Here is a 57,671-nt window from a genome sequence, read left to right as displayed (position 1 = left end):
CTGCTGGACGGTCTGGCGACGGCCGACCTTGCTTTCGTGATCGATCCCATTGACGGCACAGCCAATTATGCAGCGGGCGTGCCACTGTTTGGCGTCATGGTTTCCGTCGTGGCACGGGGGGACGTGGTTGGCGGGGCGATTGTTGACCCGGTCTGTGATGTCGCTGTGCTGGCCGCGCGCGGGCAGGGGGCATGGCTGAACGATCGTGGCGGGGTCGAGCGCAGGCTGAATGTGGCTGCCCCCGTTGCGGCGCGGGACATGTCGGGCAATGCGTCATGGCGTTACCTGCCGGCCCCCATGCGCGACGTGGTGACGCATAACCTGCCCAAGGTGGCGGGATCATGGGATTTCCGGTGTGCCGCGCATGAATACCTGATGCTGGTTGACGGGCGGTGTCACTTCCTGCTGTTCAACCGCACCATGCCATGGGACCATCTGGCAGGGTGGCTGATCCATGCGGAGGCCGGGGGCTATAGCGCCCATTTTGATGGCACTCCCTACCGTGTCACGGATCGTAGCGGCGGCCTTCTGTATGCGCCAGACAGGGCAAGCTGGCAGGCGTTGCGTGACCTGCTGTTGACCCCCGCTGCATAAAAAACCCGGAAACGTTCATGGGTGCCGCATTTTTTCAAAACGGCGGCGTTCCCTGAAAGCTTTCTGCAAAAATCTTTACCAGAAACGCCTGAATGGTTTGCGCGGGTTTCAGTCCTGTGGCTGTGCCGCGCGTTCACGGCGTTTGACGGCCTGCCAGCCTTCTTCCATGGTTCTGACATCCACATCCGTCAGTGCAAGGCCACGGGCGGCGAGATCGTGCTCGACCGCAGTGAAGCGGCGGGTGAACTTGGCGTTGGCCTGGCGCAGGCAGGCTTCGGGATCCATGTCCAGCTTGCGCGCAAGGGTTGCCAGCGTGAACAGCACATCGCCGAGTTCATCGAATATCTTCGCCCGGTCGCCGCTTTCCAGTTCGACCTTCAGTTCATCAAGTTCCTCATCCACCTTCGCCGCGACCTCGCCTACCGTGTCCCAGTCGAAACCGGTACGGGCCGCGCGTGCGGACAGCTTGCGCGCGCGCAGCAGCGCGGGCAGACCCACCGGCACGTCATCCAGCGTGCCGCCCCTGTTGCGGGCCAGCCGTTCCTGCGCCTTGCCGGTTTCCCACTGGCCTGCCTCGGCCGGGGCATTGCCGAATACGTGCGGATGGCGGCGGACCATCTTGTCGCCAATCATGCGGGCCACGGTGGCGAAATCGAACATGCCTTTTTCATCGGCCATCTGCGCGTGATAGACGACCTGCAGCAGAAGGTCGCCCAGTTCATCGGGCAGGCTGTCCCAGTCTTCGCGGGCGATGGTGTCCGCGACTTCATATGCTTCCTCAATGCTGTAAGGTGCGATGGAGGCGAAATCCTGCTCCCGGTCCCATGGACAGCCGGTCTGCGGGTCGCGCAGGCGGGCCATGATGTCCAGCAGGCGTTGCAGGGCGGACGGGGCATCGTGCATGGGTGCGGTTTCCTGCCAGTTCGTATTGCGGTCGGGCACAGGTTTTGTATAGATCGCCCATCCCCGTGCGGGAAGTTTTTATCAGGACACACCGAACATGAGCAGCAGTGGACAGCCAACGGTCTTTATTGATGGCGAAGCGGGCACGACGGGACTGGGCATTCGCAACCGCCTGCGGCACCTGCCCGTAACACTGCGTTCCATTGATCCCGAACGCCGCAAGGACCCCGATGCCCGACGGGAAATGATGGCGGCGGTCGATATCGTCATTCTGTGCCTGCCGGATGCTGCGGCAAGGGAAGCAGTGGCCATGGCAGATGCCATGGGCAGCGATGCGCCGCGCATACTCGATGCCAGCACCGCGTTTCGCACAGATCCGGCATGGGTTTACGGCTTTCCCGAAATGGATGCAGCCCAGCCCGCCGCCATCCGCGCTGCCGCGCGCGTGTCCAATCCCGGCTGTTACCCCACCGGGCTGATTGGCCTGCTGCGCCCGCTGGTGCGGGCAGGGCTTGTCCCGGCGGATTACCCCGTCTGCGTAAATGCCGTCAGTGGCTATAGCGGTGGTGGCCGCAGCATGATCGAGGCGCATGAGCGTGATGGCGGTCCGGCGTTCGAACTGTACGGGCTGGGCCTTGGGCACAAGCACATGCCGGAAATGACGCTGTATGCCGGTCTGGCGCAGCCGCCGGTTTTCGTGCCATCGGTCGGGCACTTCCCGCAGGGGATGATCGTGTCCGTGCCGCTGCATCTGGACCGCCTGCCCGGTCGGGTGGGCATTGCGGACCTGCATGCCGCCCTGAGCGCGCATTACAGGGGATCGGACCGCATTACGGTGGCTGAACCGTGCGCGAAACTGCTGGCGGATACGCTGGCGGGCACTGACCGGATGGAACTGCGCGTGCATGGAAACGACGCGCTGCGGCAGGTCGTACTGACTGCGCGGCTGGACAATCTGGGCAAGGGTGCGTCGGGCGCGGCACTGCAGAATGTGGCGCTGATGCTTGGGCTGGAACCGCCGCCGCCCGTGTGATATAGCGGGTCCGCAAGACGTCCCTGGACTGATTGCCGTGGCATTCCGTCCCGCACAGGGCGGGCTGCCTGTATGCGAGAGTGACGGAACGGTAGACGTAGTCGACTCAAAATCGACCGCCGAAAGGCATGGGGGTTCGAATCCCCCCTCTCGCACCAGTCTGGCGCACCGCCCGGTGTTGCTGTCCCTTTGCCCGTGTCGCGAACAGGACGATGTCTCCCTTGCCTGATGCCCTTACTGCAAAGCCGTCCGTACGGCCTGCCAATCCGTGCTTTTCTTCCGGCCCCTGCGCGAAGCGTCCGGGCTGGTCGCTCAACGTCCTGTCGGATGCGCTGGTGGGGCGCTCGCACCGTTCGACCGAAGGACGCGCACGGCTGAACGAGGTCATTACCCGTTCAAAGGCCATCCTTGGCATGCCCGAGGACTGGGTGCTGGGCATTGTGCCCGCATCCGATACGGGTGCGGTGGAAATGGTGCTGTGGTCCATCCTGGGCACCCGCCCGGTGGACGTGCTGGCGTTTGAAAGCTTTTCCGCCACCTGGGCCAACGACATCATCGCGCAGCTGAAACTGTCCGATGCCCGCGTGCTGAAGGCCGATTATGGTGAAATTCCCGATCTGGCGCAGGTGGACTGGGCGCGCGACGTGGTGCTGACATGGAACGGCACGACATCGGGCGCGCGCCTGCCGTACGATGCTGCCATTCCCACGCAGCGCGACGGGCTGGTGATCTGTGATGCCACATCCGCCGCCTTCGCCATGGACCTGCCGTGGGAAAAGCTGGATGTGGTCACATGGTCATGGCAGAAAGTGCTGGGTGGTGAAGCAGCCCACGGCATGCTGGCCCTGTCGCCGCGTGCGGTGGAGCGACTGGTATCCACGCCTGCCCCCCGTGCGCTGCCCAAGATATTCCGTCTGACCAACAGCAAGGGCCTGATTGACGGCATTTTCCGTGGCGACACGATCAACACGCCGTCCATGCTGTGCGTGGAAGATGCACTGGATGGCCTGAAATGGGCTGAAGGCACTGGTGGCCTGAAGGGATTGATCGCCCGCAGCGAAGCCAACCTTGCCGCCATTGCCGAATGGGAAGCGGGGTCCGACTGGGCGCAGTTCCTTGCCCCCAACCCGAAGCACCGTTCCAGCACGGCCATCTGCCTGCGTATTGTCGCCCCGTGGTTTACCGCGCTGGACCATGCGGGCCAGACGGCGGCGGCCAAGAAGATCGTGTCCCTGCTGGGGCAGGAAGGGGTGGCGATGGACGTGGGCAGCTATCGCGACGCGCCGCCAGGCCTGCGGCTGTGGGGCGGGGCCACGGTGGAAACCGCCGACCTGCGGGCCGTCCTGCCCTGGCTTGACTGGGCGTACGCGCAGGTGCGCGCCCGGCACGCCTGATTCCTGCTTTTCCATGTCTGACCCGTCATGCCCTGCCTGCCACAGGGGGGCATGATGCCGCACGATAGGCCCCTGATATGACAGATGACCCGCCGTTCAATCCCGCGCTGCTGCCTGCAGGGTTCGTGGACAGGCTCCCCCCCGAGGCCGAGGCCGAGGCAGCGGGGGTCGAGACGCTGATGCGCGTATTCGCGGCCCACGGGTATGACCGCGTGACGCCGCCATTGCTGGAATTCGAGGAAACGCTGCTATCGGGTTCCGGTGCGGCCGTAGCGGAACAGACCTTCCGCCTGATGGACCCCGACACCCGACGCATGATGGCGCTGCGGCCCGACATGACGCCGCAGATCGCGCGCATTGCCGCGACACGGCTGCCTGATGTGCCGCGCCCCCTGCGTCTGGCTTATGCCGGGCCGTGTATCCTTATGGACAGTAACCGTGGCGATGGCGAACGCCAGATTTCGCAGGCGGGGGTCGAACTGATCGGTCCCGACCAGCCGGAAGCAGATGCGGAAATCGTCGCCATCGCGGCTGAATGCCTGGCCACACTTGGGGTGCAGGGCGTGTCTTTTGACCTCACCATGCCTTCCCTGACCACGGCGCTGGTTGATGCGGGCCGGTTTGACGGACATGTGCGCGGCATGCTGATGCGTGCGCTGGACCGCAAGGATGCCGCCGCCGTGGCGCGGCATGGTGGGGAACTGGCGCCGGTCCTGATCCGCCTGCTGCATGCCGCGGGGCCGGCCCATGGGGCGCTGGCGGAACTGGCGGCGGTGGACCTGCCGCCCGTGGTGCGTGCCCATAGCGTGCGGCTGGCGGCAACCGTTGCCGCCATTGAGGCGCGCGTGCCCGGTATCCGCCTGACGGTGGACCCGGTGGAATTCCGTGGCTGGCAGTACCATACTGGCGTATGCGTCAGCGTATACGCCGCGGGCCAGCGCGAAGAACTGGGCCGGGGCGGTCGCTACCTGTCCAATAATGACGAGCCGGCCTGTGGGCTGACCCTGCGGCCCGACATCATCCTGCGCGCGGCTCCGCCGCTGCCGTGCCGGACGCGGGTGTTCCTGCCGTGGGGGACGTCGCCGGAAGTGGGGGCCGCCCTGCGCGCCGGGGGCTATGCCACGGTCAGCGCGCTGGGGGATGAAGGTGACGCAGGGGCCGAGGCACGACGCCTGTCCTGCATGCTGGTGGTGGTTGATGGTCAGCCCGTGCCGGTGGATGGTATCTGACTTTATTTCGTTAATTATCTGATAAACAAGGTTTTTCCGGCTGGTCGCCTTTATTCCGGTCGGGCAGCATAGCAAGGAGCATGAAATGTCCAACGTCACCGTGATCGGCACCCAGTGGGGTGACGAGGGCAAGGGAAAGATTGTGGACTGGCTGGCCAGCCGGGCCGATGTGGTCGTGCGTTTCCAGGGTGGCCACAATGCGGGCCATACGCTGGTGGTGGGCGATCAGACCTACAAGCTGTCCCTGCTGCCGTCCGGGCTGGTGCGTGGCAAGATGGGCGTGATCGGCAACGGCGTGGTGGTTGACCCCGAGGCGCTGCTGAAGGAAATCGACCGCGTGACGGCGCAGGGCCTGAAGGTCACGCCCGAGACGCTGAAGATTGCTGAAAACGCGCCCCTTATCCTGCCCGTGCATGGCGCGCTGGACCGTGCGCGTGAAGCAGCGCGTGGCGACCGCAAGATCGGCACGACCGGCCGTGGCATCGGCCCGGCCTATGAGGACAAGGTGGCCCGTCGCGCCATCCGCCTGTGTGACCTGGCCGAGCCGGAAACGCTGGACTGGAAGCTGGACGAACTGCTGCTGCACCACAACACCCTGCTCAAGGGACTTGGGGCGGATACGTTCACCAAGCAGGAACTGCTGGACTTCCTCAATGGCGTGGCGCCCCGTGTGCTGCCCTTCATGGCGCCGGTATGGGACCTGCTGGATGACAGCCGCCGCAGCGGGGCACGCATCCTGTTCGAAGGCGCACAGGCGGTGATGCTGGACGTGGATCACGGCACCTATCCGTTCGTGACCAGTTCCAACACCGTTGCCGCCAATGCGGGGACGGGTGCAGGCGTGGGGCCGACCAGCATCGGTTTCGTCCTGGGCATTGCCAAGGCGTACACCACCCGCGTGGGTGAGGGGCCGTTCCCCAGCGAACTGCATGACCAGATGGGCCGTACGCTGGGCGAACGCGGCCATGAATTCGGCACGGTTACGGGGCGTCCGCGCCGCTGTGGCTGGTTCGACGCCGTGCTGGTGCGTAGGGCGGTGCGCGTTGGTGGCGTGAACGGCCTGGCGCTGACCAAGCTGGATGTGCTGGACGGTCTGGATGAAATCAGCATCTGCGTCGGTTATGAACTGGATGGAAAAAAGATCACGGCTTTCCCGTCGGCACCCGGCGCGCAGCAGCGTATCCGTCCGGTGTTCGAGACGATGGAAGGCTGGAAGGACAGCACCAAGGGCGCGCGTTCGTGGGCTGAACTGCCTGCGCAGGCGATCAAGTATGTCCGTCGGATCGAGGAACTGGTTGAAGCGCCGGTAACCCTGCTGTCCACCAGTCCCGAACGTGATGACACCATCCTGATGCGCGACCCGTTCGAAGACTGATTGCAGGGTCATAAAAGTTTTTGGGCGCCGCCTTTTTTCGAAAAGGCGGCGTTTCCTGAAGCTTTTTGAAAAAAGCTTCACCAAAAACGTTTCGATTAAGGCCGGTACAGACAAAAAGCCCCGCAACGCCAGAAGCGTGCGGGGCTTTTTTTATCGGGAAGGCTGTCGGGTGGTCAGGCCTCGGCCTGTGCCGTGTGCTGCGCGCGACGGGAGGCGACTTCCGCCTTCATCGCGGTCTGAACCTTTTCAAAGGCACGGACCTCGATCTGGCGCACGCGTTCGCGTGAGATGTTGTAGACATGCGACAGCTCTTCCAGCGTCGCCGGTTCGTCCTTGAGGCGCCGTTCGGTCAGGATATGACGTTCGCGGTCGTTCAGGGATTTCATGGCGTTGGCCAGAAGCGCCTGCCTGCCGGAATATTCCTCGCTCTGGGCAAGGGTTTCTTCCTGGTTGTCATTGTCATCAACCAGCCAGTCCTGCCATTCCCCTTCGCCATCCATGCGCAGCGGCGCATTCAGGCTGTGGTCGGGGGCGGCAAGCCTGCGGTTCATGTTCACCACGTCCTGTTCGGGCACGCCGAGGGACTGGGCGATCTTGTTGACCTGTTCAGGCTGCAGGTCACCGTCATCGATGGCCTGCATCTGTCCCTTGAGGCGACGCAGGTTGAAGAAAAGTTTTTTCTGCGCGGCGGTTGTGCCGATCTTCACCAGTGACCAGCTATGCAGGATGTATTCCTGTATCGCGGCACGGATCCACCACATGGCATATGTCGCCAGCCGGAAGCCACGGTCGGGGTCGAAGCGGCGGACCGCCTGCATCATCCCGATATTGCCTTCGCTGATCAGTTCACCCACCGGCAGGCCATAGCCACGATAGCCCATGGCGATCTTGGCGACGAGACGCAGGTGGGAAGTGACGAGTTTATGCGCGGCCTCGGTGTCGCCCTTGTCCTTCCAGCGGCGCGACAGGCGAAGCTCCTCCTCGGGGGAGAGCATGGGAAACTTGCGGATATCCCGAAGGTATTTGGACAGGTTGTTTTCGGGACCGGAAATAAGAGCAGAAGCAGAAGAGGCCATTGTAACGGACTCCTGTTCCAGAGGGACGGGACAGCTTTAATCCGGACTAACGTAACCGTTACCGGAAGGGTTGCATCGTCAACTCTGTTAGACGCACGACTGGACATCTCACGTCCCTGTATATGACCCCCGTCATGGGCAGTTTTATACAGGACGTCCAGTTAGCCTGGGGGCGTCGGCCCCGGCGAACAATCACCGAACATAGGCATGCTGGCCGGTTGTGTCAATGAATATGCCTGCAAATCAGGCAATACTGGACAGCAGGTGACGGAAGTCTTCCGGGGGGGCGGTCTCGAACAGCATCTCCTCACCGCTGCGCGGGTGGACAAAGCCCAGACGGCGGGCATGCAGCGCCTGGCGGGGAAAATCCAGCGCCGCGTCCTTTGCCGCGGGGGGCAGGCTGCGTGACGCGGCCGGAATCCGGCGCAGGTAAACCGGATCGCCCACCAGCGCGTGTCCGGCATGGGCGAAGTGGACCCGGATCTGGTGGGTGCGTCCGGTCGCCAGCCTGCATTCCACATGGGCAAGGCCACCATGGAAGGTGTCCAGCACGCGGTAATGGGTCAGCGCCATCTTGCCGCCACCATTGGCAATCACCGCCATGCGCTTGCGGTCGCGCCGGTCGCGCCCGATCGCACCATCGAACGATCCGCTGGCGGGTGAGGGAACGCCCCAGCAGATGGCCTGATACGCCCGGTCGATCCTGCGTTCGGCAAAGGCAAGGGAAAGCGCCTGATGCGCCATTTCGGTCTTGGCCGCGACCATGATGCCCGACGTGTCCTTGTCCAGCCGGTGTACGATGCCCGGTCGCCGTTCGCCACCAATTCCGGTCAGCCCCTCGCCGCAATGGGCCAGCAGGGCGTTGACAAGGGTGCCGTCCTCGTTCCCTGGGGCCGGGTGCACGACCATGCCCGCGGGCTTGTCCAGCACGATCAGGTCGCGGTCCTCATATAATATGTCGAGGGCGATATCCTGCCCCTGCGGTGTGGCGGGGATTGCGGGGGGGATATGAATTTCATAACACATGCCTGCCCGCACGGGTTCCGCCGGGTCCCGCAGTGGGCTGCCATCGCGCAACAGATGGCCGCTTTCCATAAGGGACTTGACGCGTGAACGCGAAAGGCCTTCGACCACATTGGCAATGAAGCGGTCGGTGCGCTGGCCTGCGTCACCGGTGGTGGCGATGACAGGGGCAGGGGGGACAGTGTCATTCATGGCATGTGTCTATCGGAAAAAACGGTATTCGGGAACGGAAAGCACATAATGGAAAAACAGGGATCGCGCGCGCTGCTTGCGGCGGTGATCGGCATGGGAATCCTGCTGTTCATCGGCTCGCTGGCGCTGGTTGGCGTGCTGGTGCACCGGATGATGCACCCGGCCGCTCCCCACCCGGTTGCGGTGGCAGGCGCGACGGTACCGGCCCCCGTCATGGCGGGGCCGGGCGTGCAGGCAGGGGATCTGGTGGTGGAGGAAGCGCCGGGGACGCATGTGCAGTCCGTTACCGCTCGCCCCGATGGGCTGCTGGCGGTGGTGCTGAGCGGTGGGGAAAGCGTAGACCGTGTGGTGCTATGGGATCCTGCCGGCCACCGTATCGTGGCGCGACTGGTTCTGGGGCGGTCCTGACCAATTCTTTCCTTGCATCCCCACGTGTGATCGCATAGAACGCGGCACCGGCCTTTGTCCCGTTCGTCTAGAGGCCTAGGACACCGCCCTCTCACGGCGGCAACACGGGTTCGAATCCCGTACGGGACGCCAGATTACTGGCTGTTTATACCATGGCCGCAGAACGAAAGCCCGCCGCAAGGCGGGTTTTTCGTATGTACTGGACAATTGTCCGCGTTATTTTCATTGAAAAGCAATCAATCTATGGCATGGCGCCGTTTTTCATATTAATATATAATAAAGGCATCTTATATATTTGCCGGGACGCTTTGTGCAAAAAGCATTGATTCATGTCAAATGGCACCGAAATTTAAAAATATTTTCCGTCTTTTAATTTTCGGATAGATGGCAGCATATTGGAACCCGGTCATTTTCCATATTTCTCTTTTGATTTCTGCAGGAATAATCAACGGGATTTTCTGGGGGAGCGTGCTGGCCCGACGTGATAAAAATGCAACTTCACCCCCTTTCCGGTCCGTCAGGGCGCTGGTGGCAGTTTCGCCATTGGGGGGGAAGGCGTTATGCTTCCTTTCCGTAATAAAGTCTGTCTCGTAGTAGCCATGTGTGGCTTGCAGGATGGAGGAGTTTGCGATTAAGGCGTCATGAGTGCGACCGGGCGGGGAGTTGAACACCGGTTTCCGCCTGTGGTTGCATCGGTTCTGATTTCTAGTGTGTGGTGATCAATGCTGTTGGATTTTATGAAGCTGCAGAAACATGTATCCGGGATGGGGCGTCGGTCCTTTCTGTCCGTCATGGCGGCTACCGGCAGCATTCCGTTCCTTTCGGCGGCTGAAGCAGGGGACGGCACGGCGGTGAGTCAGCAGTGGGCCATTTTCCGCAGCAAGTATTTCCATCCCGACGGGCGCATTATCGATACCGGCAATAGCGGCGAATCCCACAGCGAGGGACAGGGTTACGGCATGCTGTTCGCCGCCGCGGCAGGCGACCAGACGGCGTTCGAGGCGATATGGGTCTGGGCGCGCAACAACCTTCAGCACAAGACCGATGCCCTGTTTTCCTGGCGTTACCTGGAGGGACACAACCCGCCGGTCGCGGACAAGAATAACGCCACCGACGGGGATCTGTTGATTGCCCTGGGCCTGGCACGCGCCGGGAAGCTTTGGAAGCGGGCGGACTATATCCAGGACGCTATAAACATCTACGCCGACGTGCTGAAGCACATGACCATGAAGGTCGGTCCCTATACGGTGCTGCTGCCCGGGGCAGTGGGATTCGTTACCAAGGACGCGGTGACCCTCAACCTGTCCTATTACGTCATGCCCTCCCTTCTGCAGGCGTTTGAGCTGTCAGGCGAATCCCAGTGGCAGACCGTGATCGAAAATGGCCTGCGCATCATTGGCAAGGCACAGTTCGGTGAATGGAAGCTGCCGCCGGACTGGCTGTCGATCAACCGGCAGACGGGTAATTTCTCCATCGCAAAGGGCTGGCCGCCGCGTTTCTCCTACGACGCGATTCGCGTACCGCTTTACCTGTACTGGGCGCATATGCTGTCGCCGGAACTGCTGGCTGACTACACCCGGTTCTGGAACCATTTTGGCGCATCTGCCCTGCCGGGTTGGGTTGACCTGACAAATGGTTCGCGTTCGCCCTATAATGCGCCGCCCGGTTATCTGGCCGTTGCATCGTGTTCGGGTCTGGCATCGGCTGGCGAACTGCCCACGCTGGATAATGCGCCGGATTATTATTCCGCGGCGCTTACACTGCTGGTCTATATCGCCCGTGCCGAGGGAGGTGGGATGTGAGTTCAGCCGACAAGGAAGCAGGGACACCGGCGCCACACCGTAATGTGGACATGGACAATCCGCAGGATGTGTCCCGCATGCTTACGACTGGCTATGGTCTGAGCGGGGAAGGCTTTCATTACCATTCCTTCCGGTCCATCGTGCGGGACGCGCCCGTCGATGTCCCCGAAGAAACAGATCACGACGACACGCACGCCTACGCCGAAGAGCATTATGCCGAGCCGGAGTCGTACGAGCCGGCTCCAGCCGCTGCGCCTGCGCCGGAGCCTGAACCGCCTGTCGTCACGCCTGTAGCCATGCCTCCCATTGTGGAGGAAGCACCGCCACCGCCACCGCCACCGCCACCGCCACCGCCACCGCCACCGCCACCGGCCCCGGTTGTGCCGGAAGCCGTGCATGTGCCGCAGCCGCCTGCTCAGCCCGCGCCGCCTGTCATGGAAACGGTCGCGCCGGAACCGCCGCCTCCGCCGGAAACCGTGGTCTCACCCGCACCGCAGCCCAGGCCTGCCGCAACGACGCCGGATGTCGTGCAGTCGGGCGGGCGCGAACGGCGTGGCCTGCCGCCGTTTGTCGCGCCTGCTGCGCCGTCCGCGCCGCCGCGTCCGGCACCCGCGCAGTCTGCTCCCTTCACGGTTGAAGCCCCCGAGCCGGAGGTTGCTGCAACGGATGAGTGGGCCCCCGTGCCCAAGGCGCAGCAGCGCCGTGGACAGCGCCCGACCGGGCCTGGATTCTTTTTTGCCAAGGCAGGCGACCGGACCCAGATGGCCCGGCTGTTCCAGCCGACACCGGTGCCGATGCCCCGGCCTGTTTCCAAACCTGCTTCCAAGGTGACCACGATGACCAAGTTCGACAAGAATTCATGGAATGAAAGCGCGGGACGCCGCCCGGCGCCGACCGATAACTCCCCGACCCTGACCGAAGTGTTCATGACACTGGGGGGACGGGCGACCGACCGTCTGATCCCCAAGCCGAGCCTGCGTGAGGCCCTGCTGCGCAAGCGTGAGGAAGAGAACGAGCAATCCTGATTCCGGCAGGCGTGACCGGTTATGATGGCAGGCCGGTCCGCCACGGGATACAGGGCAGGGGGCCTGGGCCCCGTATGACCCGCGTGCCATGCGGGCCGAAAGGCGACATGACGGACCAGATGCGTCTGACGGTTTTCTTTTGAACGTAACTATCTGTTTTATCAGTATTTATTAATCGGACGAGTTATTGATGTCAGAGGTTCAGTCGTCAGCGCCTGCGGAAAGCTGGTTCGGCCGCTTTTCCAACAAGATACTGTCACTGCGCGGTGCCAGCTATGTCGTTGGGGCGTTGGGGCTTTGCGCCCTGCTTGCCGCAACCATGGTTACGCTGTCGCTTAATGAACAGATGATTGTGGCATTAGTGTGTGTGGCGGTGTTTTTTATCGTCGGCCGCCGCAAAAGCCGTCGTACCCAGGTCTTTCTGGAGGTGTTGTCGGCGCTGGTGTCCCTGCGGTATCTGACGTGGCGGCTGACGGAAACGCTGGATTTTGATACCTGGACGCAGGGCATCCTGGGTGTCACGCTGCTGCTGGCGGAACTGTATGCGCTCTACATGCTGTTCCTCAGTTATTTCCAGACGATTTCCCCCCTGCATCGTGCGCCGCTGCCGCTGCCGGCCAATCCCGATGAGTGGCCCACGGTTGATATTTTCATCCCGACCTATGACGAAGCACTGAGCATCGTGCGTCTGACGGTGCTCGGGGCGCTGGGTATCGACTGGCCGCCTGATAAGGTGAACGTCTATATTCTGGATGACGGCAGGCGTGAGGAATTCGCCCGTTTTGCCGAGGCCTGCGGCGCGCGTTACATCGCCCGTCCCGATAACGCGCACGCCAAGGCCGGTAACCTGAACTACGCCATTAAACATACCACGGGCGATCACATCCTCATCCTGGACTGTGACCATATCCCGACGCGTGCTTTCCTGCAGATCTCCATGGGCTGGATGGTCAGCGATTCGAACATCGCCCTGCTGCAGACGCCGCATCACTTCTATTCCCCCGATCCGTTCCAGCGTAACCTGGCGGTGGGGTACCGCACCCCGCCCGAAGGCAATCTGTTCTATGGCGTCATTCAGGACGGTAACGACTTCTGGGATGCGACCTTCTTCTGCGGATCGTGCGCCATCCTGCGCCGTAAGGCGATTGAGGAAATCGGCGGCTTCGCAACCGAAACCGTGACAGAGGACGCCCATACCGCGCTGCGTATGCAGCGCAAGGGCTGGTCGACCGCCTACCTGCGCATTCCGCTGGCCAGCGGTCTGGCGACAGAACGTCTCATTACGCATATCGGGCAGCGTATGCGCTGGGCCCGTGGCATGATCCAGATTTTCCGCGTCGATAACCCGATGCTTGGCTCGGGTCTGAAGCTTGGGCAGCGTCTTTGCTACCTGTCGGCCATGACGTCGTTCTTCTTCGCCATTCCCCGCGTCATCTTCCTTGCATCCCCGCTGGCCTTCCTGTTCTTCAGCCAGAATATCATCGCGGCATCTCCGCTGGCAGTGGGGGTCTACGCCATCCCGCACATGTTCCATTCCATTGCGACTGCGGCGAAGGTCAACAAGGGCTGGCGGTATTCGTTCTGGAGTGAAGTGTACGAAACCGTCATGGCGCTGTTCCTGGTGCGGGTGACCATCGTCACGATGCTGTTCCCCTCCAAGGGCAAGTTCAACGTGACGGAAAAAGGTGGTGTTCTGGAACGTGAGGAATTCGACCTCACCGCCACCTATCCGAATATTATTTTCGCCATCATCATGGCCCTCGGCCTGTTGCGTGGGCTATATGCGCTGATCTTCCAGCACCTGGACATCATTTCGGAACGTGCGTACGCGCTGAACTGCATCTGGTCGGTGATCAGTCTGATCATCCTGATGGCGGCAATCTCCGTGGGGCGTGAAACAAAGCAGCTGCGCCAGAGCCATCGTATCGAAGCCCAGATCCCCGTTACGGTTTATGATTACGATGGCAATTCGAGCCACGGCATTACCGAAGACGTCTCCATGGGCGGTGTGGCGATCCACCTGCCATGGCGTGAGGTTACTCCCGATCACCCTGTACAGGTCGTGATCCATGCCGTACTGGATGGCGAGGAGATGAACCTTCCGGCCACCATGATCCGCAGTGCCCAGGGCAAGGCGGTGTTTACGTGGTCGATCAGTAACATTCAGGTTGAGGCGGCCGTGGTCCGGTTTGTGTTCGGACGCGCCGATGCCTGGCTGCAGTGGAATAATTATGAGGATGACCGGCCGTTACGAAGCCTGTGGAGTCTGATCCTCAGCATCAAGGCACTGTTCCGCAGGAAGGGTCAGATGATTGCCCATAGTCGTCCCAAAAAGAAACCAATTGCACTGCCGGTTGAGCGTAGGGAGCCAACAACCAGCCAGGGTGGTCAGAAACAGGAAGGAAAGATCAGTCGTGCGGCCTCGTGATATGAAAATGGTGTCCCTGATCGCGCTGCTGGTTTTCGCAACGGGAGCGCAGGCTGCCCCGATTGCGTCCAAAGCGCCAGCCCACCAGCCTACGGGCAGTGATCTCCCCCCCCTGCCTGCAGCGGCACCGGTGGCGCCAGCGGCGCAACCTTCCGCACAGGCGGTTGATCCGGCATCAGCCGCGCCCGCGTCCGATGCGGGAAGCGCCAGCAATGCGGATGCGATACTGGATAATGCCGAAAATGCGGCAGGCGTCGGTACCGATGTTGCAACCGTCCATACCTATTCCCTTCAGGAACTGGGTGCGCAGAGTGCATTGACCATGCGCGGTGCCGCCCCGCTGCAGGGGTTGCAGTTCGGGATTCCGGCAGACCAGCTGGTGACATCGGCCCGGCTGGTCGTGTCCGGGGCCATGTCGCCCAACCTCCAGCCCGACAACAGCGCGGTGACGATCACGCTGAACGAACAGTATATCGGCACGCTGCGTCCCGACCCGACGCATCCGGCGTTCGGGCCGCTGTCATTTGACATCAATCCGATTTTCTTTGTCAGCGGCAACCGCCTGAACTTCAACTTCGCTTCAGGTTCCAAAGGGTGCGCGGACCCGACCAACGGGCTGCAGTGGGCCAGCGTGTCTGAACATTCGCAGCTGCAGATCACGACCATTCCGCTTCCTCCCCGTCGTCAGCTGGCCCGTCTGCCCCAGCCGTTCTTTGATAAGACTGTAAGGCAGAAAGTCGTCATTCCGTTCGTCCTTGCACAGACATTTGATCCTGAAGTGCTCAAGGCTTCCGGCATCATCGCGTCGTGGTTCGGGCAGCAGACCGACTTCCGTGGGGTCAATTTCCCCGTCTTCTCCACCATTCCCCAGACCGGCAATGCCATTGTGGTCGGCGTGGCGGATGAACTGCCTGCAGCGCTGGGCCGCCCGTCCGTCAGTGGCCCCACCCTGATGGAGGTCGCCAACCCATCCGATCCCAACGGCACGGTGCTGCTGGTGACGGGGCGTGACCGCGATGAAGTCATTACCGCCAGCAAGGGGATCGGCTTCGGGTCCAGCGCCCTGCCGGTCGCCAGCCGCATGGATGTGGCGCCGATTGATGTCGCCCCGCGTCTGGCCAATGACGCGCCGTCCTTCATTCCCACCAGCCGCCCGGTCCGGCTGGGTGAACTGGTGCCGGTCAGCGCCCTGCAGGGTGAAGGGTATACGCCGGGCGTGCTGTCGGTTCCGTTCCGCGTGTCGCCCGACCTCTATACGTGGCGTGACCGTCCGTACAAGCTGAACGTGCGTTTCCGCGCGCCGGATGGCCCGATCCTCGATGTGGCGCGTTCGCATCTGGATGTCGGCATCAACAATACCTACCTGCAGTCCTATTCACTGCGGGAGCAGAGCTCGGTTGTCGATCAGCTGCTGCATCGTGTTGGCGTGGGCACCCAGAACGCGGGCGTGGAGCAGCATACGCTGACCATTCCGCCGTGGATGGTGTTCGGTCAGGATCAGCTGCAGTTCTATTTTGACGCAGCCCCGCTGGCACAGCCCGGCTGCCGTCCCGGTCCGAGCCTGATCCACATGTCGGTCGATCCGGATTCGACCATTGACCTGTCCAATGCCTATCACATCACGCGCATGCCCAACCTGGCCTACATGGCCAGTGCGGGGTATCCGTTCACGACCTACGCCGACCTGTCGCGTTCGGCGGTGGTGCTGCCGGATCATCCCAATGGTACGGTGGTCAGCGCGTATCTCGATCTCATGGGCTTCATGGGGGCGACGACATGGTATCCCGTTTCGGGCGTTGATATCGTTTCGGCCGACCATGTCAGCGACGTGGCGGACCGGAACCTGATTGTCCTGTCCACCCTGTCCAACAGTGCGGATGTATCTGCCCTGCTGGCCAACTCGGCATACCAGATTTCGGATGGGCGGCTTCACATGGGGCTGCGTTCCACCCTGAGCGGCGTGTGGAACATTTTCCAGGATCCGATGTCGGTCATGAGCAACACGCACCCGACCGAGGTCGAAACCACGCTGAGCGGTGGCGTCGGCGCGATGGTGGAGGCGGAATCGCCATTGGCGTCCGGCCGCACCGTGCTGGCCCTGCTGTCGGGTGACGGGCAGGGGCTTGATAATCTGGTCCAGATCCTGGGGCAGCGTAAGAACCAGGCGAAAGTACAGGGTGATCTTGTGCTGGCGCATGGTGACGACCTGACATCCTACCGCAGTTCGCCGCTGTATACGGTTGGCACGGTGCCGCTGTGGCTGATTCCCGACTGGTATATGCATAACCATCCCTTCCGCGTGATCGTGGTCGGGCTGGCTGGCTGTCTGCTGGTGGTGGCTGTCCTGGTGCGTGCCCTGTTCCGCCACGCGATGTTCCGTCGCCGGCAGTTACAGGAAGAAAGGCAGAAATCGTGATCATGAACAGACGATACGTCTTTTCGCTTTCTGCCGGCCTGCTTGCCAGCAGTTGCATGGGCGCGATAATGCCTGTGCCGGTCGCCCGCGCGCAGCAGGCGTCCACCGCCATGACCGGCGCGCAGGCCACCGGGGGAACTGCCGCGCCACGGCAGATCCTGTTGCAGCAGGCGCGTTTCTGGTTGCAGCAGCAGCAGTATGACAATGCCCGGCAGGCATTGCAGAATGCGCAGCGGATCGCTCCGGATGCCCCCGACGTGCTGGAAGTGCAGGGGGAATACCAGACGGCCATGGGCAACCGTGAAGCGGCAGCCGATACCTTGCGCCACCTGCAGGAAGTGGCACCGGGCAGTGTCGCGGCAAACAGCCTGAGCGACCTGCTGCACGAACGCTCCATCTCGACCGGCGACCTGTCACATGTGCGTTCGCTTGCGGCATCCGGTCATAGCGCGGAAGCCGTTGCCGGATACCAGAAGCTGTTCAATGGCGGCCGGCCCCCGCATTCCCTGGCGATCGAATATTACCAGACCATGGCGGGTGTCCCGGCGGACTGGGACCAGGCGCGTGCGGGCCTTGCGGGTCTTGTGGCGGCCAATCCGCAGGACTACCGGGCACAGCTCGCCTTTGCACAGACGCTGACATATAACACCTCGACCCGTATGGAGGGGCTGGCGCGACTGAAGGACCTGCAGGGGTTCCGAACGCAGGCCCCCGTCGAGGCCGCCGCCGCCGCCCAGTCCTATCGGCAGACATTGAGCTGGCTGCCCGTTACGGCCGAGACGCAGCCGCTCATGCAGCAGTGGCTGACGGCGCATCCCGATGATACGGCGCTGAAGGAGCACATGCTTCATCCGCCGGGTGGTCCGCCGGACAAGGCCGGGCTGGCGCGTCAGGCAGGCTTCCAGCAGCTAAATTCCGGACGCCTGTCCGCGGCCGAGCAGTCATTCCAGTCCGCGCTACAGATCAATTCCCATGATGCGGATTCGCTGGGTGGGATGGGGCTGGTCAGCATGCGTCAGGGTGATGCGGCTGAAGCGCGTCGTTATTTTCAGGAAGCGATGGCTGCGGACCCCAAGACGGCTGACCGCTGGCGCCCCGCGCTGGCGGGGATGGAAATCAGCGGTGACTATGCGGCTGTCCGCCAGCTGATCGCAGCCCATCAGTACACCGAAGCCAAGCAGCGCCTGACATCGCTGGCGCGTCAGCCGGGACAGTTCACCGGTGCGACCCTGATGCTGGCGGACCTGCAGCGCACGACCGGGCAGATCGATGCATCTGAACAGGAATATCGGTCCGTTCTGGCGCGAGATCCCAATAACCAGCTGGCCCTGATGGGGCTGGCGCGGGTGGACATGGCGCAGGGCAACACGGCGGAAGCCCGTCAGCTGCTGTCGCGGGTCGGGCCGCAATATGCCACGGAAGTTGGCGAGATCGAGGTGACGGGCCTGATGGCCGCGGCATCGCACACGTCGGACTCGGCGCGCAAGGTTGCCATTCTGCGTGAAGCCATGACGCAGGCCCCGCGCGATCCGTGGGTGCGCATCAACCTGGCCAATGCCCTGCAGCAGCAGGGTGACGTGGCGGAAGCCGGGCGGGTCATGCAGCCGATCCTGGCCAATCCGGTTACGGCGCAGGACCGGCAGGCGGGTATCCTGTATACCTATGGCGCCGGCAATGACGCGGCGACCCGTCGCCTGCTGTCCGGGCTGTCCCCCGAGGATTATTCGCCGGCCATCCGTTCGATTGCCGAGGAAATGCAGATCAAGGAAGATCTGGCCAGCCGTCTGTCGATGGTGCCAAATCCGGTTCCCCTGATCCGTGAAGCGCTTGCCCCGCCTGACCCGACCGGCGCGCGCGGCGTGGCCGTGGCAGACCTGTTCCGCCAGCGTGGTGACATGATCCATGCCCGCATGGCCCTGCGTATCGCCTCGACCCGTACGATTGACCTGTCGCCGGACCAGCGACTGGCCTACGCCACCGAATACATGAAGATCAGCAACCCGGTTGCCGCCGCCCGCCTGCTTGCGCCGCTGGGCGATGGTAGTGGAAGCGGAACAGGCAATGCGCTGCTGCCGGAACAGCAGCAGACGCTCCAGCAACTGCGCATGGGCATTGCCGTGGCGCAGTCCGACCTGCTGAACCAGCGTGGCGATCAGGCGCAGGCGTATGATCACCTGGCCCCGGCGCTGCGGGCGGATCCGGAGGCGACATCGCCCAAACTGGCGCTGGCCCGGCTGTATAACGGCGAAGGCAAATCCAGCAAGGCGCTGGACATCGACCTGGCGGTACTGCGCCATAACCCGCAGGATCTTGATGCCCGGCAGGCCGCCGTGCAGGCCGCGGTCAATAGTGGCCGCAAGAGCCTGGCCACCCATCTGGCGATGGACGGCGTACAGGAAAGCCCGATGGATGCCCGCGCATGGCTGGGCATGGCCGTGGCCGATCAGGCAGATGGACATGGGCATCGGACTATTGCCGACCTGCGCCGGGCGTATGACCTGCGCCTGCAGCAGGTCGAGGGTTCCCGCTCTGCCTCCGGCCCGGCAGCGACCGAGGAAGATGCGCTGGCGCCACCTTCCAGCAACCCGTTCCGCCACCATGGCTACGGGCGGCAGACGGAACTTGGCGCGCCGGTCACGGGTGGGTCCTACAGCATGGAAGCGACCTCACCCGAGGCTGCGGACCAGATGCTGTCTTCCATTTCCGGGCAGATCAATACCCTGCGTGAAAATCTTGCCCCGTCCATTGACGGTGGTCTCGGGTTCCGGTCGCGTTCGGGTGAACACGGCATGGGCCGCCTGACGGAAGCCAACATTCCCATCGTCGGGCGCCTGCCGCTGCAGGCTGGTGAATCCAGCCTGACCTTCTCGATCACGCCAACCATGATCTGGTCGGGTGACCTGAATGCCGGTTCGGTTTATGACGTGCCCCGTTACGGCACCAACATGGCGACGGAGGCGTACAACCAGTACGTCAATTCCTTGAGCCAGAACAACAGCAGCAGCAGCCTGCGGACCCAGCAGATTCAGGGCGGGCAGGGTGAAGCGGGCTTTGCGCCGGATGTGCAGTTCAGCAATAGCTGGGTGCGGGCGGATGTCGGCGCATCGCCGATCGGCTTCCCCATCACCAATGTGCTGGGCGGGGTCGAATTCTCGCCACGTGTCGGGCCGGTGACGTTCCGTGTCAGTGCCGAGCGCCGTTCGATCACCAACAGCGTCCTGTCCTATGGCGGCCTGCGTGATCCGAACTACAATTCGGCCCTGGGCCGTTACGCGCTGAACCATTATGGCAGCCAGCTTGCGTCGCAGTGGGGGCAGGAATGGGGTGGTGTCGTGACCAACCACTTCCATGGCCAGGTCGAGGCGACGCTAGGCAATACCATCCTGTATGGTGGCGGTGGCTATGCGATCCAGACCGGTAAGAACACGCGGAGTAATAACGAGCGTGAGGCCGGTATCGGCGCCAATACACTGGTGTGGCACAACGCCAACATGCTGGTGCGGATCGGTGTCAGCCTGACCTATTTCGGTTATGCCAACAATCAGGACTTCTATACTTATGGGCAGGGTGGCTACTTCTCGCCCCAGTCCTATTACTCAGCTACCGTTCCGATCCGTTACGCCGGGCAGCACAAGCGACTGGACTGGGATGTGACCGGCAGCGTGGGCTATCAGGTGTTCCACGAACACTCTTCCCCATTCTTCCCGACATCCTCGCTCTTGCAGTCGGGGGCCCAGTACATTGCCGACTCGTATATGCAGAATGCGACGGCCTCGGATTATCTGTCAGAGGAAACGGTAGACAGGGCCTATTATCCCGGGGATAGTATCGCTAGTCTTACGGGCGGCTTCAATGCTAGGGTAGGGTATCGATTTACACACAATCTTCGTCTTGATCTGTCGGGGCGCTGGCAGAAGGCCGGTAACTGGACTGAAAGCGGCGCCATGATTTCCGTACACTATCTTATTATGGACCAGTAATGACAACTTTCAACGCAAAACCGGACTTCTCGCTTTTCCTGCAGGCCCTGTCGTGGGAAATCGACGATCAGGCCGGGATCGAGGTCAGGAATGACCTGCTGCGCGAGGTCGGCCGCGGCATGGCTGGTCGACTGCAGCCGCCCCTGTGCAACACCATCCACCAGCTGCAGATCGAACTGAATGCCCTGCTGGGCATGATCAACTGGGGATATGTAAAGCTGGAACTGCTGGCGGAAGAACAGGCCATGCGCATCGTGCATGAAGACCTGCCGCAGGTTGGCAGCGCAGGTGAACCCTCGGGCACCTGGCTGGCCCCGGTGCTGGAAGGGCTGTACGGCCGCTGGATCACGTCGCAGCCGGGTGCGTTTGGCGATTATGTCGTCACCCGCGATGTGGATGCCGAAGACCTGAATTCCGTCCCGACCCAGACCATCATCCTGTACATGCGTACCCGCAGCAACAGCAACTGACCGGACCTGTCCGGGCCGCGCTGTTGCCGCATGACCCCGCCCACAGGCATGTATATGGCCTGCCGGCGGGGTTTTTTTACACCTGCTGGCCCAATTTCTCGTCCTGCCTTGCGCTAGATCATGCGGATTGCAGGACGGGTGTTTCAGTAATTATGACCACAGCGGGCGGGACCGTCCGGCTCGTATCCCTGCTGTCCTGACCATTATGATGAGGAAGCCGCCGCATGAAGCTGTCCCGCAAGATATTCCTGCTGTCCGCCGTGGCGTGCGGCATGATGGTGGCGCATGACGCCGCCCATGCAGCGCATCATGCCCCGGGTGATCCGGCGGATGAAAAGGCGCGTCAGGTGCTGGCGCATATGAGCCCTGAAGACAAGATGTCCCTGCTGTTCAGTGTTGACGGTGGTGGGTTCAATGGCAGCGTCGCCCCGCCGGGCGGCCTTGGTTCGGCGGCATATCTGCGTGCGCCTGCGGGGTCGGGCCTGCCGGACCTGCAGATTTCGGATGCGGGGCTTGGCATCCGCAACCCGGCCCATATCCGTAAGGACGGGGCGGCGGTTTCCCTGCCATCGGGGCTGTCCACCGCCAGTTCGTGGGACATGGACATGGCGCGTGAGGCCGGGGCCATGATCGGCCGCGAAGCGTGGCAGAGCGGCTTCAATGTCCTGCTGGGCGGCGGGGCGGACCTGACCCGTGACCCGCGCGGTGGCCGCAATTTCGAATATGCAGGCGAGGATCCGCTGCAGACCGGGCGCATGGTCGGCAGCACCATTGCGGGCGTGCAGTCACAGCATGTGATTTCCACCCTCAAGCATTACGCGATGAACGATCTTGAGACATCACGCATGACCATGAGTGCGGATATCGACCCTGTGGCCATGCGTGAAAGTGACCTGCTGGGCTTCGAGATCGCGCTGGAAACCGGGCATCCCGGTTCGGTCATGTGTTCGTATAACCGCGTCAACGACCTGTATGCGTGTGAAAACCCGTACCTGCTGAACACGACGCTGAAGCAGGACTGGCATTATCCCGGCTTCGTCATGTCCGACTGGGGGGCCACCCATTCCTCTGCCCGTGCGGCGCTGGCCGGTCTGGATCAGGAATCGGCGGGCGACCATGCCGATGCGCGTCCCTATTTCCAGGCGCTGCTGGCAGCCGATGTGAAGGCGGGTCGCGTGCCGCAGTCGCGTATTGATGACATGGCGCAGCGTATTGTCCGTTCCCTGTTCGCGCAGGGGCTGGTTGACCATCCGCCGCAGCGTGCGCCGCTGGATGTCGTGACCGACACCCTTGTCGCCCAGCGTGACGAGGAAGAAGGCGCGGTCCTGCTTCGCAACGAAGGTAACGTCCTGCCGCTGTCCCCCACCGCGCGCATTGCGGTCATTGGCGGTCATGCGGATGTGGGCGTGATTTCGGGTGGCGGGTCCAGCCAGGTCGATCCCATCGGGGGTGAGGTCGTCAAGGGACCGGGCAAGAAGGACTGGCCGGGCGATCCGGTCTATTTCCCGTCCAGCCCGCTGAAGGCCATGCGGGCCGAGGCCCCGTCTGCGCACATTACCTATGATCCGGGCACGAATATCGCAGCCGCCGTCCGTGCCGCGCGCGCCGCCGATGTCGCCGTCGTGTATGCCACCCAGTTCACCTTTGAGGGGATGGACGCGCCGAACATGCATCTGGATGGCAATGCGGATGCACTGATCGCCGCCGTTGCGGCCGCCAACCCGCGCACCGTGGTGGTCATGGAAACCGGCGATCCGGTACTGATGCCGTGGAACAGCAGCGTGGCGGGCGTGCTGGAGGCATGGTTCCCCGGTTCCGGTGGCGGCACGGCCATCGCACGGCTGCTATTTGGCAAGGTCGCGCCGTCAGGCCATCTGACCATGACCTTTCCGCAGGCTGAATCCCAGCTTGCCCATCCTGACATCGCGGGCGTAACCGCCAACAACGTGTTCGAGATGCAGTTCCATACCGATCAGGAACTGGTGTACGATGAAGGTAGTGATGTCGGTTACCGCTGGTTCGACCGCAATCACCTCAAGCCGCTCTATCCGTTCGGCTATGGCCTGACCTACACCACCTTCGCCACCGACGGGCTGGCGGCGGGGTATCACCACAAGGAGCTTACGGTGACGTTCAACGTGCGCAATACCGGCACGCGTCCGGGTGTGGATGTGCCGCAGGTCTATGTCGGTCTGCCCGATGGTGGCGCGCGCAGGCTGGGGGGCTGGCAGCGCGTGACGCTGGCACCGGGCGAAAGCCGCCAGGTCTCGGTGCAGGTCGATCCGCGCCTGTTGGCCCATTTTGATGGCAGGCATGACCGGTGGGCCATTCCTTCAGGCCGCTTCCGGGTCTGGCTGGGCACGTCGGCCGTGGATGACAGCCAGCAGGTCAGCGTGCATCTGCCCGCGCGCACGCTGGCGCCCTGAGGCACGGGGTGAAACGTTTCCTGCTGGCCGCCGTGGGGCTGTCGGGCGTGGGCATCCTGCCTGCTTCCGGTGGCTGCCTGGCGGCGGGCCTGCCTGATACCGCGCTGGATCGTGCCCGTGTGCTGCTGGCGGTGCAGGAACTGGAAATTACCCTGCTGACCCATCCCAGCGCGACTGTGGCGCTGGAGGACTGGTGCGCCAGCCACCACATGGCCGACAGGCCGGTGGTGGTTGCACGCAAGATGATCCCTACCGGGCCCGACCCCGTACCCGCACGCGTACGGGCTGACCTTGGGGCCAGTGCCACACAGCCCATACGCCACCGGCAGGTGCAGCTTGTCTGCGGCACCCATGTGCTGTCGGTCGCCGACAACTGGTATGTGCCCGACCGGCTGACGGCGGATATGAACGCCACGCTGGACGGGACCGACGCGGCATTCGGGCATGTGGTTGCGGGCCTGCATTTTTCACGTGACCGGCTGGAATTCACCCGGCTGTGGTCACCGTGGCCCGGGAGCCCGCATGACACGGCGGGAGTGATCACACCGCCTGCGCAGATCGTGCGCCAGCGCGCGGTACTGCGCGATGCGCGTGGCCAGCCCTTTAGCGAGGTGGTGGAGACCTATACGGACCAGACCCTGTCGTTCATGCCCGCAAGGGATGCGGATTACGCGCATTAGGCTGGTATTGTGGCGGCAATTCTCCAGATAATCCATTGATGGAAAATGATAAAAGTTTTTTGGGCGTCGTCTTTTTTTTAAAGGCGATGTTTCCCGGAGCGTTCTGAAACCGGATTCCCGCAAACTTCCTGATGATTGCCGGATGGTGTCCGGGCGGACTATTTCAAATAGTCTCAAAGCCTTATGACCGGAGCAAGAATTCACCATGATCGACCTGCGTGATCCCTCCACCCCACCGGAAAGCGTGCGGCAGGCACTGGGCCTGCAGCCCCATCCCGAAGGCGGAAGCTACCGCGAGATATGGCGTGATACCCCGGCCGATGGCCCGCGTGGCGCGGTATCCACCATCATGTTCCTGCTGGCGGCGGGGGAGCGGTCGCACTGGCACCGGGTTGACGCGGCGGAAATCTGGTGCTGGCAGGGGGGCAGTCCGCTGGTGCTGGAAATCGCCCCGCGTGCCGACGGTCCGATTGAACGTGTCACCATTGGCCCGCTGCCGGAACAGGGGCAGGTGATGCAGGCTGTGGTGCCGGCGGGCGCCTGGCAGGCGGCATTCCCGGAAGGAGCGTGGAGCCTGACGGGCTGCCAGGTCGCGCCGGCGTTTGTATTCAGCAGCTTCGAACTGGCCCCGCCGGGCTGGTCACCACAGGGAGAGGCAGAATGACATTCCCCAAATGGCTGGTCTGGGCGCGGGACCTGCAGGCACTGGCCCAGAGCGGCCTGACCTATGCCGAAAGCCCCTTTGACCGTGAGCGGTATGAAAGCATAAGGCAGATCGCAGCCGAGATGATGGCGGCAGGCAGCGCAGCCGACATGGAGCGGGTGCTGGACCTGTTCACCCGACAGGACGGGTACGCCACGCCCAAGATCGTGGTGCGGGCCGCCGTGTTTGATGAACGCCAGAGGATCCTGCTGGTACGCGAAGTGCTGGACCATGACCGCTGGACGCTGCCCGGTGGCTGGGCGGATGTGAACCTCAGCCCGGTGGAAAACACGGTCAAGGAAGTGCGTGAGGAAAGCGGGTATGATGTCCGTGTTACCCGGCTTGCCGCCGTGTGGGACCGCGACCGGCAAGGCCATCCGCCCGCGCCGTTTTCATGCTACACGCTGTATTTCATATGCGAACTGACCGGCGGGCAGGCACAGACCAGTGTCGAGACATCGGAAATCGGCTGGTTCGGCCCCGATGAAATCCCTGCGGACCTGTCCCTGGGCCGCGTCCTGCCACAGCAGATCGCCCGCATGTTCGACCATGTCCGCAACCCTGGACTGCCGACGGATTTTGACTGAGCGGTCCCGCACGCAGGCCATTGAAAACGCCGCGAAGATTTCCATATTCATTACAAATTGAAACCTGATGGCATTTCACGGACATAGGGACCGGCAATGACGGAACACACAACGACAACCCCGCCCGAAGCAACGGGTGAACAGCATGAATTCAGCGCCGAGGTCGGCCGCCTGCTCGACCTTGTGGTGCATGCGCTTTATTCCGAGCGCGAGATCTTCCTGCGTGAACTGGTGGCCAATGCGGCGGATGCCACCGACAAGCGCCGGTTCGAGGCGCTGACCGATGGCGCGCGTGCGCTGCCCGATGATGCGAAGATCCGCATCAACCCCGACAAGGACGCCCGCCTGCTGACCATCAGTGATGATGGCGCGGGTATGAGCAAGGAAGACCTTGCCCGCAACCTTGGCACCATCGCGCGTTCCGGCACCCATGCCTTTGGCGAGGAACTGGCCAATGCAAAGCCCGAGGACAAGCCAAGCCTGATCGGGCAGTTCGGCGTGGGCTTCTATGCCGCGTTCATGGTGGCGGATCGGGTGGACGTGATCTCGCGTCGCGCGGGTAGTGATGAAGCCTGGCGCTGGTCCTCCACCGGCAAGGGCAACTACACGATCAGCCCGGCGACCCGTGATAAGGCAGGCACCGACATCATCCTGCACATCAAGGAAGATGCGAATGATTTCCTTGATTCATGGCAGCTTGAAACCATCGTGCGCAAATGGGCCGACCACATTTCGTGGCCGATCACCATCGTCAAGGATGATGGGGAAGAAGCTTCGGCCAACAAGGGTACGGCGCTGTGGCGCAAGCCGCGTGGCGAGATTGATGAAGAACAGCTGAACGAGTTCTATCGCCACGTCAGCCACAACTTCGATACGCCATGGGCCACCCTGCACTGGCATGCCGAGGGGATGCTGGAATTCTCGGCCCTGCTGTTCATTCCCGGCAGCAAGCCGTTCGAATTCGCCGAACCGGTGCGCGAAAGCCAGATCCGGCTGCATGTCCGCCGTATGTTCATCACCGATGATGCGGGCCTGCTGCCGCCGTGGCTGCGTTTTGTGACCGGTGTGGTGGATACCGAGGACCTGCCGCTGAACGTCTCGCGCGAAATGCTGCAGGCGACGCCGGTGCTGGCGCGCATTCGCAAGGCGGTGACCAACCGCGTGATCTCGGAACTCAAGACACGGTCCAAGGACGAAGCGGATTTCGAGAAGTTCTGGGACAATTTTGGCCCGACCTTCAAGGAAGGCATCTGGGACGACGCCGAACACCGCACGGAACTGGCCGCCATCGCGCGCTTCAGGTCCAGCACACAGGACGGCTGGACCACGCTGGATGCGTATCTGGAGCGCAAGAAGCCCGAGCAGGAAGCCATTTACTACCTGACTGGCGACCGCACGGAAATGCTGCCGTCCTCGCCGCAGCTTGAAGGCTTCCGCGCCCGCGGGATCGAGGTGCTGCTGCTGTCCGATCCGGTGGATTCCTTCTGGCCTGACCGCCTAGGCGTGTACAAGGACACGCCGCTGCGCAATATCAGCCAGTTCCATACCGATCTGGAAAAGTTCGGCGCGCCGGAGGAAACGCAGGCTGAAAAGGACACGCTGGAGGTCGTCCTTCCTGCGCTGAAGGACGCACTGGGTGACGCGGTATCGGATGTGAAGGGCACCAACCGCCTGGTCAACAGCGCCGTGGTGCTGGCAGCCCCCGAATCTGGGCCGGACCTGCAGATGATCCGGCTTATGAAGCGTAGCGGTCAGCAGGTGCCCGATACGGCGCCGGTGCTGCAGGTCAACCCCGCACACCCGCTGATCGCGGATCTTGCGACCCGCGTGAAGAATGGCGACCCGGTGCAGGATATTGCCCTGACGCTTATGGACATGGCCCGTATCCAGGATGGCGAAAGCCCGAAGGACCCGACCGGCTTTGCCCAGCGCCTGACCACGATCCTGACCCGCCTGCCGCTGTCCGACGGTCCGCAGGGCTGATCCCGCGCGATTCTGTCAGACCGGACCGGACTGTCCCGCCATGCATCCGCATGGCGGGACAGTTTCGTTATGGAGACAGGAAACGCGATTTCAGTCTTTTGTATCAAGCCTGTGGTGTGGGCCGGGTGCCGCATTCGGCTTCATGGCCACAAGGACCAGCATGGGCGGGCGCCGCACGGTATCTTCCAGATCGGGACGGTCGCGCAGTAGGTCTGCTGCGGGTTGCGGTTCGGCCAGGTGCCGGAGCTGAAAGCCCGCATCCAGTAGGGTGTTGACGTAGGTTTCCATCGTGCGGTGGTATTTTATGACCCCGTCCACAAACCATGACGTACTGCGCGCGCCCTGCTGCTGATAGTGGTCGAGTGGCCAGTGCAGCTTGTGGCCGTCCGCATTGTGTATCCAGCCTATGGGGTTGGCGGTGCAGACGGGGTGCTCCACTGAAAATACAAGCAGTCCGCCGGGCCTGAGGCTGTCGAAAACGCGGCGGACTACGGCTGCGTAATCCGCGATGTAATGCAGGGCGAGGGAGCAGACCACGAGGTCAAATGCCGCGGGCTGCACCGCATGGTCTTCGATGGACCCGTGGATATAGGTGATGGCCGCGTCGTGCGTCAGTGCGCGTGCGGCTTCGATCATTTTCAGCGATACATCCAGTGCGGTGACCGTGGCCGCGCCGCGTTCGCGGGCGTAACGGGCAAAATCCCCAAACCCGCATCCAAGGTCGAGTACGGCCCTGCCATGCAGGTCGGGCAGCAGGGCGCGTATCGCCGGGATTTCCAGCGCACCGTTCAGCCCCGTGTCCTTTTCGCGCAGGGTGCGGTATCCGTCAAAAAAACGCGGATTGTCATAAATGTTCTGGGGGGACGGCGTTGCCGTGTCTTTTATCTCGCCCGGTGGCGGAGAATCATGGTAATCGGGTGTTGATGTCATGATGGATGTCTCCCTTGGTGGACCCGGTGGTCATCCAAGGCGATCACGGACGGGCACGGACCCGCAGGGGCCGTGCAGCCGCCAGTTCTCTTTTATCCGGACTGTCACCGTCGGCCCTGGCATTGCACCAGATCTGCTGACCCCGGCCCGAAGGCCGGGCGCTCGCGGGCTTCAGGCCGCAGCCTGTTACCGCCGGTAGGGACTTTCACCCCGCCCTGAGAACACAGGCGATCAGGATAAAGCCGGGGCCGTATCTGGCGCAAGCCTGTGGAACCGTCCGTGATCCGGTTGTATGATGGAAGATGACCGCGGGACCGGCGGCCTGCCGGTGTAAAAAAGCGATGTATCGGGGGCGGGGGCTTGAATAACAGCCTGCTGAATGTTTCCCTACGCCCCTTTTGTGTGTTCTGGTTTTTTGGATGGCGGCAAGTATTATATGAAAATTGATAACGTCTCTTATCGCAGCGTATGGGTGGATGCGGATGATGGCTGGTCGGTCCATATCTTTGACCAGACCCGTCTGCCCTGGTCGCTTGATATCCTGCGCCTGACCGAACGCGACCAGGTGGCGCACGCCATCCGCAGCATGCAGGTGCGTGGCGCGCCGCTGATCGGTGCGGTCGCGGCCTATGGTCTGGCGCTGGCATTGCGGTGCGATAGCAGTGACGCCGCCATGGAACGTGATGCGGCGCTGCTTGCGGCCACCCGGCCCACGGCGGTCAACCTGGCCTGGGCGATCCGGCGCATGCTGACGCGCCTGCGCCAGACCGCACCCGCGGACCGTGTGGCGGCGGCATATGACGAAGCCGGGCGCATCTGTGATGAGGACGTGATCCAGAATGAAGCCATCGGGCGGCAGGGCCTTGAACTGATCGAGGAGATCGCAGCCCGCCGTCCCGGCCCGGTCAACATCATGACCCACTGCAACGCGGGCTGGATCGCGACGGTGGACTGGGGCACCGCACTTGCGCCGATCTACATGGCGCATGACCGTGGCATTGACGTGCATGTGTGGGTGGATGAAACGCGCCCGCGCAACCAGGGCGCATCGCTGACGGCATGGGAACTGGGCCGCCACGGGGTGAAGCATACCGTCATTGCCGATAACGCCGGTGGTCACCTGATGCAGCATGGTCAGGTGGACATGGTGATCGTGGGCACCGACCGTGTGACCCGCACGGGCGACGTGGCCAACAAGATCGGCACGTATCTTAAGGCGCTGGCGGCGCATGACAATGGCGTGCCCTTCTGGGTGGCGCTGCCGTCCACTACCATCGACTGGTCCATTAGCGATGGTGTGAAGGAAATCCCCATCGAGGAACGTAGCGGCCGTGAAGTCACCCACATTCAGGGGCGTGACGAAGGTGGCGCCGTGACGGCCGTACAGCTTGTGCCCGATGGCAGCACCGCCGCCAATCCGGCATTTGACGTCACGCCCGCGCGGCTTGTGACCGGGCTGATTACCGAACGTGGCCGCTGCCCCGCCACGGCGGACGGACTGTGCGACCTGTTCCCCGAATACGTGTAGACTGCGGCCCCGCAGGCCGGGGCTGTTCACCTATAACCTTGACAGGCGCGGGCGGGATTGGCTTTGTCGCGCCTGCAACCGGGTGTGGTCCCTTCAGGGCGCATCCCCCAAAATCTGGTAGAATCAGGACAAGATCATGCATCCCTATCGTACCCATAGCTGTGCGGCCCTGCGGGCAGCCGACGCCGGGCAGACGGCCCGCCTTTCCGGATGGGTACACTCCAAGCGCGATCATGGCGGCCTGCTGTTCATTGACCTGCGTGACCATTTCGGCATGACGCAGATCGTGATCCCCGCGGGTTCCCCCGTGCTGGAAACGGCGGAACGCGTACGCGTGGAAAGCGTGCTGACGGTCACGGGCGAAGTCGTGCTGCGTGATGGCGCGACCAAGAACCCGAACCTGCCCACCGGTGAGATCGAACTGCGCGCGCGTGAGATCGAGGTCCAGTCCAGCGCCGACGTGCTGCCGCTGCAGGTGGCGGGCAACGAACATTACCCCGAGGACCTGCGCCTGACCTACCGCTACATCGACCTGCGGCGTGAGAAGGTGCATCGCAACATCATGCTGCGCGCGCAGGTGATTGCCAGCCTGCGCAGGCGGATGACGGATCTGGGCTTCGTGGAATTCCAGACCCCGATCCTGACCGCGTCCTCGCCCGAGGGCGCGCGCGACTTCCTCGTGCCCGCGCGCATGCATCCGGGCAAGTTCTATGCCCTGCCGCAGGCCCCGCAGCAGTTCAAGCAGCTGGCGATGGTCGCCGGCTTTGACCGGTATTTCCAGATTGCACCGTGCTTCCGCGACGAAGCCGCCCGTGCCGACCGTTCCCCCGGTGAGTTCTACCAGCTTGATTTCGAAATGGCGTTCGCGACACAGGAAGACGTGTTCGCAACCCTTGAGCCGGTGATGGAAGGCGTGTTCCGCGAATTCGGCGGTGGCCGCATTGTAAGCGAAGGGCCGTTCGAGCGGATTCCCTACGCCACGGCAATGGAAGTCTATGGCAGCGACAAGCCCGACCTGCGCAACCCGCTGAAGCTGTCGGACGTGACCGACGCCTTCGCCGGTTCCGGCTTCGGCCTGTTTGCGCGTATCGCAGCCGATGGCGGGCAGGTTCGTGCCATTCCCGCCCCCGGCGCAGGCGACCGCCCGCGTGCGTTCTTTGACAAGCTGAATAACTGGGCGCGCGAATCCGGCGCCGGTGGTCTGGGCTACATCATCTTCGCCGAAGAAGGTGGCAAGGGTCCGATCGCCAAGAACCTCGAGGCCGACCGGATCGAGGCCATCCGTGCGAAAACGGGCCTGAAGGCGGGGGATGCCGTGTTCTTCGTGGCCGGCAAGGGTGATGAAATGGTCAAGTTCTCGGGTGCCGTGCGCACGCGCGTCGCGACCGAACTGGACCTGATCGAACAGAACGCCTTTCGCTTCTGCTGGATTACGGATTTCCCGATGTACGAGCGCAACGAGGAAACGGGTGAGATCGATTTCTCCCACAACCCGTTCTCCATGCCGCAGGGTGGCATGGATGCGCTGCAGAACCAGGACCCGCTGACCATCAAGGCCTTCCAGTACGATATCGTGTGTAACGGGATCGAACTGTCTTCAGGCGCGATCCGTAACCACCAGCCCGATGTGATGATCCGCGCTTTCGAGATTGCGGGCTATCCGGCAGGCGAGGTCGAGGCCCGCTTCGGCGGCATGCTTAATGCCTTCCGTTATGGCGCGCCGCCGCATGGCGGCTCGGCCCCGGGCGTGGACCGTATCGTGATGCTGCTGGCTGATGAGCCGAACATCCGCGAGGTGATCCTGTTCCCGCTCAACCAGCAGGGCGAGGATCTGATGATGGGTGCGCCCGCGCCGGTCGAGCCGCAGCGGCTGAAGGAACTCTCGCTCGCCCTCGACCTGCCGCGCCCCAAGCCCGGCCAGGCCAAGAACTGAGTGGCGTGATGCCAGCCGATGCACCTGCCGCCCCGATGCCCCGTGCCGCGCAGCACGGGGTGCCGGTGGGGCGGTGCGTGATGGTGGGCATGACGCTGGCGTGCCTGTGGCGCAGCATGCCGGTGCAGGCGGCCCCGGTCATGGCCGCGCACCGTGCGGTCTATGATCTGACGCTGGTGGCGGTCAGTGGCGGCGACGTTGTCACGGCGGAGGGCAGGCTGACCTTCGTCCTGTCTGACATGTGTTCGGAATGGTCCTCGCAGCAGCAGCTTCATCTGCGCACCGTGGGGCGTGACGGGGCGGAATCTGTCAGTGATTCGGATTATGCCGTGCTGGAGGAAAAGGACGGTTCATCCCTCGTGTTCCGTGCCGACCAGACGGAAAACGGACAGCCCGCCCCCCGTATTGCGGGGGAGGCCCATATGCGCCCTACCGGCGGGAAGGTGCATTACACCGCCCCCGTGGGCCATGACGTGACACTGCCTGCCGGGACGCTGTTTCCCGTTGCGCATACGGCGGCAATCATTCAGGCGGGACAGGACGGGCGGGGACAGATCGCGCCTTTCCTGTTTGACGGCACGGTGGATACCGGGGCGCTGGGGACTTATGTGCTGCTGCTGGGGCGCGATACGCAGCCGGTGGCGGGTACGTTCCCCGCCCTTGCCACGCTTGCGGCGCAGCGGGTGCATGTCGCCTATTACAATCCCACCACCCGTGACATGACCCCGGTGTTCGAGACGGGCGTGCGCTATTTCAGCAATGGCGTAGCCGACCGGGTGGACATGGATTTCGGGCAGTTCCGCATGTCGGGCACATTGCGCGAATTCCGGCTGCTGCCGGTGCCCGACCACTGCCCGGTGCCCGGTGTGGCACCGGGGCATGGTGGTGTCAGCCCGTCGCATCCGCCAGCGTAACCACCATCGGCACATGGTCGGATGGCTGCGGTTTGCCCCGTTCGTCACGGGCAGGCAGGGCTGTCAGCAGCCGTTCGGCCACGCGGGGGGATAGCAGGGCATGGTCGATGCGCAGACCGCTGTCGCGCTGCCATGCCGCCGCCTGATAATCCCAGAATGTATAGAACCGCCCCACAGGGTGCAGCGCACGTAGCGCATCGGTCAGCCCCAGCCAGAGCAGGCGGCGGAAGGCGGCGCGGCTCTGCGGGCGGACCAGGGCGTCATCGGGGGACAGTGCGCCGGGGGCGCAGTCCTCATCGGTAGGGCAGACGTTGTAATCGCCCAGCAGGACAAAATCCTGTCCGGCCTGCAGCATGCCATGTGCGTGGAGCGCCAGCGCGTCCATGAACGCCAGCTTGGAGTCGTAGCCAGCACTGCCGCCGGAATTGCCGTTGGGCAGGTACAGGTTGCCAAACACCAGCCCGCAGCTGCGGATTTCCACATAGCGTGCCTGTGCCGGGTCGATTTCCCAGCCGGGCAGGGCGGTATGCGTGATGTCATGCGCGTGGCGGGTCAGGATGGCGACGCCGTTATAGCTTTTCTGTCCCACCACGATGCTGTCGTAGCCCGCTGTCTTGAACACATCGACGGGAAAGACCTCGGTCTGGCACTTGATTTCCTGCAGCGCCAGCACGTCGGGCTGCTCGCGGGCCAGATAGTTCAGCACATGGTCCTGACGCTGGCGGATGGAATTGACGTTCCAGGTGGCGAATTTCATCATTCGACCGAAAAGCTCGTGCCACATCCGCATGATGACGCGGCATTGGGATTGCGCACGGTAAAGTGCGCGCCCATCAGGCTGTCATCAAAATGCAGTTCAGCCCCGCTCAGCAGGTCCATGCTGGCCGGATCGACCACCACGCGGACCGTTCCGGCCGGGATCACGATATCATCAGGCCGGCTTTCATGATCCAGCGCGAATTTGTACTGGAACCCGTTGCACCCCCCGGCCTCGACCGATACCCGCAGCGCGGGCTCCCCGGTGGGCGAGGCAGGCTGTTCATCCAGTATTTCACGCAGGCGGCGGGCCGCCGCGTCCGATACGCGGAAGCTGTCGGTGGACGGGGTGGGGGGCATGGACATCGGGTTTCACCATGATCAATGGCACGCAACCCTGAGGGACCATGTTGGCCACGGGCGGCGCGCGGGTTATGGATGGGCGGCGGCATCATCACGTGCCGTTCCATCCATGGCTGGATCCTGACCTTATATGAGCACTGCACCCTATGCTGTCCAGACCGCCACGGCCCGTGGCAGGCTCTATCCCGAAGCCGAGGCCCCGACCCGCAGCCCGTGGCAGCGCGACCGCGACCGGGTGCTGCATTCGGCGGGGTTTCGCACGCTGCAGTACAAGACGCAGGTCTTCCTCAACCATGAAGGCGATTTTTTTCGCACCCGCCTGACCCATTCGCTGGAAGTGGCGCAGGTCGCCCGCTCCATCGCGCGCAGGCTGGGGCTGGAGGAAGACCTGACCGAAGGCCTGGCGCTGGCCCATGACCTTGGTCACACCCCCTTTGGCCATGCGGGGGAAGAAGCGCTGTCCACTGCCATGAAGCCATGGGGCGGGTTCGACCACAACACGCAGTCCCTGCGGCTGGTGACGTTGCTGGAACGGCGGTATTTCGCCTTTGATGGCCTGAACCTGACATGGGAAATGCTCGAGGGGCTGGCCAAGCATAACGGACCGGTGGACCATCCCACGCCCTATGTGGCGGATTACGCCGCCCGGCACGGTCTGGAACTGGGCAGCTATGCCTCGGCGGAGGCACAGGTCGCGGCCCTGTCCGATGATATCGCCTACCACGCCCACGACCTTGATGACGGCCTGCGCGCGGGCCTGCTGCATATCGAGGATCTGGAAACCCTGCCCGTCGTGCGTGAGGCGCTGGCGGATGCGCGCGCAGCACAGCAGCAGGCAGGCTGCCATGCCGGCAATAACGATCCCCGCCTGCGGCATGAAACCATCCGGCGCGTGATCAACACGCTGGCCATGGACCTGATCGGCCAGACCCAGCGCAACCTTGAATGCCTGACCCCGACTTGTTCCGATGACATCCGCCACGCCGCCCGTCCCGTGGTGGCATACAGCCCGGAAATTGCCGCCGCCAATCTGGAAATCCGCAAATTCCTGTATGCGCGGCTGTACCGGCACTGGCGGGTCAACCGCATGACGCGCAAGGCGCGGCTGACGGTCGAATCGATTTTCGCCATCCTGTCGGAAAACATGACCCTGCTGCCCGATGGCACACGGGAGCCGGCACTTGCCGCGCGCGATGGTGGTGACAGGGCAGGTGCATGCCGCGTGGTGGCGGATTATATTGCCGGGATGACCGATCGCTGTGCGATGGAAGAATATCGACGGTTGACGGACCTGTCCTCGCCGGGGTGAAACACGCCCATCGCATTTATCCGATTGCCTGCCGTTCTGGTATCACGGCAGGCCCGTCCAGCCGGGCCTGAGGGTCCGTTTACTGTTTTTGTTGGGAAACCGTGCCGCATGTCAGACAGTCTGTTCGTCCGTTACCTTACGCATGTGCGCGCAGCACTGGGCCGGATCGTGCCCGACCTGCCGCCTGCGCTGCTGGACCGGGTGGAGGTCACCCCCACCCGTGACCCGGCCCATGGCGACCTGGCGACCAATGCGGCACTGGTCGTGTCCAAGGCGGCACGGCGCCGCCCGGCGGAGATCGCGGGTGAACTGGTGGCGGCGCTGGCGGATGTGCCTGGCATCGCACATGCGGAAGTGGCGGGCCCCGGTTTCGTCAACATGCGTCTGGCGCCCGCCGTGTGGCAGGACGTGGCGCGCAACGTCCTGAAGGTGGGTGAGGATTACGGCACCAGCACCGCGGGACGTGGCGTGAAGGTGAATGTGGAATACGTGTCCGCCAACCCCACCGGGCCGATGCATGTGGGTCACTGCCGTGGGGCCGTGGTGGGGGACGTGCTGGCCAACCTGCTGATCAAGGCGGGCTACGACGTTACGAAGGAATATTACATCAACGACGCCGGGGCGCAGGTCATCGCCCTGGCATGGGCGACCTACTGGCGGTACCTGCAGGCGCTGGGCACGACCGTGACCGAGGACGAATTCGCCGCTGTCGTGCCCGGTGGCGCGATCCAGTATGGCGGCGACTATCTTGTGCCGGTGGGCGAGGCGCTGGCCCGCGAACATGGCGACCGTCTGGCCGCCCCCGGCCTGAAGCCCGCCGATCCTGCCGTATGGCTGGAGACGGTGAAGCGCGAGGCGGTCGATACCATGATGGCCATGATCCGCGAGGATCTGGCGGCCCTTGGCGTGCATCATGATGTCTTCACCAGCGAGGCGAAGATCCTTGCCGACGGGGAAACCGACCGCGCCATAGCGGAACTGGAAAAGAAGGGCCTGATCTACGAAGGCGTTCTGGAACCGCCCAAGGGCAAGCTGCCCGATGACTGGGAAGCGCGGCCGCAGACGCTGTTCCGCTCCACCGAGTTCGGGGATGACGTGGACCGTCCGCTGCGCAAGTCCGATGGGTCGAACACCTATTTCGCCAACGATATCGGTTATCATGCCGACAAGATCCGCCGGGGCGCCGATGTGCTGGTGGATGTATGGGGGGCAGACCACGGCGGCTACGTCACCCGCATGAAGGCGGCGGTTTCGGCGCTGGCGACGGACGGGCGGCCGGTGCTGGATGTGCTGCTGTGCCAGATCGTGCGTATCGTGCGCGACGGGCAGCCGGTGCGCATGTCCAAGCGTGCGGGCACCTTCGTCACCCTGCGCGATCTGATTGATGAAGTCGGGCGCGACGCCGTACGCTTTACCATGCTGACCCGCAAGGCGGACGCGCAGATGGAATTCGATCTGGATCAGGTCGTGGCGCAGAGCCGCGATAACCCGGTCTTCTACGTGCAGTACGCCCATGCGCGGTGCTGTTCCGTCCTGCGGTCGGCGGCGGCCATGGTCAATGAAGGAAAGATTCCGGGGGGCATCACGCCTGCGGAACTGGCGGATGTGGACCTGTCGGGCCTGACGTCGGATGCGGAACTGGCGCTGCTGCAGCGCATGGCGCAGTGGCCGCGCATGGTCGAATCGGCAGCCAGCGCGCACGAACCGCACCGTATCGCGTTCTACCTCAATGAACTGGCGTCCGACTTCCATGCCCTGTGGAACCGTGGGCGCGATGATGCGACCCTGCGTTTCCTGCAGGAAGATGATGTCGCCGCCACCCGCATGAAGCTTGCTCTTGTCGAGGCCACGGCAACCGTGCTGCGATCGGGTATGAAAGTGCTCGGCGTACAGCCGGTCGAGGAGATGCGATGAGCCCTGACACCACGCCCCCCAACGTCCCCCCTGACAACAGGGGCGACAACCCGCCCGCACCCGATCCCTATGCCGCACCCAGGGGGCGGGAGCGCATGGGGGCCGATTCCAATCCCGACCTGAAGGCCGGCGCCCCCATGGAACCGGCGGATGACGTGCATACGCGTCCCGCCCGCCGCGCGGGTCGTGGTGGTTTCGATTTCAGGGCCCTGCTGTCGCGCGTGGCGGGCAGCAGCCTGCTGGGTGATGATCCGCTGACGCGCAAGCTGGTCTATGGCGCGGCGGGGCTGGGTGGCGTGCTGGTCGTGGCGATTGGCGGATGGTCGCTGTTCGGTCACCACCAGGGCGGGATTCCCGTCCTGGGGCCGCCCCCCGGCCCGGTACGCGTCAAGCCCGCCGATCCGGGCGGGATGCAGATACTGGGCGCAGGCGACGGTATGCCTGCGGATGGCGGCGTAATGCGCCTGTCCCCGCCGCCGGAACAGCCGCAGCCCGACGCCATGGCCCGCCAGTACGGACAGGTAACGGGTGAAGGGGAACCCACCTCCGTCCCGGCGCAGGCAACCCCGTCTGCCCCCCCCGCCACGCCACCAGCGGCTGAGACGCCGGCCGTCACGCCCGCGCCGCAGCCTGCCACCCCGCAGCGGGCGGAGGCGCCGGAACCGCAGGCCGAACCCGCTCAGCCCGCGGCCCTGCCGCCGCCGGTGCCCCGTGCGGCCAGTACGGGAACAGGGACGTATGGCGTACAGCTTGCCGCCCTTGATACGCAGGAAGCGGCACTGAAAAGCTGGACCCGACTGTCCAGCCGCTATCCCGATGTGTTCGGGCCGTACCAGCCTGCCGTGGTGAAAGCGGAACGCAACGGCAAGACCTTCTACCGCCTGCGCGTCAAGGGGCTGGCGAAGGCGCAGGCAGTCAGTCTGTGCGCAAAGGCCAAGGCAAAGAGCCTGGCGTGCGAACTGGTCCATTCCTGATTCCGCCATGGCCTGCGTTCCCGTTCCGCGGAGGGGAGGGTGAGCGGGGATAACGCCCCGCCCGCTTCCCCCACCACCGCCCCGATCGTGCATCTGGAAGGGTTCGACGGGCCGATGGACCTGCTGCTGGAACTGGCGCGGGCGCAGAAGGTGGATCTGTGGCGCATTTCCATCCTGCAACTGGTGGAGCAGTACCTGGCCGTCGTGCGCGCCGCACGGGACATCCGGCTGGAACAGGCGGCGGACTGGCTGGTCATGGCGGCGTGGCTGGCGTGGCTCAAGTCCCGCCTGCTGCTGCCCGAGGATGATGAGGAAGCAACCGACGCGGAGGAGGCTGCCAGCCTCCTGCATGAACGCCTGCTGGAACTGGAGCGGATGGTCCAGCTTGGCCGCTGGCTGGCGGCACGTCCGCAGCTGGGGTTGGAAGTGTTTGAACGCGGGCAGTCGGAAACGCTGGTGGAAATTGACCGCTCGGGTCTTGCGGTTGACGTGCCGCAGCTTATGCGGGGCTATATGGCGGCCATGCGCAGGCGGGCGCGTAAATCCGTCTATCAGCCGCGCGTGCTGCGGTTCTGGACCGTGCAGGACGCGCTGGCGCGGCTGCGGCGCATGCTGGGCACGCCCGACCTGAAGACGGACTGGTGCGGACTGGACGGGTTCGTGCCCGACATTCCGCTACAGGCCGACATGACGGAAACAATGGTGCAGACGGGCCGCCGCGCTGCCGTGGCGGGCACGTTGCTGGCCGGCCTTGAAATGGCGCGCAGCGGGATGATCGAACTCCAGCAGGCGGAACAGTTTGGCCGTATCTGGCTGCGCGAACGGGCGGGGCCGCCGCATGACGCTGGAACAGAACCGGAAGGGGACATGGCCTGATGAACGAGACGCGACAGCCCGGGCTGCTGCCGGAAGGGGAAGCGGTCGAGACACTGGTCGAGGTGCGGGAATTCTCGCTCCGGCTGGTGGAGGCGCTGATCTTCGCCCGTGCCGATCCGCTCAGCACCCGGGCCATTGCCGAAGTGCTGGGCGCGCAGGGGGGCATACCGCATGATACCGCCGACCGGGATGCCTATGTCGCCGCCACGCTGGCGACGCTGGCGGCGCAGTATGCGGGGCGTGGCGTCGTGCTGGTGGAAGTGGCAGGGGGATGGCAGTTCCGTACCGCCCCCGACCTTGCCCCGCGCCTGACCCGCGTCATGCCGCGCCCGCGCAGGCTTGCGCGATCGACCATGGAAACGCTGGCCATCATTGCCTATCACCAGCCCTGCACCCGTGCCGAGATCGAGGAAATCCGTGGCGTCAGCCTGAGCCAGCAGGTGCTGGACACCCTGCTGGAGGCGGAACTGATCATGCCGCTGGGCCGTAAGGAAGTTCCGGGGCGGCCCATCCTGTGGGGGACATCATCGGGCTTCCTGCGTCATTTCGGGCTGAAGGATCTGGGCGATCTGCCACGGCGCGAGGAACTGCTGGTGGATGTGCCCGATACCGCCGTGTCCCCCGATGCGCCCCCTGATGCGCCGGACGAGGTTCCTGACCCGTCCGCGTCGTGATAGGTGTGCAGGACATGCACGGGCGAGACGTGATGCCGGGCGGTAGCGTGCGGGTGTGCCGCGCGTGCGTGGTGGTGGAGGAAAGTGGTCATGTTCGATTTCGCGTGGTCTGAATTTGCCCTGATCGGGGTGGTGGGCCTGCTGCTGATCGGGCCCAAGGACATGCCTGTCGCCATCCGTACGGTGACCGGCCTGATCAAGAAGGCGCGCGGCCTCGCCACCGAATTCCAGTCCCATGTGGATGAAATGGTGCGTGAGGCAGACCTGACGGAAGCGCGTGACCAGCTTGGCCAGCTCAAGCGGCTGAACGTGCGCGACAAGCTGATGAAGGCGATTGACGGGGATGGCACGCTGCGGCGTTCGCTTGATCCCGCCACGCTGACGGGGGCGGCGCCCGTCCCTCCTCCAGCCACGCCCGCCATGGAGAACGTGCTGCCGGAACAGAAGATTCCCTCGCGCCATTACATTCCCCCGCTATCCACTGCCGCGCCGAAGGAAGCGGATGCGGCGGTGCTGGCCAGCGCGCCCGATTTTCTTCCGCCCCGTGTTGCGCGCCGTATCGCGGCCGAACTGCCAGACCTGACCCCGCCGGCCTTCCTGCCGCCGGTCAGGGTCATTCACCGGGGGCAGCGTGTCTCCGTCACAGCCGACGGGCGGGAATAAGAACGCGATGGATGCAGGAGACGACACCCTGAATCAGGATTCGATCAACGACCAGCCCATGCCGCTGCTCGAACATCTGGTGGAACTGCGGCGCAGGCTGCTGTGGTCCATCGTGACGTTCATGGTGTGTTTTGCCGTCTGTTACTATTATTCGGAACAGATCTATTTCTTCCTGGCCAAGCCTCTGGGCGACATCATGCGCCAGAAGGGGGAACAGCCGCACCTGATCTATACCGCGCTGTATGAAGCCTTCTTCACCTATATGAAGGTCGCCTTTTTCGGTGCGGCCTGCCTGTCGTTTCCCATGGTGGCGGTGCAGGCGTGGATATTCATAGCGCCCGGGCTGTACCGCAGCGAAAAACGCGCATTCGCGCCTTTCCTGGTCGCGACGCCCATCATGTTCGCCATGGGGGCGGCGCTGGCGTACTATTTCATCTTTCCCGCTGCGTGGAAGTTCTTCCTGTCGTTCCAGACGGCGGACGGGCAGGACGGGCTGCAGATCGAACTGCAGGCCAAGGTGTCGGAATACCTGACATTGGTCATGAAGCTGATCCTGGCGTTCGGCATGGCGTTTGAACTGCCCGTGGTGCTGACGCTCATGGCGCGGGTGGGGCTGGTGACATCGAAGGGGCTGGCAAAGGTGCGGCGCTATGCCTATGTCGGCGCGTTCGTGGCCGCCGCCATCCTGACGCCGCCCGACGTGATTACCCAGACCGGTCTGGCCGTGCCGCTGATCGGGCTGTACGAGGTTTCCATTTTCTGCGCCCGCCTTGTCGAGCCGCGCAACCCGCCTGAAGACGACACCGAGGAGACTACCTGATGCACGACCTGCGCGCGCTTCGCGCCGATCCCGACGGTTTTGACGCCGACCTGAAGCGGCGGGGCGAGCCTGCCGTGGCGCAGGCGCTGCTGCTGCTGGATCATGACCGCCGCGCGGCTGAAACCGCATTGCAGGAACTGCAGGCGCGACGGAAGCAGATTTCCAAGGAAATCGGCATGATGCGCAAATCCGGCGCGGACAGTTCCGCGCTGGAAGCGGAAGTGGCTGGCGCCAAGGCCCGGATGGAGGAACTGCAGACCCGCGCCGATGATCTGGACAGCCAGATCAGTGGCACGCTGGAACGCCTGCCCAACCGTCTGGACGCCGGCGTGCCCGAAGGGGCCGATGAAAGCGCGAACGTGGAGGTGCACCAGAACGGCACGCCACGCGAATTCCCCTTTGCCCCGCGTGAGCATTTCGAACTGGGCGAAGCGCTGGGCATGATGGATTTCGAGACTGCGTCTCGCCTGTCGGGCGCGCGGTTCGTGGTGCTGCGTGGCCAGCTTGCGCGGCTGGAGCGTGCGTTGGGCCAGTTCATGCTGGACCTGCACACCGGCGAAAACGGCTACGAGGAAACCGCCGTGCCCGTCCTGGTCAATAACGATGCGATGTACGGCACCGACAAGCTGCCCAAATTTGCCGACCAGTCCTTCCGCACCGAAGATGGCCGCTGGCTGATCCCCACGGCTGAAGTGCCGCTGACAGCCAGTGTCGCGGGCCAGATCCTGCCAGGTGCCGTGCTGCCGCGCCGTCTTGTCGCCCTGTCATCATGCTTCCGCAGCGAGGCCGGGGCCGCGGGCCGTGATACGCGCGGCATGCTGCGCCAGCACCAGTTCCAGAAGGTGGAGATGGTTTCCATCACCACGCCGGAGGAGAGTGACGCCGAGCATGAGCGCATGACCCGCTGTGCGGAAATGGTGCTGGAAAAGCTGGGCATTCCTTACCGCCGCATGCTGCTGTGCGCGGGCGATACCGGCTTTGGCGCGGCAAAGACCTTTGACCTTGAGGCCTGGCTGCCGGGGCAGAAGGCATGGCGCGAAATCTCGTCATGTTCCACCACGCGCGATTTTCAGGCCCGCCGTATGAACGCACGCTACCGCCCGGCGGAGGGCAAGCCCGCCTTTGTCCATACCCTGAACGGGTCTGGCCTGGCTGTAGGCCGCACGCTGATCGCGGTGATGGAAAATTACCAGAACGCGGATGGCAGCATCACCGTGCCCGACGTGCTGCGTCCATATATGGGTGGTGTCGAGGTCATCCGCGCGGCCTGATCCCCCATGGGGCGGGCGTGCAGGTCACGGCCGTCCTGTCGGGCTGCATGCGATCGGCACGATGCTGGATCACTGTCCTGCCTGACCGGCCGGCTGTCTCAGGCTGCCAATGCGCAGGATGGCCCTGGGGCAGATAACCGGCCCACAGGACATCCTGCAAATTGAAGTTTTTGGTGAAGCTTTTTTCAAGAAGCTTCGAAGAACACCGCCTTTTTGGAAAAAGGCGGCATCCATAAACGTTTGTCTTCCTGCCTCTCCCTTACCGCCGCTTGCGGTGCGGGCGCTTGCCTTTGGGCGGTGCCTCACGGTTGCGGCGTCCCGGCGGATTGGCGCGGTTGTCGGGGCTGAAGGGTGTTGTGCGTGGCGTGCGGGCGCGGATGCTCTGCTGGCGCAGCACGTCCTCGATCCAGTCATTCAGGCGTGCGGTCGTGGCCTCGGCCTCCTCGCGATTGATGTAGGCTTCGGGAAAGCGCAGCGCCAGCCACCGCCAGGCCACCAGTCGCTTGTGGCGCTTTTCGGCGCGTTCCAGTTCCGTGCGTTCGGCCCGTTCGGGGGGCGGCAGGCGGCCCGTGCCCGGCGGTGGCACGGCATTGCCCGCCGCATGGTCCGCCGCCCAGTGGACAAGGCGCTGGATGCCATTGTCACGGTCATCCACCGGGCACATGGCGTAAACCCAGCGCTGCGCCAACGTCAGGTCCGCAACCCCTTCCAGCGCGGTGGCAATGGCGAAGGCCTGTTCCATATTGGCCAGACGGTAATTGGGGTCATCACGGCGCAACACCGCGCGGCGGATACGCACCAGCACGCCAAACAGGCTGTCCGATCCGATTTCGGCCGCCACGGCCTGTACGATGTCGGCATCTGGCTGGACCTGCGGGCGCATGTCCTCGATCGGCTGCGGGGGGGCGGCCAGCATGGCGTGGATGAAGGACGGGCTGCCCACCCCTTCCAGCACGGCCACGACACCCTGTTCATGCTTGCCATAACGCCCGGCGCGGCCGCCGATCTGCTTGACTTCCTGCGGGTTGAGGTCGCGCGTCTGGTTGCCGTCATATTTGCGCAGGGCTGCGAAGACGACGCGGCGGATGGTCAGGTTCAGCCCCATGCCGATGGCGTCGGTCGCGATCAGGATATCGGCGTCGCCATCATTGAAACGCTGGGCCTCCGCCCGGCGGACTTCGGGGCTGAGCGCGCCATACACCACCGCCACCCGCTTGCCCTGCGCCAGCAGCAGTGCGCGCAGGTCCAGCACCTCGCGTCGGGAAAAGGCGATCAGCGCGTCATGCTTCTGCAGTTCATGCAGGCTGACCGAGCGTTCAGCGGCGACCAGCGGGCTTTTGCGTTCCAGCCGGATTTCATCCACCGGGTCACCACACAGTTCGGCAATGCGCCGGACCATGGGAATGCAGTCGGGCGCGCCCAGAATGAACAGGTGCCGCGCAGGCGCACCCATGATGGCCGCCGTCCATGCCGCCCCCCGGTCGGGGTCGGTCAGCATCTGGGCTTCATCAATGATGGCGACATCAACCGGGTTGTTCAGCGGGCACATTTCCACGGTTGCGGCCAGATGGCGGCTGCCGGGCACGTCGATGCGTTCTTCGCCGGTGGCAAGTGATGTCGGCACACCGCGCGCGGTCAGCGACTCGCGGAATTCATGGGCCAGCAGACGCAGGGGTGCCAGCGCCAGGCCGCTTTCGGCGCGGGCCAGCGCATCAAGCGCGGTATGCGACTTGCCGCTGTTGGTCGGCCCCGTCACCAGCGTGATGCGGCGGTTGAGCGCGCGCGCGGTGCGGAAATGGGCGGCATAGCGGTCAAGGGCGGCGACCTGCGCGATGACGGCATTGCCCACGCGGCGATTGCCAAGGTCGGGGGCCAGCGGCGTGCGTGACGGGGTGTCCTGTCCCTCCCTGCGCCACTGGGGCAACTGCTGGCGCAGGGCCATGAGTTCGGTGGGGTCGAATTCCCACCGTTCCTGCCCATCCGCCTGTGGCACGCGACGGGCGACCGGCAGCCGGTTTTCCGCGATCCAGCGCAGGGCCTCGCGGTGCGAACAGCGCAGCAGGCCGGGCACGTCGCTGAAGGGGACAAGGCTTTTTTCCCATTCGCGCAGGCGCAGCACCTCCTCACGCCGGCGCGCACGTGCCGTATCCTCGATCCGGGTGTCGCGGTCCTTGCGGCTTGCATCCTCGCGTTCCAGTCCGGCGGCGAAGGCATCCGCATCCGGCAGGGCAAAGGCGTCGGCCACCGCTGCGGCCAGGGTGCGCAGTTCCGCAGGCGCCAGCGTACGGCCGGTGCCGTCAAACAGGTCGGCGCGGATGTTTTCCACTGCGGCGCGGGGCGTCTCGCCCTGCGCGCGCAGTTTTTCGCGCAGCACGGGAGCAAGGGCCGACAGCAGGCGGGCATCATCGGGTTCGGGGTCGTCCACGCTCACGGCGGCGGCTTCGGTATCCGCGCGCGTGACCCATACCTGTCCCGCGCGGCGCGTCAGGTCCATGAGGCGCGACCCCCATGGCTTGCGCCGGACGGTGCACAGCGCGCTACGGAACGCGGCGTCATCTATCTGTGTCGCGCCGGGTTGCAGCATGCGGGCGATCACGCGCTCCAGCTTCGGGCGCTCGCGGGTTTCAACATGCAGCCCGGTTGCGGCGATCGCCGCATCCAGCGCCAGCAGGGCAGGGGCGGCCCGGTCGGGGAATTCAGAAGTCATACCTGACTATGTGCGTCATCCGTGCGCGGACGACAATGGACTCCCTACTTGCATCCGGTCCCGAAATCATCGAATAGAGGCCCGCATCGTACGCGTGTGGCGTGACATGCGCGCACCGGAACGGACATTATGCGGCAGATCTGTTCCCTGTAGCGCGTGATATGTTTGTTTTGTGCTGGAATTCCACGCTGTGGATGGCCTAAACATGCCCGCACTCAAGCTTATGTAGCTGTGGGCGGGCGCATGTTTCAGGATATCCTGTGTCTGCGTCATACCCAGCCGGGAGAATGATAACCAGATGTCCGATACGTTGATTGTGCCTACTTCCGAAACCATGCTGACGGGCCTTGCCCCGGTAGCCGGTCAGGAAGGCGTGTTCCACCTGGCCGAACCGACCAAGGAATACAGCCACCTGAATGCTGAAACCGTCCTGTCGGTCCATCACTGGACGGACCGGCTGTTCAGCTTCACCACCACGCGCGACCCGGCGCTGCGCTTCGAGAACGGTCAGTTCACGATGATCGGCATCGAGGTCGAGGGCAAGCCGCTGCTGCGTGCCTACAGCATCGCCAGCGCGAATTACGAGGACCACCTCGAATTCCTGTCGATCGCCGTGCCTGATGGCCCGCTGACCTCGCGCCTGCGCCATGTAAAGGTGGGCGACAAGGTGCTGATCGGTCGCAAGCCCGTCGGCACGCTGCTGCTGGACAACCTGCGTCCGGGCCGCAACCTGTATTTCCTGTCCACGGGCACGGGGCTTGCGCCCTTCATGAGCCTGATCAAGGACCCGGAATGCTATGAACGCTACGACCATGTGATCCTGAGCCACACGGTCCGTATCTCGGGCGAACTGGCCTATTCCAACCACATCCGCCACGAACTGCCCGAACATGAATTCCTGGGCGAGGACGTGAAGGGCAAGCTGCTGTATTACCCGGCCGTGACCCGTGAGGAATTCGCCGTTACCGACCGCATCACCAAACTGATCGAGACAGGCAAGATCTTCAGGGATCTCAATATCCCCGAACTCGACCCCGAACATGACCGTGTCATGATCTGCGGTTCGCCGGAAATGCTGGCCGATACGGAAAAGCTGCTGCAGGACCGTGGCTTTGACGAGGGGAACAATTCCAACCCCGGCGCCTATGTGGTGGAAAAGGCGTTCGCTGAACGCTGATCCCGCCCCAGCCCCGGCCATGGACCCCCAGGCCGGGGCTTTTTTGTTGGCCCCGCCCCGCGTCCGGGCGGTGGAACGCCGGAATGACGCATGCTGTCGCCGTCCTTCCGGCTGGAAGCAGGATGCACAACCGGCATGAGTTATGATTTCGATCTGTTTGTAATCGGCGCGGGTTCGGGTGGCGTACGGTGCGCGCGCATCGCCTCCAGCCATGGGGCGCGCGTGGCCGTGGCGGAAAGCCGCCATTGGGGTGGCACCTGTGTCAACCTTGGCTGTGTGCCCAAGAAACTGATGGTCCAGGCCAGCGAATATGGCGACTGGGTGGATGACAGCCACGGCTTTGGCTGGAACACGAAGCGCGGGCAGCACGACTGGACCGCGCTGATTGACGCCAAGGACCGTGAGATTACGCGCCTGAACGGGCTGTATGTCTCGATGCTGGAAAAGGCGGGGGTCGCCCTGTTTACCGGCCATGCCACCATTGAGGACGCGCATACCCTGCGTATCGACCCATCGCCGCTGGCCCCCGACGAGGCTCCCCGCCGCGTGACCGCGGCCCGGATCGTCATTGCCGTGGGGTCCACGCCGACGGCCCCGAAAATACCCGGTGCGGAATACGCCATTTCGTCCGACCAGGCTTTTTACCTGAAGCACCGCCCGCAGCGGGTCTGCATGGTGGGTGGTGGATATATTGGCGTGGAGTTCGCGGGTATTTTCCGTGGGTTCGGGTCAGAGGTCGACCTGGTCTATCGCCAGCAGCAGCCGCTGCGGGGGTTTGATGGCGACCTGCGCCATGCCCTGCACGACGCCATCGATCTGCGCGGCATCCGCCAGCATGCCAGTGCGTCCCCCACCGGCATTGAAAAGCGCAGGGATGGCAGCCTTGCCGTCACCCTCGATAACGGCAGCCAGATTGAAACCGACTGCGTTTTCTTCGCCACCGGACGTCACCCCAAGATCACCGGTCTTGGCCTGACGCAGCTTGGTGTCGCGATGGAGGAAAACGGGCGCATCATCGTGGGCGACGACAGCCAGACGACGGTGCCCGGCATTTACGCCATAGGCGACGTAACCAACCGGCTGAACCTGACCCCCGTAGCCATTGCGGAAGGGCATAACCTGGCCGACCGCCTGTTTGGCACGGCACCCGCGCGGCAGTGGTCCTATGCCACCACGCCCAAGGCGGTGTTCTTCACCCCGGCGCTGGCCAGTGTCGGCCTGACGGAAGCCGAGGCGGCGCATAAGGGCGATGTGGATGTCTATGTCAGCCGCTTCCGCCCCATGCGCAATACGCTGAGCGGCCGTCAGCAACGCACGTTCATGAAGCTGGTGGTGGATCAGGCCAGCCAGATCGTGGTGGGCGCGCACATGCTGGGTGATGACGCGCCGGAAATCATGCAGGGGCTGGCCATTGCCGTGACGGCGGGCCTGAAGAAGGGGGACTGGGACCGGACCATCGGGATCCATCCCTCCTCGGCGGAGGAATTCGTGACCATGCGCACCCGCACGCGGGTCACGCCCCATCATCCGGCCTGATAATACAAAAAAACCGTTGCCGGTCAGTGTTCCGGCAACGGTTTTTTCAAAAAGCTTCAAGGGAACGTCGCCTTTTTAAAAAAGCGACATCCTGAATCTTTTATATTTTTCAGTATGTTAGCGGGGTGCGACCCAGCCATTGCCGGTCGAATCGCCAAGCTGGCCATCGCCATTGATTCCGCTGCTCTGGTACGAACTGCCGAAACGCGACAGGTCCGTGCCCGTGACCGAATCACGATGCACGTGTTCCAGATGGTCCGGGTCGGGACCGTGGTTCAGTTCCATGGACGGCGCTTCCTCATAGCCGGGCGGCAGGTGGTTGCGCTGGCCATGAACGGTCATCTTGTCTTCGTTCTGGCTACTGCTGTCGTCGCTGCTGTCGGGCGCGGCCATGGCCGTCACGCTGAACAGGCACAGCCCTGCTGCCAGGGCGGTTATGAATTTCCCACGTGTGGTGGCCATGATCCGTAATCCTTTTACCTGAGGGGGCACCATGCCAAACCATGCCCCGTCAGGGGAAGCCGTGGTCTGGCAGGCCAACCATGCTGCTTTTACATATGGGGGAAGCATGGGTGTAATGCGACCTTTAACTGGATGGATCGGGCCGGTTTGTGGCGTCAATGCAACATTGATCCCCCGCTGGCGGCATGGCCATGGTGGGCAGGCCCAGAACAGGCTTTGCCATGCCGGGCTTTTTTCGACATAAAGGCTGCCCTTCCGCCACGGGCGGTGGGGACTGTCTTGTATCAAGAGGAATTAGGATCCGACCCATGAGTGCGACGCACAGCCACAACAGTTCTTCCCGGCAGGCCTGGACGCCGGAGAGCTGGCGGTCGTTTCCGGCGCGGCAGATGCCGCGATATCCCGACGAAGCCGCCCTGCAGGGCGTGGAAGCGCGCCTGCGCCGCTACCCGCCGCTGGTTTTCGCGGGGGAAGCCCGGCGCCTGCGCACCCATCTGGCCAAGGCCGCCACGGGGCAGGCCTTTGTGCTGCAGGGTGGCGCGTGCGCCGAAAGCTTCAGCGAATTCACCGCCGATATCGTGCGCGACACCTTCCGCGTGCTGCTGCAGATGGCCGTGGTGCTGACATTCGGCGCGAAGGTGCCGGTCATCAAGATCGGGCGCATGGCCGGGCAGTACGCCAAACCGCGCTCGTCCGATACCGAGACGAAGGACGGCGTGACCCTGCCGTCCTACCGTGGTGACATCATCAATGGCTCCGATTTCACGGAAGCCGCGCGCATTCCTGATCCGAAGCGCATGGAAACCGGCTATTTCCAGTCCGTCGGCACCATGAACCTGCTGCGTGCGTTTGCCGGCGGCGGTTATGCCAACCTGCATGAAGTCCATCGCTGGAACCTCGGCTTTGTCGAGCGTTCGCCGCTGGCGCAGCGTTACGGGCAGCTGGCCGAACGCATTGGCGAGACGCTGGACTTCATGGCCGCGTGCGGCCTGACGGCGGCGACCACGCCCCAGATTGACGAGACCGAGTTCTATACCTCGCACGAGGCCCTGCTGCTGCCGTACGAGCAGGCGCTGACCCGCATCGATTCGACATCGGGCGAATGGTATGACTGCTCGGCCCATTTCGTGTGGATCGGGGACCGGACCCGCCAGCCCGATGGCGCGCATGTCGAATTCCTGCGCGGGGTGCGCAACCCCATCGGCATCAAGGTCGGTCCGACGACGACCATCGAGGACCTTGAGCAACTGCTCGACATCCTCAACCCGACCGATGAAGCGGGGCGCATTTCGCTCATCTCCCGTATGGGGGCGGGCAAGGTGCGTGAGCATCTGCCGCCGCTGCTCGAGAAAGTGATGGCTACGGGGCGGACGGTCACATGGTTGTGTGATCCCATGCACGGCAACACAAGCTCGACCTCGACGGGCGTCAAGACGCGCTCCTTCGATGCCATCCTGTCCGAGATTCACGGCTTTTTTGACGTGTTCGAGGCAGCAGGCGCCCACCCCGGCGGCGTGCATTTCGAGATGACCGGCCAGAACGTGACCGAGTGTATCGGTGGTGCGCACCGCTTGACGGAAGACGATCTGGGTGAACGCTATGAAACCTTCTGCGACCCGCGCCTGAATGCGGAACAGTCGCTGGAGATGGCGTTCCGTCTGGCCGAGGAGCTGAAGACGCGGATGCATCGCATGAATGGCGGGGCACGCTAGTCCCGCCCGGATGGGGGGATTGGAGGGGCATATGACCCACGGTGACAGGACAAGGCACGACAGGGGTGCCGGCGCGGTGGAACAGGATGTGATCGCCGCCCGCACGGATGCGTATTTCAACCGCACACGTGCCATTGTCGAACACTTTGGGGACAGGAAGGTGACATACGCCATCTTCCTGCGCCGCCCCGTCGTGTCCGCGCCCCGGCTTATGGTGGACTGGCTGCATGCCGTCGCCGCCGAGCGCGGGATCGAGATCGAGTGTGATGTCATGTTCCCCGAAGGGACATGGGTGGGCGCGGGTGAGCCGCTTGCCTACGTAACCGGGTCGTTCGCGCAGCTTGCGGTGCTGGAGACACTGGTGCTCCAGCGTCTCGGCCCGGCCTGCGTGGCCGCGCACAATGCCTACCAGATGTCCATGGCACTGCCGCATGTGCGCTTCATGGCGATGGAAGCACGGCACTGTGCGGGCTTTGGCATGCAGGAACAGATGGCGTATGCCGCTTCCGTCGGCAGCCATGCTGCACAGAAGGAGGGTGCGCTGGGCTTCATCGGCAGCGCCAATGACGCGACAGCGCATTACTTCGGCACCAAAAAGGGGCTGGGCACCATGCCGCACGCGCTGGTGGGGTATGCCGGGTCCACCCTGCGGGCGGCAGAAATGTTTCATGAGGTCTATCCCGACATGGACCTTGTGGTGCTGGTGGATTATTTCGGGCGTGAGGTGACGGACGCGCTGGAAGTCTGCCGCCATTTCCCTGATCTTGCGGCAACCGGGCGACTGGCCGTGCGGCTGGATACGCATGGTGGCCGCTTTCTGGAGGGGCTGGACCCGCAATCGTCCTATGACGTGCTGGAGCGGCACACGCCGGGCAGCATACGGCGGTACCGGTCGGACAAGGAACTGCGCTACCTTGTGGGCACGGGGGTGTCCGCCGCCGCCATCTGGCGCATGCGCGAAGCACTGGACGAGGCCGGGTTCGCGCATGTGCGCATCATCGCGTCGTCGGGTTTCAGCGTGGAAAAATGCCTCAGCATGGCCGACGCCCATGCGCCGGTCGATGTGATTGGCACGGGGTCGTTCATCCCCGATCGCTGGTCCGAAACCTATGCCACGGCGGATATCGTGGCCTATGACGATGTGCCCCGGGTCAAGGCGGGGCGTGAATTCCTGCTGCGTCATATGCGCAACCGCTAGGTCGGTCATGGGCTTACGTCCCCGAAGGGACGCATAACGAAAGGCTTCATCTTGTCAGAAACCATTTTTGCCCCCGAAGGGGGGTGGCGCGTGCGGATTCTGGATCTGTCAGGCGGTGCCGAGGATAATATTGTCGAGGAAGTCGGCGGCTTCCCCGACCTGATCCAGGCCAATGCCTTTGCGCGGGCCTATGTGCGCGACAGCATCGAACGCTGCCGCATGCCCGGCCTGTCGGCGGCTGACATCCTCAAGGCATGGTTTTCCTTTGGCGAGGACGCGGAAGTGCTGGAAGCGGGCGATCAGGGCTGGCGTTCGGCCAATGAACTGGATGATTTTGCAGCCCACGCCGCAAGCCCGATGGAGCGCGACTGGCGCGCGTTTGACCCCCGTCGTGGCGGTGATGAGGAAGACGAGGCGTAAGAACGTCCCCTGAAACTGTAAAAATATAAAAGTTTTTGGGCGCCGCTTTTTTGAAGAAAGGCGGCGTTCGCTGAGGCTGGTCTGAAAAAACTTTCCCAATACCCTGCGTATTGAACCAGCAGTTTTTCCCGAGAACCTTCTGCCAGATCGGGCGGGGCCAGCCCCCGTACTGGCATGTGTCGGGGGCGGGCTTATGGGCAGGCGTATTCCACATCGGATTGCGCATGTGTTCTCTGGCATTCGGGACGTAATCGCCGCATATAAGGGGCATGAAACTCCGTTTTGCGCCCAGCCCGACCGGGCTGATCCATGTCGGCAATGCGCGTCAGGCCATTGCCAATGCCCTGTTCGCCCGCCGCCACAATGCACGCTTTCTGCTGCGCATTGACGATACCGATCGCGGTCGCTCGAAAGAGGAATACGTGCAGGCCCTGCAGGACGACCTGCGCTGGCTTGGCATTGGCTGGGATGAATTCGTGCGCCAGTCGGACCGGCTGGACCGCTATGCGCTGGCCATTGAAAAGCTGAAGGCCAGCGGGCGGCTGTATCCATGCTTTGAAAGCGAGCAGGAACTGGCTTCCAAGCGCGAGGCCCGTATCCGCATGCGCAAGCCGCCGGTCTATGACCGCGCCATGCTGCGCATGACCCCGCAGCAGCGCGCGCAGGCCGAAGCCAATGGCAAGGTGCCGTACTGGCGCTTCAGGCTGTCGGATCATCGCACGGTGGAATGGAACGATCTGGTCATGGGGCCATCGCGCGTGAAGCTGCCCGCCATTTCCGATCCCGTTCTGGTACGGGCGGACGGGACGGTGCTGTACACGCTGGCATCCGTCGTGGATGACATGGAACTGGGCATTACCCACATCATCCGCGGTGAGGACCATGTGACCAATACCGGCGTGCAGATCGACATTGCCGAGGCGCTGGGGGCAAAGCGCACCCAGTTCACCTTCGCGCACCTGCCGCTTTTGCTGGATGAAGGCGGTGGCAAGCTGTCCAAGCGGTTCGATGGGCTGTCGATTCGCGCGCTGAGGCAGGACGGGGTCGAGCCCTCGGCCATCGTGTCCTACCTTGCCCGCCTGGGCAGTGCGGATGATCCGGCGCCGCTGTCGTTTGATGAACTGGCCAAAACGTATGACCTGGGGCGTGTCTCGCGCTCGGCCGCGCGGTTCGACATGCGACAGCTGCTGGGCCTGAACCGCCGCATCATGCATGCCATGCCGTTTGACGAAATCCGTGCCCGCCTGCCCGAAGGGGCGACGGAAGCCTTCTGGCTGGCGGTGCGGGGCAATGTGGATATGGCGGGCGAACTGCGCCACTGGTGGGATGTCGTGGCCGGGGAGATCATTCCTCCGGTGATCGAGGATGCAGACCGTCCCTTCCTGTTGCAGGCGCTCGAGTCGCTTCCTGTCGAACCGTGGGACGAAACCACATGGAAGACATGGACCACGGCTGTGAAGGACGCCACGGGCCGCACGGGACGTGCCCTGTTCCACCCGCTGCGCCTGGCGCTGACGGGGGAAGACAGCGGGCCGGAAATGCGTGACCTGCTGCCGCTTATGGGCCGGGCGCGGGTGGCCGACCGGTTGCAGATTGCGGCACGCTGATACAAAAAAGCCCGGTTTCGCACCGGGCTTTTTTAATGGAGAAGGATTGGAAATAATAAAAGTTCTTGGGGACTGCCTTTTTTCAAAAAGGCGGTGTTCTGTGAAGCTTTTACTTATCGCCGCCCTGCCTGGCCTTGCGCCCACGGGACAGTTCGGTCACCACGCCATGCAGCGTGCGCAATTCCTGTTCCGTCACCTCGCCACGCAGGAAGAAGTGACGCAGGTTGCGCACCATGCCAGGCCGCTTCTGTTCATTGCGCAGGAAGCCGCATTCATCCAGATCAGCGATCAGGTGGCGCATGAAGTTGTCCAGTTCGCCCCGGGTGGCCACATGCGTCTCGTTGGTCATGAGCGTGCGTGGCGGCGTATCATCCGCTGCCATCCACCACTCATACGCCATGATCATGACAGCCTGCGCCAGATTTAGGGACATGAACGCGGGATTGAGTGGATAGCGGATCAGCGCATCGGCACGGGCCATGTCTTCATTATCCAGCCCGGCGCGTTCAGGGCCGAACATCAACCCGACTTTCAACCCGCGATCCGTCATTTCCCGCAGTTCGGCAGCGCCGCCGCGTGCGGTCAGCACCGGCTTTACGATATGGCGCGGGCGCGGGCAGGTGGCAAAGACATGATGCAGGTCGGCCACCGCGTCATCGACCGTATCGAAGACCTGCGCGGATTCGAGGATGCGGTCAGCGCCTGACGCACTGCGCCACGCACGTTCCTGTGGCCAGCCGTCACGGGGTGCAACGATACGCATGTGGAACAGGCCGCCATTGGCCATGGCGCGGGCGGTGGTGCCGATGTTTTCGGCCATCTGGGGCCGGACAAGGATCACGACCGGGCTGTTGCCAATGGGGCCGATATCCGCCCCGCCGTCGCGGCCGGTCATGCCTGCCTCCATGTCGTGCCCTGCGGGCCGTCTTCCAGCACAATTCCCTGTGCCGCAAGGTCGTTGCGGATTTCATCGGCACGGGCGAAGTCACGCGCCTTGCGTGCGGCCAGCCGTTCTGCAATCAGGTGTTCGATATGGGTGGGATCAACCTTCGCCCCCCCACGGAACCATGCCTCCGGCGTGTCCTGCAGCAGGCCCAGCAGGTTGCCCGCCGCCTTCAGGCGTGCCGCAGCCAGACTGTCACCCGTCATGGCCGTATCGGCCAGTGCGTGCATTTCCGCCAGGGCTCGGGGGGTATTCAGGTCATCACACAGGACCTGCACCACGCTGTCGGGTACGGGCACGGGATCTTGCATGGGATCAAGGTTTTCCAGTGCGCGGTAGAAGCGATCGAGCATCTGGCGGGCCTCATTCAGCCCTTCGCGGGTAAAATTCAGTACCGAGCGGTACTGCGCGCGCAGCAGCAGCAGGCGCAGCGCCTCCGCCGGGGTATCACGCAGCACGTCGCGCACGGTCAGGAAGTTGCCGAGGGATTTCGACATCTTCTCCCCGTTCACCAGCAGCATGGCGTTATGTACCCAGTGATTGGCAAAGCGCCCATGCGGGTGGCAGCACATGCTCTGCGCGCGTTCATTTTCATGGTGGGGGAACAGAAGGTCCGACCCGCCGCCATGAATGTCGAAGCTTTCGCCCAGGTAACGCTGTGACATGGCCGAACATTCGATATGCCAGCCCGGACGGCCCCGGCCCCATGGGCTGTCCCATCCCGGCGTCTGGTCGTCGGACGGCTTCCATAGCACGAAGTCACCCGGATCACGCTTGTAGGGTGCCACTTCCACCCGCGCGCCCGCGATCAGGTCATCTGGCGTGCGGCCCGACAGCGCGCCGTAGGAGGGGTAAGTGTTCACTGCGAACAGGACATGCCCTTCGGCTTCGTAGGCATGGCCGCTTTCGATCAGGCGGCGGATCATGTCCTGCATTTCACCGATATGGTGGGTCGCGCGTGGTTCCACATCCGGCGGCAGGATGGAGACGGCGGCCAGGTCCTCATGAAAATCGTGGATGGTGCGTGCCGTCAGGTCCGCAATGGATTCGCCATTGGCATGGGCGCGGGCGTTGATCTTGTCATCCACGTCCGTGATGTTGCGCACGTACGTCACGCGGGGGTACAGGTGGCGCAGCAGGCGCACCAGCACATCCGCCGTCAGCATGGCGCGCAGGTTGCCGATATGCGCCAGATCATAGACCGTGGGGCCGCAATAATAGACCCGCACGTTATCGGGTGCCAGCGGGACGAAGGGAACGGTGCTGCGCGTCCTGCTGTCGTGCAGGTGCAGGCGGGGCTGTGTGTCGGACATGATGCGCCTAGATGCGACAGACAGACGGGATTAGGCAAGACCTCATCTGTGCCTTTGCGGCGGGCCAGCCGGGCCGGCCCGTCCGGTCAGCCGATTTCCTGCCCGATCTGCTTGATGTCATGGAACGTCAGGTCCGGGTTGCCTTCCGCCGTGCGCCGCATCATGAACGCGGACGAGGCAAGGAACACCGGATCCCCATCAATGTCATCCGCCATGGCCGTGCGGTTGGCCATGCAGAAGGCATCCAGTTTCTCACGCGGGCCGGTGACCCAGCGGGCAAGGTTGTAGGGTGTCGATTCGAAGCCGATCGCAACCCCGTATTCGCCCTTCAGCCGCGATTGCAGCACGTCCAGCTGCAGCGTGCCGACCACGCCCACGATTGGCGGCGCGCCATCCTGCGGGCGGAATAGCTGGACCACGCCTTCTTCCGCCAGTTCGGTCAGGGCCTGCCGCAGCTTCTTGGCCTTCATCGCATCATCCAGCCGCACACGGCGCAGGATTTCGGGCGCGAAGTAGGGCACGCCGGTAAAGCGCAGGTCCTCGCCTTCGGTCAGGGTATCGCCAATGCGCAGCGTGCCATGGTTGGGAATGCCCACCACGTCGCCCGCGAAGGCTTCCTCGGCCAGCTGGCGGTCCCGGGCAAAGAAGAACTGCGGCGTATGCAGCGCGAACTGCTTGCCGATCCGCACATGCTTGAGCCGCATGCCGCGCTGCAGCTTGCCCGAGCAGATGCGGGCAAACGCCATGCGGTCGCGATGGTTGGGGTCCATGTTGGCCTGGATCTTGAACACCAGCGCGGTCAGCGCCGGTTCATCCGCGCGGACATTGCGGGTTTCGGTCGCCTGGTCACGCGGCGGCGGACCGAAGGCGGCCAGCGCATCCAGCAGGTCGGTCACCCCGATTTCCTTCATCGCGCTGCCGAAGAACACCGGTGTCAGGTGACCGGCATTGAAGCTTTCAAGGTCGAATTCCGGCAGCGCCGCCTCAACAAGTTCCAGTTCCTCGCCCAGTTGCACCATGCGCGGGTCCGTCTGGTCCAGCGGCTCGGTTACGTGCAGTTCGCGGTGGCGGATGTCATAGGTGCCGACAAATTTGGCAGCACGGCCCACCGGCCACGTGGCGGGCGAGGTGTCGAGCGCCAGCGAGGACGAGATTTCATCCAGCAGGGCAAACGGATCCTGCGATTCGCGGTCCATCTTGTTGATGAAGGTGACGATGGGAATATCGCGCAGGCGGCAGATTTCGAACAGCTTGCGGGTTCGGGCCTCGATCCCCTTGGCGGCATCGATCACCATCACGGCGGCGTCCACCGCCGTCAGCGTGCGGTAGGTATCTTCCGAGAAGTCTTCATGGCCCGGCGTGTCGAGCAGGTTGAAGATGCAGCCGCCATATTCAAACGTCATGACCGATGTCACGACGGAAATGCCACGGTCGCGTTCGATCCCCATCCAGTCCGAACGCGTGCGCCGCCGTTCCCCTTTGGCCCGCACGTTGCCCGCCATCTGGATCGCGCCACCGGCGCGCAGGATGCGTTCGGTCAGCGTGGTCTTGCCCGCATCAGGGTGGGAGATGATGGCGAATGTGCGCCGCCGGGTGATTTCGGCGGCAAGCGGGGTATCGGCGGCGGTGGCGGTCACGGTCTTGTCCATTCCTGCGGCTGGCCCGGCGGAAGGGATGCGGAAGCGGGCAGGGGCCAGAAACGCGGACGCCGGACGCGGGGACAAAACCCCACGCCCGGCGTCACGCCTGCCCGGTTCCGGGACTTGATCAGCGAGAATAGAATTCGATGACCAGGTTCGGTTCCATCTGGACCGGATACGGAACGTCCGACAGCTTGGGGCTGCGCAGGAAGGAGCCCTTCATCTGACGGTGGTCCACTTCCATGTATTCCGGCACGTCGCGCTCGCCGCTCTGCGCTGCATCCAGCACGATGGCCAGCTGCTT

The 57,671-nt window shown here is 63.6% G+C and carries 47 protein-coding genes, 2 tRNA genes and 1 riboswitch (2 of these 50 cut by a window edge); of the genes, 36 read left to right on the top strand and 13 right to left on the bottom strand.

Features of this window, described 5'->3' with window-relative positions; translation table 11 throughout:
• Nucleotides 1-594, top strand: partial view of an inositol monophosphatase family protein gene (locus HNO79_RS01260; protein ID WP_048856201.1) — the 3' portion only. Its footprint begins 246 nt before the window's first position; 594 of the gene's 840 nt are visible here — the last part of the coding sequence; its start codon lies beyond the left edge, outside the window; it ends in the stop codon at nt 592-594.
• Nucleotides 595-702: 108 nt separating this feature from the next.
• Here HNO79_RS01260 and mazG read toward each other — a convergent pair whose 3' ends face one another.
• Complete coding sequence (gene mazG, locus HNO79_RS01255) at nt 703-1,497, bottom strand: nucleoside triphosphate pyrophosphohydrolase (protein WP_200410426.1); 795 nt, start codon at nt 1,495-1,497, stop codon at nt 703-705.
• Nucleotides 1,498-1,594: 97 nt separating this feature from the next.
• Here mazG and argC point away from each other — a divergent pair, with 97 nt between their 5' ends.
• From argC to HNO79_RS01230, 5 genes are all read left to right on the top strand, one after another.
• Nucleotides 1,595-2,530 carry an N-acetyl-gamma-glutamyl-phosphate reductase gene (gene argC, locus HNO79_RS01250; protein WP_110507011.1) on the top strand — a complete coding sequence of 312 codons (936 nt, stop codon included), beginning with the start codon at nt 1,595-1,597 and terminating at the stop codon, nt 2,528-2,530.
• Nucleotides 2,531-2,604: 74 nt separating this feature from the next.
• A tRNA-Leu gene (locus HNO79_RS01245) sits at nt 2,605-2,688 on the top strand.
• A gap of 54 nt (nt 2,689-2,742) precedes the next feature.
• The gene (locus HNO79_RS01240; RefSeq protein ID WP_200410428.1) at nt 2,743-3,924 is read left to right on the top strand and encodes a phosphoserine transaminase; all 1,182 of its coding nucleotides are present in this window, start codon (nt 2,743-2,745) and stop codon (nt 3,922-3,924) included.
• A gap of 77 nt (nt 3,925-4,001) precedes the next feature.
• Nucleotides 4,002-5,153 (top strand): ATP phosphoribosyltransferase regulatory subunit, encoded by a 1,152-nt coding sequence (locus HNO79_RS01235; protein ID WP_110507013.1) that lies wholly within the window; start codon nt 4,002-4,004, stop codon nt 5,151-5,153.
• 85 nt (nt 5,154-5,238) lie between these two features.
• Nucleotides 5,239-6,528, top strand: coding sequence for an adenylosuccinate synthase (locus HNO79_RS01230; protein ID WP_214164294.1), 1,290 nt, complete (start codon nt 5,239-5,241; stop codon nt 6,526-6,528).
• Between the two features lie 173 nt (nt 6,529-6,701).
• Here the strand turns inward: HNO79_RS01230 and rpoH are convergent, their stop codons facing one another.
• Together rpoH and HNO79_RS01220 are read right to left on the bottom strand one after the other, a co-directional pair.
• Entirely contained in the window at nt 6,702-7,604 is a 903-nt protein-coding gene (gene rpoH / locus HNO79_RS01225; RefSeq protein ID WP_010513897.1) for an RNA polymerase sigma factor RpoH, read from the bottom strand.
• A gap of 243 nt (nt 7,605-7,847) precedes the next feature.
• The gene (locus HNO79_RS01220) at nt 7,848-8,819 is read right to left on the bottom strand and encodes an RluA family pseudouridine synthase (RefSeq protein WP_214164295.1); all 972 of its coding nucleotides are present in this window, start codon (nt 8,817-8,819) and stop codon (nt 7,848-7,850) included.
• Nucleotides 8,820-8,867: 48 nt separating this feature from the next.
• Between HNO79_RS01220 and HNO79_RS01215 the strand changes: the two genes are divergently transcribed.
• Together HNO79_RS01215 and HNO79_RS01210 are read left to right on the top strand one after the other, a co-directional pair.
• A complete protein-coding gene (locus HNO79_RS01215; RefSeq protein ID WP_214164296.1) occupies nt 8,868-9,227 on the top strand; it encodes a hypothetical protein in 360 nt (119 codons plus the stop codon).
• Between the two features lie 56 nt (nt 9,228-9,283).
• Nucleotides 9,284-9,359 (top strand) — tRNA-Glu (locus HNO79_RS01210).
• A 200-nt stretch (nt 9,360-9,559) separates the two neighbouring features.
• On the opposite strand, the gene HNO79_RS01205 is transcribed toward HNO79_RS01210, so the two are convergent.
• The gene (locus HNO79_RS01205) at nt 9,560-9,898 is read right to left on the bottom strand and encodes a hypothetical protein (RefSeq protein ID WP_010513894.1); all 339 of its coding nucleotides are present in this window, start codon (nt 9,896-9,898) and stop codon (nt 9,560-9,562) included.
• 51 nt (nt 9,899-9,949) lie between these two features.
• Here HNO79_RS01205 and HNO79_RS01200 point away from each other — a divergent pair, with 51 nt between their 5' ends.
• The 11 genes from HNO79_RS01200 to htpG all read left to right on the top strand — a co-directional run bounded on the left by HNO79_RS01200 (nt 9,950) and on the right by htpG (nt 27,727).
• Entirely contained in the window at nt 9,950-11,029 is a 1,080-nt protein-coding gene (locus tag HNO79_RS01200; RefSeq protein WP_214164297.1) for a glycosyl hydrolase family 8, read from the top strand.
• Nucleotides 11,026-12,054, top strand: a complete 1,029-nt coding sequence (locus tag HNO79_RS01195; protein WP_244987388.1) for an endoglucanase — start codon at nt 11,026-11,028, stop codon at nt 12,052-12,054. Before HNO79_RS01200 ends, HNO79_RS01195 begins: the two co-directional genes overlap by 4 nt.
• Nucleotides 12,055-12,244: 190 nt before the next feature.
• The gene (gene bcsA / locus HNO79_RS01190; RefSeq protein WP_010513890.1) at nt 12,245-14,482 is read left to right on the top strand and encodes a UDP-forming cellulose synthase catalytic subunit; all 2,238 of its coding nucleotides are present in this window, start codon (nt 12,245-12,247) and stop codon (nt 14,480-14,482) included.
• The gene (locus tag HNO79_RS01185) at nt 14,469-16,898 is read left to right on the top strand and encodes a cellulose biosynthesis cyclic di-GMP-binding regulatory protein BcsB (protein ID WP_244987387.1); all 2,430 of its coding nucleotides are present in this window, start codon (nt 14,469-14,471) and stop codon (nt 16,896-16,898) included. The genes bcsA and HNO79_RS01185 overlap by 14 nt, the downstream gene beginning before the upstream one ends.
• 2 nt (nt 16,899-16,900) lie before the next feature.
• Nucleotides 16,901-20,878: a cellulose synthase subunit BcsC-related outer membrane protein gene (locus HNO79_RS01180; RefSeq protein ID WP_214164298.1), complete on the top strand. Its 3,978-nt coding sequence runs from the start codon at nt 16,901-16,903 to the stop codon at nt 20,876-20,878.
• Entirely contained in the window at nt 20,878-21,348 is a 471-nt protein-coding gene (locus tag HNO79_RS01175) for a cellulose synthase operon protein D (RefSeq protein ID WP_010513886.1), read from the top strand. The genes HNO79_RS01180 and HNO79_RS01175 overlap by 1 nt, the downstream gene beginning before the upstream one ends.
• Before the next feature lie 224 nt (nt 21,349-21,572).
• Complete coding sequence (locus tag HNO79_RS01170; RefSeq protein WP_214164299.1) at nt 21,573-23,774, top strand: beta-glucosidase; 2,202 nt, start codon at nt 21,573-21,575, stop codon at nt 23,772-23,774.
• An 8-nt stretch (nt 23,775-23,782) separates the two neighbouring features.
• Nucleotides 23,783-24,454, top strand: a complete 672-nt coding sequence (locus HNO79_RS01165; RefSeq protein ID WP_214164300.1) for a hypothetical protein — start codon at nt 23,783-23,785, stop codon at nt 24,452-24,454.
• 205 nt (nt 24,455-24,659) lie between these two features.
• Nucleotides 24,660-25,118, top strand: a complete 459-nt coding sequence (locus HNO79_RS01160) for a cupin domain-containing protein (protein WP_110507016.1) — start codon at nt 24,660-24,662, stop codon at nt 25,116-25,118.
• Nucleotides 25,115-25,744: an NUDIX hydrolase gene (locus tag HNO79_RS01155; protein WP_010513881.1), complete on the top strand. Its 630-nt coding sequence runs from the start codon at nt 25,115-25,117 to the stop codon at nt 25,742-25,744. The genes HNO79_RS01160 and HNO79_RS01155 overlap by 4 nt, the downstream gene beginning before the upstream one ends.
• A 96-nt stretch (nt 25,745-25,840) precedes the next feature.
• Nucleotides 25,841-27,727, top strand: coding sequence for a molecular chaperone HtpG (htpG, locus tag HNO79_RS01150; protein WP_214164301.1), 1,887 nt, complete (start codon nt 25,841-25,843; stop codon nt 27,725-27,727).
• Nucleotides 27,728-27,817: 90 nt separating this feature from the next.
• On the opposite strand, the gene HNO79_RS01145 is transcribed toward htpG, so the two are convergent.
• Entirely contained in the window at nt 27,818-28,657 is an 840-nt protein-coding gene (locus HNO79_RS01145) for a class I SAM-dependent methyltransferase (protein ID WP_214164302.1), read from the bottom strand.
• Nucleotides 28,658-28,737: 80 nt separating this feature from the next.
• Nucleotides 28,738-28,884: riboswitch (FMN riboswitch) on the bottom strand.
• A 209-nt stretch (nt 28,885-29,093) separates the two neighbouring features.
• Between HNO79_RS01145 and mtnA the strand changes: the two genes are divergently transcribed.
• The 3 genes from mtnA (at nt 29,094) to HNO79_RS01130 (ending at nt 33,032) form a co-directional block, all read left to right on the top strand.
• Nucleotides 29,094-30,185 carry an S-methyl-5-thioribose-1-phosphate isomerase gene (gene mtnA / locus HNO79_RS01140; RefSeq protein ID WP_048856949.1) on the top strand — a complete coding sequence of 364 codons (1,092 nt, stop codon included), beginning with the start codon at nt 29,094-29,096 and terminating at the stop codon, nt 30,183-30,185.
• Nucleotides 30,186-30,321: 136 nt separating this feature from the next.
• Nucleotides 30,322-32,118, top strand: a complete 1,797-nt coding sequence (aspS, locus tag HNO79_RS01135; RefSeq protein WP_010513876.1) for an aspartate--tRNA ligase — start codon at nt 30,322-30,324, stop codon at nt 32,116-32,118.
• An 8-nt stretch (nt 32,119-32,126) separates the two neighbouring features.
• Nucleotides 32,127-33,032 (top strand): EipB family protein, encoded by a 906-nt coding sequence (locus tag HNO79_RS01130; protein ID WP_214164303.1) that lies wholly within the window; start codon nt 32,127-32,129, stop codon nt 33,030-33,032.
• Here the strand turns inward: HNO79_RS01130 and HNO79_RS01125 are convergent.
• Nucleotides 33,007-33,792, bottom strand: coding sequence for an exodeoxyribonuclease III (locus tag HNO79_RS01125; protein ID WP_214164304.1), 786 nt, complete (start codon nt 33,790-33,792; stop codon nt 33,007-33,009). The two genes, HNO79_RS01130 and HNO79_RS01125, sit on opposite strands and share 26 nt — an antisense overlap.
• Nucleotides 33,789-34,154: a HesB/IscA family protein gene (locus HNO79_RS01120; protein ID WP_010515602.1), complete on the bottom strand. Its 366-nt coding sequence runs from the start codon at nt 34,152-34,154 to the stop codon at nt 33,789-33,791. Before HNO79_RS01120 ends, HNO79_RS01125 begins: the two co-directional genes overlap by 4 nt.
• A 127-nt stretch (nt 34,155-34,281) precedes the next feature.
• Here HNO79_RS01120 and HNO79_RS01115 point away from each other — a divergent pair, with 127 nt between their 5' ends.
• The 8 genes from HNO79_RS01115 (at nt 34,282) to serS (ending at nt 42,652) form a co-directional block, all read left to right on the top strand.
• On the top strand, nt 34,282-35,460 hold the full coding sequence (locus HNO79_RS01115; RefSeq protein ID WP_010515603.1) for a deoxyguanosinetriphosphate triphosphohydrolase: 1,179 nt from the start codon (nt 34,282-34,284) through the stop codon (nt 35,458-35,460).
• A 108-nt stretch (nt 35,461-35,568) separates the two neighbouring features.
• Nucleotides 35,569-37,374 carry an arginine--tRNA ligase gene (gene argS, locus HNO79_RS01110; RefSeq protein WP_214164305.1) on the top strand — a complete coding sequence of 602 codons (1,806 nt, stop codon included), beginning with the start codon at nt 35,569-35,571 and terminating at the stop codon, nt 37,372-37,374.
• A complete protein-coding gene (locus HNO79_RS01105; RefSeq protein ID WP_214164306.1) occupies nt 37,371-38,348 on the top strand; it encodes an SPOR domain-containing protein in 978 nt (325 codons plus the stop codon). The genes argS and HNO79_RS01105 overlap by 4 nt, the downstream gene beginning before the upstream one ends.
• Nucleotides 38,349-38,387: 39 nt before the next feature.
• Nucleotides 38,388-39,224, top strand: coding sequence for a segregation and condensation protein A (locus HNO79_RS01100; RefSeq protein ID WP_214164307.1), 837 nt, complete (start codon nt 38,388-38,390; stop codon nt 39,222-39,224).
• Nucleotides 39,224-39,898, top strand: a complete 675-nt coding sequence (scpB, locus tag HNO79_RS01095; RefSeq protein WP_214164308.1) for an SMC-Scp complex subunit ScpB — start codon at nt 39,224-39,226, stop codon at nt 39,896-39,898. Before HNO79_RS01100 ends, scpB begins: the two co-directional genes overlap by 1 nt.
• A gap of 90 nt (nt 39,899-39,988) precedes the next feature.
• Entirely contained in the window at nt 39,989-40,561 is a 573-nt protein-coding gene (tatB, locus tag HNO79_RS01090; protein WP_214164309.1) for a Sec-independent protein translocase protein TatB, read from the top strand.
• A gap of 7 nt (nt 40,562-40,568) precedes the next feature.
• The gene (tatC, locus tag HNO79_RS01085; RefSeq protein WP_010515609.1) at nt 40,569-41,381 is read left to right on the top strand and encodes a twin-arginine translocase subunit TatC; all 813 of its coding nucleotides are present in this window, start codon (nt 40,569-40,571) and stop codon (nt 41,379-41,381) included.
• Nucleotides 41,381-42,652: a serine--tRNA ligase gene (gene serS / locus HNO79_RS01080; RefSeq protein ID WP_214164310.1), complete on the top strand. Its 1,272-nt coding sequence runs from the start codon at nt 41,381-41,383 to the stop codon at nt 42,650-42,652. The genes tatC and serS overlap by 1 nt, the downstream gene beginning before the upstream one ends.
• 259 nt (nt 42,653-42,911) lie before the next feature.
• Here the strand turns inward: serS and HNO79_RS01075 are convergent, their stop codons facing one another.
• Complete coding sequence (locus HNO79_RS01075) at nt 42,912-45,359, bottom strand: helicase-related protein (protein WP_214164311.1); 2,448 nt, start codon at nt 45,357-45,359, stop codon at nt 42,912-42,914.
• 298 nt (nt 45,360-45,657) lie between these two features.
• On the opposite strand from HNO79_RS01075, the gene HNO79_RS01070 reads away from it, so the two are divergent.
• The gene (locus HNO79_RS01070; RefSeq protein ID WP_010515614.1) at nt 45,658-46,536 is read left to right on the top strand and encodes a ferredoxin--NADP reductase; all 879 of its coding nucleotides are present in this window, start codon (nt 45,658-45,660) and stop codon (nt 46,534-46,536) included.
• A 135-nt stretch (nt 46,537-46,671) separates the two neighbouring features.
• The gene (gene gorA / locus HNO79_RS01065) at nt 46,672-48,072 is read left to right on the top strand and encodes a glutathione-disulfide reductase (RefSeq protein ID WP_214164394.1); all 1,401 of its coding nucleotides are present in this window, start codon (nt 46,672-46,674) and stop codon (nt 48,070-48,072) included.
• A gap of 117 nt (nt 48,073-48,189) precedes the next feature.
• Here the strand turns inward: gorA and HNO79_RS01060 are convergent, their stop codons facing one another.
• Nucleotides 48,190-48,534: a hypothetical protein gene (locus HNO79_RS01060; protein WP_010515617.1), complete on the bottom strand. Its 345-nt coding sequence runs from the start codon at nt 48,532-48,534 to the stop codon at nt 48,190-48,192.
• 308 nt (nt 48,535-48,842) lie between these two features.
• Between HNO79_RS01060 and HNO79_RS01055 the strand changes: the two genes are divergently transcribed.
• From HNO79_RS01055 to gltX, 4 genes are all read left to right on the top strand, one after another.
• Complete coding sequence (locus HNO79_RS01055) at nt 48,843-50,246, top strand: class II 3-deoxy-7-phosphoheptulonate synthase (protein WP_010515619.1); 1,404 nt, start codon at nt 48,843-48,845, stop codon at nt 50,244-50,246.
• Between the two features lie 31 nt (nt 50,247-50,277).
• Complete coding sequence (locus tag HNO79_RS01050; RefSeq protein ID WP_200410444.1) at nt 50,278-51,444, top strand: beta/alpha barrel domain-containing protein; 1,167 nt, start codon at nt 50,278-50,280, stop codon at nt 51,442-51,444.
• A gap of 51 nt (nt 51,445-51,495) precedes the next feature.
• Nucleotides 51,496-51,864, top strand: a complete 369-nt coding sequence (locus HNO79_RS01045; protein ID WP_010515621.1) for a hypothetical protein — start codon at nt 51,496-51,498, stop codon at nt 51,862-51,864.
• A 269-nt stretch (nt 51,865-52,133) separates the two neighbouring features.
• A complete protein-coding gene (gene gltX, locus HNO79_RS01040; RefSeq protein ID WP_010515622.1) occupies nt 52,134-53,471 on the top strand; it encodes a glutamate--tRNA ligase in 1,338 nt (445 codons plus the stop codon).
• A gap of 109 nt (nt 53,472-53,580) precedes the next feature.
• Here gltX and HNO79_RS01035 read toward each other — a convergent pair whose 3' ends face one another.
• From HNO79_RS01035 to rpsD, 4 genes are all read right to left on the bottom strand, one after another.
• Nucleotides 53,581-54,366 (bottom strand): RNA methyltransferase, encoded by a 786-nt coding sequence (locus HNO79_RS01035; protein WP_029329642.1) that lies wholly within the window; start codon nt 54,364-54,366, stop codon nt 53,581-53,583.
• On the bottom strand, nt 54,363-55,727 hold the full coding sequence (gene cysS / locus HNO79_RS01030) for a cysteine--tRNA ligase (RefSeq protein WP_214164312.1): 1,365 nt from the start codon (nt 55,725-55,727) through the stop codon (nt 54,363-54,365). The genes HNO79_RS01035 and cysS overlap by 4 nt, the downstream gene beginning before the upstream one ends.
• An 86-nt stretch (nt 55,728-55,813) precedes the next feature.
• Nucleotides 55,814-57,376 carry a peptide chain release factor 3 gene (gene prfC / locus HNO79_RS01025; protein ID WP_010515625.1) on the bottom strand — a complete coding sequence of 521 codons (1,563 nt, stop codon included), beginning with the start codon at nt 57,374-57,376 and terminating at the stop codon, nt 55,814-55,816.
• 118 nt (nt 57,377-57,494) lie between these two features.
• On the bottom strand, nt 57,495-57,671 hold the 3' end of the coding sequence (gene rpsD, locus HNO79_RS01020) for a 30S ribosomal protein S4 (protein WP_010506989.1). Its footprint extends 441 nt past the window's final position; the window shows 177 of its 618 coding nt (coding positions 442-618); the start codon falls outside the window, past its right edge; the stop codon is at nt 57,495-57,497.

The organism is Komagataeibacter oboediens, assembly GCF_018491655.1.
GTDB classification, from domain to species: domain Bacteria; phylum Pseudomonadota; class Alphaproteobacteria; order Acetobacterales; family Acetobacteraceae; genus Komagataeibacter; species Komagataeibacter oboediens.
This window is presented reverse-complemented; position numbering and strand designations above follow the sequence as displayed.

What these genes read in the sequence shown, in the direction of transcription:
- mazG (WP_200410426.1), bottom strand. Translation starts at nt 1,497, where the DNA reads ATGCACGATGCCCCGTCCGCCCTGCAACGCCTGCTGGACATCATGGCC.
- argC (WP_110507011.1), top strand. Translation starts at nt 1,595, where the DNA reads ATGAGCAGCAGTGGACAGCCAACGGTCTTTATTGATGGCGAAGCGGGC.
- HNO79_RS01240 (WP_200410428.1), top strand. Translation starts at nt 2,743, where the DNA reads ATGTCTCCCTTGCCTGATGCCCTTACTGCAAAGCCGTCCGTACGGCCT.
- HNO79_RS01235 (WP_110507013.1), top strand. Translation starts at nt 4,002, where the DNA reads ATGACAGATGACCCGCCGTTCAATCCCGCGCTGCTGCCTGCAGGGTTC.
- HNO79_RS01230 (WP_214164294.1), top strand. Translation starts at nt 5,239, where the DNA reads ATGTCCAACGTCACCGTGATCGGCACCCAGTGGGGTGACGAGGGCAAG.
- rpoH (WP_010513897.1), bottom strand. Translation starts at nt 7,604, where the DNA reads ATGGCCTCTTCTGCTTCTGCTCTTATTTCCGGTCCCGAAAACAACCTG.
- HNO79_RS01220 (WP_214164295.1), bottom strand. Translation starts at nt 8,819, where the DNA reads ATGAATGACACTGTCCCCCCTGCCCCTGTCATCGCCACCACCGGTGAC.
- HNO79_RS01215 (WP_214164296.1), top strand. Translation starts at nt 8,868, where the DNA reads ATGGAAAAACAGGGATCGCGCGCGCTGCTTGCGGCGGTGATCGGCATG.
- HNO79_RS01200 (WP_214164297.1), top strand. Translation starts at nt 9,950, where the DNA reads ATGCTGTTGGATTTTATGAAGCTGCAGAAACATGTATCCGGGATGGGG.
- bcsA (WP_010513890.1), top strand. Translation starts at nt 12,245, where the DNA reads ATGTCAGAGGTTCAGTCGTCAGCGCCTGCGGAAAGCTGGTTCGGCCGC.
- HNO79_RS01180 (WP_214164298.1), top strand. Translation starts at nt 16,901, where the DNA reads ATGAACAGACGATACGTCTTTTCGCTTTCTGCCGGCCTGCTTGCCAGC.
- HNO79_RS01175 (WP_010513886.1), top strand. Translation starts at nt 20,878, where the DNA reads ATGACAACTTTCAACGCAAAACCGGACTTCTCGCTTTTCCTGCAGGCC.
- HNO79_RS01170 (WP_214164299.1), top strand. Translation starts at nt 21,573, where the DNA reads ATGAAGCTGTCCCGCAAGATATTCCTGCTGTCCGCCGTGGCGTGCGGC.
- HNO79_RS01160 (WP_110507016.1), top strand. Translation starts at nt 24,660, where the DNA reads ATGATCGACCTGCGTGATCCCTCCACCCCACCGGAAAGCGTGCGGCAG.
- HNO79_RS01155 (WP_010513881.1), top strand. Translation starts at nt 25,115, where the DNA reads ATGACATTCCCCAAATGGCTGGTCTGGGCGCGGGACCTGCAGGCACTG.
- htpG (WP_214164301.1), top strand. Translation starts at nt 25,841, where the DNA reads ATGACGGAACACACAACGACAACCCCGCCCGAAGCAACGGGTGAACAG.
- HNO79_RS01145 (WP_214164302.1), bottom strand. Translation starts at nt 28,657, where the DNA reads ATGACATCAACACCCGATTACCATGATTCTCCGCCACCGGGCGAGATA.
- mtnA (WP_048856949.1), top strand. Translation starts at nt 29,094, where the DNA reads ATGAAAATTGATAACGTCTCTTATCGCAGCGTATGGGTGGATGCGGAT.
- aspS (WP_010513876.1), top strand. Translation starts at nt 30,322, where the DNA reads ATGCATCCCTATCGTACCCATAGCTGTGCGGCCCTGCGGGCAGCCGAC.
- HNO79_RS01130 (WP_214164303.1), top strand. Translation starts at nt 32,127, where the DNA reads ATGCCAGCCGATGCACCTGCCGCCCCGATGCCCCGTGCCGCGCAGCAC.
- HNO79_RS01125 (WP_214164304.1), bottom strand. Translation starts at nt 33,792, where the DNA reads ATGATGAAATTCGCCACCTGGAACGTCAATTCCATCCGCCAGCGTCAG.
- HNO79_RS01120 (WP_010515602.1), bottom strand. Translation starts at nt 34,154, where the DNA reads ATGTCCATGCCCCCCACCCCGTCCACCGACAGCTTCCGCGTATCGGAC.
- HNO79_RS01115 (WP_010515603.1), top strand. Translation starts at nt 34,282, where the DNA reads ATGAGCACTGCACCCTATGCTGTCCAGACCGCCACGGCCCGTGGCAGG.
- argS (WP_214164305.1), top strand. Translation starts at nt 35,569, where the DNA reads ATGTCAGACAGTCTGTTCGTCCGTTACCTTACGCATGTGCGCGCAGCA.
- HNO79_RS01105 (WP_214164306.1), top strand. Translation starts at nt 37,371, where the DNA reads ATGAGCCCTGACACCACGCCCCCCAACGTCCCCCCTGACAACAGGGGC.
- scpB (WP_214164308.1), top strand. Translation starts at nt 39,224, where the DNA reads ATGAACGAGACGCGACAGCCCGGGCTGCTGCCGGAAGGGGAAGCGGTC.
- tatB (WP_214164309.1), top strand. Translation starts at nt 39,989, where the DNA reads ATGTTCGATTTCGCGTGGTCTGAATTTGCCCTGATCGGGGTGGTGGGC.
- tatC (WP_010515609.1), top strand. Translation starts at nt 40,569, where the DNA reads ATGGATGCAGGAGACGACACCCTGAATCAGGATTCGATCAACGACCAG.
- serS (WP_214164310.1), top strand. Translation starts at nt 41,381, where the DNA reads ATGCACGACCTGCGCGCGCTTCGCGCCGATCCCGACGGTTTTGACGCC.
- HNO79_RS01075 (WP_214164311.1), bottom strand. Translation starts at nt 45,359, where the DNA reads ATGACTTCTGAATTCCCCGACCGGGCCGCCCCTGCCCTGCTGGCGCTG.
- HNO79_RS01070 (WP_010515614.1), top strand. Translation starts at nt 45,658, where the DNA reads ATGTCCGATACGTTGATTGTGCCTACTTCCGAAACCATGCTGACGGGC.
- gorA (WP_214164394.1), top strand. Translation starts at nt 46,672, where the DNA reads ATGAGTTATGATTTCGATCTGTTTGTAATCGGCGCGGGTTCGGGTGGC.
- HNO79_RS01060 (WP_010515617.1), bottom strand. Translation starts at nt 48,534, where the DNA reads ATGGCCACCACACGTGGGAAATTCATAACCGCCCTGGCAGCAGGGCTG.
- HNO79_RS01055 (WP_010515619.1), top strand. Translation starts at nt 48,843, where the DNA reads ATGAGTGCGACGCACAGCCACAACAGTTCTTCCCGGCAGGCCTGGACG.
- HNO79_RS01050 (WP_200410444.1), top strand. Translation starts at nt 50,278, where the DNA reads ATGACCCACGGTGACAGGACAAGGCACGACAGGGGTGCCGGCGCGGTG.
- gltX (WP_010515622.1), top strand. Translation starts at nt 52,134, where the DNA reads ATGAAACTCCGTTTTGCGCCCAGCCCGACCGGGCTGATCCATGTCGGC.
- HNO79_RS01035 (WP_029329642.1), bottom strand. Translation starts at nt 54,366, where the DNA reads ATGACCGGCCGCGACGGCGGGGCGGATATCGGCCCCATTGGCAACAGC.
- cysS (WP_214164312.1), bottom strand. Translation starts at nt 55,727, where the DNA reads ATGTCCGACACACAGCCCCGCCTGCACCTGCACGACAGCAGGACGCGC.
- prfC (WP_010515625.1), bottom strand. Translation starts at nt 57,376, where the DNA reads ATGGACAAGACCGTGACCGCCACCGCCGCCGATACCCCGCTTGCCGCC.